The organism is Haematospirillum sp. 15-248 (genome assembly GCF_012102665.1).
Taxonomy (GTDB): domain Bacteria; phylum Pseudomonadota; class Alphaproteobacteria; order Rhodospirillales; family Rhodospirillaceae; genus Haematospirillum.
On record NZ_JAAVTF010000007.1, the window covers coordinates 57672 to 111494 of the forward strand.

Here is a 53823-nt window from a genome sequence, read left to right on the forward strand (position 1 = left end):
GGCTCTCCGCGCCGTTTGACCCCGCGTGAATGTGCTCGTCTGATGGGGTTTGACAGCCCGGGATGCGCCGATTTTATAATCCCGGTATCGGATACCCAGGCCTATCGCCAGCTTGGCAATGCTGTCGTTGTGCCGGTGGTTCAGGCGTTGGCCCGCTACCTGTCCCCGTGGATTGTCGGGGCGTGTGCGCCATCTTGTATAGAGGAGGCCGGTGTTGGTTGATTGCGTCGACAAGGCAACCCGAAGCCGCATGATGGCTGGCATAGGCAGTCGCAACACGGCTCCGGAACGTGTGGTACGCTCTGTCCTTCACCGTCTTGGGTTTCGCTACAGGCTGAATGACAAACGTTTGCCGGGGACACCGGACCTTGTTTTTCCCCGTTATCGGGCGGTGATCATGGTTCATGGTTGTTTCTGGCATGGACATGACTGCGCGCTGTTTCGTCTTCCCGCTACGCGCACAGCCTTCTGGGCTGGGAAGATCGAGGGAAATCGCACACGTGACCAGAGAGTACAGCGGTGTCTGGTCGAAGCAGGCTGGAGAGTTCTGACGATTTGGGAATGTGCCCTGAAAGGGCGGTTGCGTCAGGACCCGGGCTATCTGGCCGGGCAGGTGTCCCGATGGTTGCGCGATGATCTGTCGTGTCACGCCATCCGGGGCAAGCAGGGCTAGGGCCTGAGCTTGATGTGTATGCCCCGCGTGGGCTTTCCGAACAGGATCGCCAGGATGATCAAGGCGGGTATTGCAATGGCCAATCCAATGAGCAACCCACCGACAACCAGCGCAATACCCCCTAGGATCACCGCAAGAACCAAGGCTGCCGCAAGAGCGCGGAGTTTTTCCTTCATGATTTATATCCTGTTGTCTGACGGGTAGCGGGAAGAGCGTTCTCTACTTGCTGATGCCTGTTGTGTCCAGAGGCCGAAAGTGCAGTCCCATGGGTGCCCGTCGCCGGAAATAGAGTGTACGCCCTTGTTGCAGGATATAGCGACTGGTCACGTTGCGATCCCAATGTATCCAAAAACGCGCTGTTTAACGTATCCCAAACCCGGAGGGGGCAGAAGGGGTCCCGTTAATGCATTGTTTTTAAAGCAAAAACCCCCGCGACATGTTTCAGTCGCGGGGGTTTTTATGGCGCACCCGGAAATCTCCTAACCAAAGCAGGAAAAATACCAATGCATTGATAAACAACAACTATTTCTGTGGCCTTTGTTGAATGTATCCAGAAAAGTAACCAATTAAGTATCCAAAAATGTATCCTTTTTTCGGAGTCGCAGGGTTGCCGGGAATCTCATGTGACGCCTCTCATCTTCTCGACTGTTCTGAGGCTTGCGACTCCCAGCATCGTGAAAATGAGCTCCATCAGCATACTGTCGAACTGCGGTAACGGTGGGAGAGCAAGACCAAATGCAGATGCTGCCCAAAAGAACAGCGGCCCCACAAAAAACTGGAACGCAAGGGCGCAGCCGCATACCCACCCGATGAAGGGCCGCCAGCCGCCCCGGAAGCTGGAGCCACTTGCGGCTTCAATCTTGTTAACCTCATTTTGTGACCGCGCGGCTTGTTCAGCTGCCTCAATCAGCTGCCGTTCCATATCGATCTTTATTTTTGCTGCTTCTGCAGAATTTGGGATAATGCGGTCCAGCAAGCCGCCAAGAATAGGCAGGAGCGCTGTTACAACTGGCCCCATGATGAGAATCTCCGTTCAATACGTCCACACCAAAGGACGTGGTGCGTGGAACTCTGTTCCACACAGGTCAAGATGGATAAAGGTGGGTGCGATTCCGATGCCGGTAAAACCGCAGGAACAGGCGGATACCCGATCATCATTTGTCTCTTAATGTTCGTGCAGAACCAGTAGAGCCGCTTTCCAGAAGCGCGATTTGCCAGCCGCCATGACCATTGCCAAAGTCCGTGATACTGGCTGTGACCGCCAGAATGGATCCATCGGGGCGCTCTACACCAAGGGAGCGTTTTGCACCGACCATGCGCAATGCATTGTCTCCGTGTCTGTCGCGCAAGTATGCACCCAGTTCATGACGTAGAACGGCGGCATCCTGTTCGGTCAGTAACAAACCAACATCGGCTCGATAGGCTGCATTCCATGGATGTCCGGCCAGCTTCTCGGCCTCACGGTTATAGACACGCACCCTGTATTTCCTGTCGATACAGATAATTGGTATGGGCAGCCCGGAATCCTTGATGTCAGCTTCTCTCCAGAGGCGCTTGTCAATGTGCTCGACATTGCTGATTTCCTGCGCAGAGCAGCCGAGACGCACGAGCACCATGTCGATCAGCCGTTGTCGTCTTGGCCAGAAGGCAATCATGACCAGAACAAACGCGCTGGCCGCCAGCGCCCCCCGCCAATCGGGAGGCACCCAGTTAATGATCTCCATGAAATCCTCGTGCGTAGCTACTCGGTGCCACCCATATCGGGGCTTGCCTGCATCAGTTCTTCTTTTGTGAAGCCGAAGCGGGTGATGGTTTCCAGCGTTTCGATCTCGACCCATATCGGGTCCAGTTTTGGCCCCTTGTATTCGGGTTTTCCGTAGTCTTCGGGGTACGTCCGGGTGTCGGTCATGGTGGTCATGGTGCCGCGCAGCAGGCGCATGAATTCGGCGTGGGCCGGTGTGCCCTTGATGGCGTCCAGATCGGCACGGGTGTTGATGATGGTCACCGTTAAAAACTCCGTTGGGAAGGTCATGGAAGAATCCGGTGGGCACAGACGCCGCGTGCACTGATGTAATGGTAGGCGCTGAATGCCGGGTGCCCCCAGTTCGAACAGCGTCCACCGGAATAAGACGGATAGCGAACTTCACCGCCCAGGATCACGGCGTTCGACATCTGGTAGGTACTGCCACGGCCACCCGTCGCCTTCCAATCTGTGGAACCATAAGGACCGGCAAAATCACGCCCCCACACCCACATACACCCGGTCGCCTGGACCACGCCCCACCTTGAAGTATACGCGGCATTCAGCACCGTGGATTGCGGTTCAGAACCCGGCGCAGAAGCCTCGGTGGTGCCATAGGCCAGTGCCGAAAATTCGGCGTACGAGGGCAGCTGCTTGCCATGCGCCTGCATCACCTCGGCGGCTTCCCACCAGTTGAGCGAGCTATAGGTTCGGGAGCCATTGCCTCCGAACTGGCCCGGGATTTTCGGCGGACTTGAACCGTCGGCAATGGTGACGCCATACTTGCTGGTGCCGTCCGTATTGTGGTTGACACCCAGCAGATAGATATCCGCCCAGAAGCTGTCCGCGACCAGGGTCATGCCGCGCGGGTCCTTGCTCGCCGGGCGGAACTTCAGATCCCACAGCGCATACGGATTGATCGCCGGGTTGGTGTCGCCACCCGCCTGTGCCGTCGCGTTGCTGCCCGGCGCATAGTGGAAGCCGCCGATCTTGCGCGCGTTGGCTGCCGTATAGCCGACCGGGGCCTTGAAGTTGGCATCGGCGCGCACGGATCCATCGGCGCAGACGTACACCGCGTAGTCGGTGCCTGGGGTCAGGGTCGGCATCACCACCGCCGTATTGGTTGTAAACGAGATGGCCTTGCCGTGCACCTCCACAGCCGTTCCGGCCTTCAGGCTGATCGCGTTGGCAGCGGTCCTGGTGAACACCACGCTGTCCGGATCAGCCTTGATGAAAGCGTTCTGCATCAAGAGATGGCCCGCCAGCGCCGCAGGCGTGACCGCCTTTTCCGCGTCCGTCCCGGCCCTGACCTCATCCGCCGTCGCCAGGCGCACGATGCCGGGTGTGGTGGGGGTGGCGTCTTCAGGATCAACGCGTCTTGCTGCAATCAGAGCCTCAACAGCCTTTCGGACCTGCTCCAGATCACTGTCATCTGTGGAAGGAGACAGGCCCGCATGCCTCACAAGGTGCGTCAACTCTTGCAGGATGACATTGAACACCTGTGCCGGAACCGCAGAACCGGGGGTGTTGGCAGCAGGGTTGACATTGACGAACGGTGTTCCATCCTCGGCCAGAACAGGCCCTGTACTTGTCATGCCGGATACCGGCCCAACACAGCGCATGATTTATATTCCTTCATATGAGAATTTGAGATCAAGATGGGCCAGCGCCATCTTTCGTAACCGACAGACCAGATCCTCTGCCTGTGCGATCTTTCCAAGCGGATCCAGGCACTGGCTGTCTGCACACCGAAACAGGGTCACGCGTGGGCCATGGACCGTAACGCGGATGTAGCGCCTGATGGCATGCCCACCATTCAGGGCGCTTTCGGAGCATGTCGCCTGTCCGCACACAAACGGACGATGTTCGACAAGTGTGGTTTGGTAGCCCAGATCATCAGCCAGACCCTTAAGCCAGGCCAATGTTGCCCCGCCACGCGCCCGCCGCCGTGCGAGCAGGGCCTGCCTGCGTTCCTGCAAGGTCGTTGCCCGCCCATGCGAACATTCATCAGGAAGGCCCCATTCCCGTTCCTGATCCTCCAGCATTGTAAACGCAGTGGATGGATCCGCCTCTTCCACCAGATCCAGCGCCCGGTTGTGCACCGCTGCCAACGCGGGTGCCAAGGCTTTGAGAAGCTGAGGATCTCCTGCTCCTGCAGGGCCCGGGGGCCGCAGTCCACGGGGAGCCTCTTCGCAAAGAAGCCCCTGATAATCTGAATCATTGGCCCGCATGTTATCCCCACAGTATGGTTCCCGGTGTTGCAATCTGTCCTGCTTCCAGGGCCAGGCTTCTTTCCGGTGCGTGCAGCGTGTGCCAGACTTCTCCGGCAGCAGCGCTGATTGCTTCACTCAGACGCGACAGACGCACCGTACCTCCGGGCTTTGCTTCCCTGAAAAAGAAGTCCTGAAGCTCTTGTTCAATGGCATGGCGGGTTTCCGGTTTGTCCGGGCTGATTGCAATCCGCGGATTGACCGGCATCTCCACGGGCTTGAAAACATGAGGGTCCGCCCCCGCAGGCCGGAACTGGTCAATGTGCTTCTGGACCAGACCAACCTCTGCATCGGTCGGGATAAATCCTGCCCGTCCGGATACAATAAAGGTAATGCCGTGGGCGTCTGTTCCAAGGCTGTGCCGGTAGACCCAAACCTTGCTGACCCTTACCCCGGGCGTCTCCATGACCCACTTCCGGTAATCATCGAGATTACCGCCGCACGCTGTCATCCGGTCGTACTGCATGATCCTGTTCCGGTATGCCTCCTGATCCTCACGATCGACGCCGCCAGAAAGCTCTCCGGTGACAGCAACAGGCTGTACCCCGGCGACAGGATTCACCAGGGACAGAAAGGTACCCGGCTCGGCATTGCCATGCTGCCCCGGGGTTGCCGCGCGTATCGGCACCACGACAGAAGCGCCTTCTGCGACCGTGGATTCCGCGACAACATAGTCAATGCCCCCTGCCTTTTGCAGGCGCGTGCCCTCCGGAATGACCGTATGGGGCAGGAAGGGGCTTCCCGGGCTGGCCCTGAACTCTGCAGATCCGGTTGCTTCCCGCGCCGGCTTCCGCATCACGCCACGCCAGGCACCATGCCGTTCCAGCCATTCACCGGTTGCGCTGCAGGGCAGAATCTGGTGTGCCAGATGTTCGACGAAGCCGTAGAGCGTATGCAGGGCTGCGGCCTGGACGCGGGCCTGCACTTCAAGGTCAGAGCGGCGCAAAACCTCATCAAGGGACAGGGATGTCAGAAGGTCGGTGCGAATCTGTGCGACAAGATCCGGCAGCGGGGGGCGCACCCATCCAATATCAGCCATTGATAGCCGTCCATGCGTTATGAAAATCAAGGTCAAGACGGTGCCCGTCATGACGAAATACCGTTACGACCAGACCAAGACCGGACAAGCCGATGCGCCGGGCTGAAACATCAATACGGGATGCGACGCCATCCTTGACCAACCAGGACAGGGATTCGGCGGCGTATTCACGGGCTCGCTCCACAGTCTGGTCTGTCAGGGCCTCGCGACGTAAAAGCCATAACCGGGATCCGAAATGATCATTGGCAATGGTTACATCACCCCACCATCCCATGCGCCCGGATTCATCCGGCAAACGATCGTCCGGTCTGGCCCGCGCCCATGTAAACAGGGAGTTCTCGACAGCCCGATACAGGGAATCCGGTAAGGCCGATGACGGCGCTGTCCGGTCGGAGGCATAAACCGCCTCAAGAGATGCTTTTGACACGACGAAAGCCCCATAAAAAAAACCGCCCGGAAGGCGGCTGTATGTAGGTAGGAAAGAAAGATTATCCTGCGCTGGACAAGGGCGTGTCCGTTTCCGGCGTGCAGATCCAGCGACGAAGCAGCCACCCCTCATAAATCATGACGGGGATGACAAGAAAGCCGACAGCGTGGCTGGCCAGAAGCAGCACCACAAGCTTCCTTGATCCACACTGAGGGAACAAACAAACCGGCAGCCACAACAGCAGGCCCGGCAGCACCAGGGCGGCACCGATAACCGGAGGAACAAGCCAGGGTGCATACACCCAAGGGTCACCGCCATAGAGGGAGGCACTGACCGGCATGTCACCGGCGAGGGGATAATTGGCCAAGAGCGCTGTCGCTGTCAGAACCACGCACGACAGCACCCAGAGACTTCGTCCAAGGAATAAGAAGGCATTCATCTCAGGCCCACCCCATAAAGCCAGGCAGCAAGCTTTCTCCGTTTCCGGGCCGCCTCTGCCGTCATGGGAGAGTAACGGAAATGGCCCTTCTGTTCGTAGAACTGTACCACAAGGACAGGTCCTGCAGCCACAAGATCTCCCAACGTCATTCCGGCACGAATTGGATCACCCATGTACGACAGATCCCGGACCAGAATGCGCGCAATCCCTTCCGTAGCACGCAGCTGGTCAAGGAAAGGGCGGGAAACGGGCGATCCGATCAGGACAAGGTGGTCCACAACACCACCCGCCCGGGCATATTTGACGGCGACCTGCGCAGCAACCAGCGAGCCGTAGGAATAGCCAACCAGGTTGAACTGCGTTCCACGTGTTCCATAGTCATCCAGGCCGAGGGGACGGCCTGTATCCTCGCCATCCCGCAGCAGCGGCACACCGCTGAAAGCATCTCCCAACATGCCGAACAGCGATCCTTCTCCGTCGTCCACGGACCATCGATTGCCATTGCCTGCGGATACGGGGTCAAGACCAGCTTCCCGGAAAGCGGATACCATGTCGCCTATATAGGCTCCGTTCAGTCCTGCACCACCGAAGAAATATGTTCCGCGACGCGGAGCAGCCTTGATGATTGCCCTGTCAGCCTCCGGTCCTTCAAGCGCACTGTACCAGTCCCGCCCACTGACCACATGGCCACAGGTTGCCTTGCAGCCAGCAAAAGCAACAGGAATGCCATCGACGGTGTACCAAGCCTTTCCCTCGGCAAGAACAGGACTGTTGTGTGGAGATTCACCGTGCTCCTCAACCGGGTCTCCCTGCAGGGCGACCGCACGGTCTTCCACACGGTACCAGCCCGTTTCTGCCCCACGACATGCCCCACCCGCAACATCACGTCCGTTAACGGCTATTCCCGACATGGGCTGTTGTTCCTGTCATACTTTACGGGCTGCAGCATAGGTCCCTGTAAGAACCTTGTGTTCACGGCTTTCCTCCAGCAGCTGTCCCGATGCCGTGAGCGCAATGTCGCCATCGGCTTCGAGGACAATTCTTTTACCCCGGATACGGATGGTGCCATCCCGTTCAGCACGGATCTGGGCCAGTCCGTCACCGGGGCAGAAGACCGCAGCTTCCCCCGGCTGCAAGTCAGCCGGTCGACAACGACGGTCTGTGACCACGGCGGCTATGGCATGGGTCCGGTCCCCGTCCGGAAACAGGACAAGGGCCTCCGCACCCGATACCGGATGGGAGGTAAATCCTGCAGGTTCGTAGTGCTGCACCCCATCCTTGACCTCACCATCCAGTATACTGACCTGCAACACCTGAAGCCTTCCTCCGCTCACGGCTGTTACAAGCGCACGCGCAAGGATGTTTTCTATCCGCCGCGCCAGTGGGCGCAGGGCTGTTGATATTGTGCGTTCGATCATCCATGCGCTCTTTCAGAAATTCAGCAGGGTTTCTCCCGGCCTGGTCAGGGCGGAAGGTCCATCCCCGCCCTTTTGTGTGGTTTCGGGTTTCAGTTCCCACGCCCCGGTCGGAGCCACGGTCAGATGGCAGAGACAGCCTGTATCCCCCAGAGAGTAGGTGACCTCACCGATCAGCATCTCTCCGTCCAGTCCGATAACAGGATCCTGTACCATGACAACAGCGTTGGGTACCCAGAGGTTGCCGTCCGCTTGTCGCCACCCCTGCACGGTATAGCGCGTTTTCACGCTTTGTCCGGCGCGGGAAGCAGCTTCCCAGCGCGCTTCAAGCCGCGCCGAGTTCCTGTCGGCATCTCCGGATTGCTTCCGGAACAGCACGCGCCGTCGCCTGACAGCAGCGTCATGGGCCTCGGCACGCACAGACAGGGCATCATGCACCGAACTGTCATCGCCTATGCCTTGTCCTTTCACCAGGTAAAGGCTGTAACGATCTTTCCAGTTCAGCGGGGCATCTGCAGACAGAATGTTTTGACCAAGGATCAGCGGCGTGATTGCCCGCATCCGTCCTGTTCCGGTCAGAACCAGACGCCCGTTTGCATCATCCGTGGACAGGAGCGCCCGCATGCCGATCAGGCGGTCCACGCTTTCGAAAACAGTTTCTCCCTGATCAATCTGGTATGTCTCCACGATCGGGCCGGTATTGACTTCGGTACAGACGTGCACGCCATAAGGCGCGGCCAGGTCGGTCACAATGTCCTCGACCCGGCGTGCATTCCACTGTCCCGGCTCGTTGATGGCGGCGCAATCAACAAGGTCTGCCGTTGCCGACCGTCCGCTGACACCAACAGATATCTGACCGGCGTCGTAACGTATGGGGGTCGCGTCAACGTATCCTGTGAGGACAAGATCGCGCCCCAGCAGAATCTGGCAGGAGTCACCCGGGCGGATCATGTCGCGGATAGCGGCACGGTCTGGCCAGCGGAAGGTTATGTCCAGCTCGAAATCACGCGCCTGCCGGTCCAGACCCGCTGTTACAGAGACACGCTTCCATCCTCCGAATTCCCGGCCATTGACTTTCAGGAGTACACTGTCTTCCACTGACCTATCCTGTAACCAGAAGAGAAGACCCGGGAACAAAGCCGGGATGGGCAATGTTGTTCCGGGTGATGATATCGGCCTCCTGCGCAATGTCCTCGTACCGGTCATAGGCCAGAACCAGTGCGGGCACGGGACCCGGCACCGTTATGCGCTCCAGTCTTGGTAGAGGTTTCACACGCTGACCAATATCCTGCGCTGTCGCCAGACGGGCCGCACCAAGCGCGGCGAAGACATTGCCATGCCCGGTGATGTCCTCTTCCGCGCGATAGGCCCTGACCAGGGTATCCCGGGCAGCAAGGGCATCATCGCGGACAGACCACTGTGACAGTGCGGCACTGCGGCTGGCTTGTGCCAATGCGGATCTCCGGATTAGGGAAGCAACAGCAGCACGGTTTTGCCCTTCCTGTTTCCGTAACCGGGTTGTCCCCGGCTCTGCCTGCGGGGCAGGACGAAAGGCTGCAACAGCGGTCAAAGGCTGTACTCTCTTTTTGTCGCTACCAAGCGAACGGAAAATGCCCTGTATGGCTGCCACCAGTTTGCGTGGATCGCCGGTCAGGATTCCAAGTTTTGACTGAAGCAACACGAGTGGCTCCGCATTGCGCATGAAGAGCGCGTCTTCCAGGGTGGAAAGGCCATGCATCAGATCCGCCACAGCCGCGTCACCAATAAAATCGGGAAAGCCGGATATTCCGAATTTCTTCAGAAAATCGAGCCCGGCAATCCGGTCCAGGGCCTCGGCACGCTTCAAGGCCTCGGCCACCGTATCGATGCGCGCGGCAGGAAAGGCGGCCTCACCGGCTTCGACAAAGCATAACCGAACCCTGCAAAGCCCACCCTCTTCCCGTGAATGACTGAAAGAGCATGTTCCGTCCACCGCAACAGAAAGGCTCCCGTACTGCGGGTGAACCAGCGTACCTGTTGCACCGGACTCAACAGCCTGCAAAAGCGCATCACGGCGCGCCATGTAATCGGGGCCAACAAGAAAGGCCGTGACTGCAATCTTGCGGGTTGCCCGCCCGAGGTCTTCTACAAAGGGTGTATCGCGCTGCGGGTATTCATGAACCTGTATCCGCCGCCCTGCTTCAAGGTCATCACCATCCACAAAAAACGGCACGCCCCTGAAGGATGCCGGTTGCAGTTTCTGTCTCCATCCGGCCACCATCAGCCTTCGCTCCGCTTGTGATTTAATTCTGTCCGTCACACCACCCCTGACGCTTTCCGCCCGCATAGGCCCGCCCGTGTCCGGCCCGGATCAGGGCCACGTGAACGGGTTTCCCATCAACAAGGACAAAGGCTGCCGTGCGCCCGTACTTGTCCCTGGATGGCTTCTGCAACGTAATCGTCCCTTTTGACAGAAGCCTTTCTGTTGCAGCTTTTGCCCGGCGGGCCGCCTGCTTCTCGGCGGCGCACCGGCCCTTGAGTTCAGGCGTATCGATACCTTTGAAACGCACGGTCTTCTCGCCATCGCGCGTCTGCATGACAGCGGTATCCCCGTCAATGACACGCTTCAGTGTGGCCGGAATATCCGCCGCAGACAGCGGGAAAGGGAAGAGCAGAAACGACACAAGAAAAACAACATATAGGCGCATGACAGCAATCCTTCCTGAAAGGGTTGCTGTCTTTATAGGTTTGTATTTCCGTTAATGCTCTTCTTGCGTGCTTTTTTGCTGCACTGCTAGACAATGGCTCCCCGCCGGTATCCCACATCCGGGTTGATCAACAGTCCCGACCGGTCTGCTATGCCTTCGGAGACACGCATTCCCGGAGGCGCATTGTCAAAGCTGACCCGGATTTCTCCGTTGACCTGGTTGCGGCTTGCCGCTGCATCAAGCACGGATGTGCCTGTTGACGTGTCATGATGGCTTTGCTGCATGGCCCTGAATTCTGCCGACTCTGTCAGGGCTGCCTCGATTTCGGTTCTTCCCCCGATATCAAGCAAGGATCCCATTTTCTCGAACACCCACTGGAATGGCGCAAAAATGGAGTTCAGGAGACCGGCCAGCCCCCTACCAAGAGCCGCCACGCCCTCAAACATGGCAGCGAGATCATTGCTGAACACGCCGGACAGGAAGTCCCGGAATCCCGTGACAACCATTTTCATGCTGTCCCATATTCCGAGGAACCAGGAGCAGACGGCATCCCAGTTGTCGTAGAGCAGCCATGCCGCAGAAACAACGGCAACAATACCGGCCAGAACAACACCGATCGGGTTGGCCCACATCGCAACGTTCAGGGCTCCCATAGCGGTGGCAATGCCGTTGATGGCCACGGCAAAGGCCGAAGCCATTTTTACAAACGCCAGCCTGGCGACAAAGGCGGTCACCCTTGCGATGGCAACAGACAAGACGGCTGTCAACCGGACAACAGCGCCCGCAAGTTGCAACACCGAGACGATAACGTGTGCATTCATAATCAGGGCCAGCCCGATCAATGCATTTCCCCACCCTCCCACGGCATCGACACAGCGCTGTATGCTGGATCCGAAACGCTGCATGCCCTCCCACACACGCTGCCAGTTCACGGTCATAAGAGTGTTCTTCAGGCCACGAATCGATGATGTCAGGACGTCTGATATCTGTCGCGCCACAGCCTTCAGGGACCCGTCACTCTCCCATTGGCCGAACAAGCCCAGCAGAGCCTTCAGCTCTCCCTTTGCGGCCTCGAAGAAACCGGCATCGCCAATCATTTTCTGGAAGCTGGTGAAGCTGTCCATCAGGTTCGACCACAGGCCGTCCCATGTGCTGGAAAGATTGTCCATCGCCCCCTGGAATTTAGTGTTCCAGATCCCAACAATGGCTCTCTGGATACTCTCTGCATTTGCTTCGGCGACCGTTACCATGTCCTCGCCGTTCCGCCTCCAGCGATACACCATCTTGTTGCCGGCTTTTTCGCCCTTGATTCCCAGCTTGTCCAGTCGCTCGCTTTTTCCCCGTACAGCATCGATCACAGCCTCAACAGCCTGCTCCATGCTCTTTCCCATGGCTGCGGCAGCATCACCGGCACTACGGAGAGTGCCGTCCGCAGGGTTCAGTCCTGCCGCCCGCAGCTGGACAAAGGCTTCGTTGACCTCCGCCAGCTGGTAGGGTGTCTTTCGCGTAAAATCCTCGACCCACTTCATGCTGGCCCCGGCTTTTTCCGCCGACCCCTCCACCGTTTTCAGGACGCTCCGGAATCGTTCAAATTCGGCACTGGTCTTGATGATGGATGCGGTTCCAAAAGCCCCGGCCCCGAACCCGGCCACCCCCGCAAGACCGGACATGGGACCAAGGGCCATGCTCAGGTCTCTTCCCAGATTGCCGCTTGCACGGGATACGGCCTGCATGGTTTTTACCGGCAGCTGAAGTGCCCTGTTGATGGACTTCATGGGGCCGGTCACCCGGTCAACGGCAGAAATAACTGCCTTGAGACTGAAACTCTGGGACATGATCCCTATCCTTTTGTCGCGTACTTTTTCTGTTCTTTGGCAATGCGCACGGTCTGGCATTCCCACAGGTCAAGGTGGGACAGGGGGATGGGCCTGATCACACCCCACCCCCATACCCATGCCAGATCGAACAAGCGCTCGATCAATCCGGAGTTATCGGTTCCGCCCCCGTGCCCCCGAAAAAATGCATGATGACCTGGAATGCAGCCATGAAATCAGCGGGAGCAAGGCTGCGAACAGATGAAGGCGGGATGTCGGCCAACCGGGCAATGTATTTGGCAATCGCCCCGGCCTGCGGCGTGGCTCCGCCATCACCGATACTCAGGGGATAGCCGCAGATTATAATGTCATCCGCCACAGGTTCGCGAAGCGTCAGGACACGGACCTCCTCGCCATGCGCATGAACCGGTTTGGTCAGCGTAATACTTGATGCTGTCACAGCCATTCTCCCCGTGTGCCTTCGAACTTCATCTTGATGGTGCCTTTGCCACCCTCAACGGGTGCCCGATCCGCCAGGTAGGCTCCGGACAGGCTTGCCGTCAGGCCTGACTTCAATTCAACGGTGATGGTTCCGTTGTCCATGCGCAGGATTTTTTGCATGGGGAAACTGCGTGGTACGACAAATTCGCCCTCGATGGAGGGAATGCAGTCGCTCTCGGTATAGTACCCGGCAACAACGCCTTTCTTTTCTGTTGCCTGGATATCGATGGTGACATCGTCCGACGCCAGTTCCAGCTGCACGCCGTCAACCTTGAAATAGCATGTGCCGCCAATAGGCTTGGCCATGGATTGTTCCTTTCTGTGTGTCAGTAAGCGGTTCAGGCCGCATCCGGGTACTGCAGCCGGAACTGGGCCAGGACTGCAAAGATACGGAGCTGGTTGACCAGATCCGGTGGGTACAGCACGTTGACACGGTTTGGATTTGTGCTGTCCCGTTCAACAATCAGGGCCGCCTTGAACGCCTCGGCATTCTCGACTTTTCCGTCTAATTCCAGCTCCCGGTACGCCGCGATCAGCTCGGCACGCAGGATACCCGGCGTAACCATGGCTTTTCCGGTCCCGAAGCGGGTTCCGTCATTGGCCAGGGCGTGCCGTGGGTATTTCTGCGTAATGCGCTGTCTCAGGTAACGCAGGACATAGGCCAGAAGAAACAGGGTCTCCGCGTCCAGATAGGATGGATCAGGCTGCCCCCAGGCATTCTTCTGGTACGTCGTGACAGAGCGCTCAATCCTGACGGCCCCGCCTGATACCATGCTGGTTGCAATGCCTGCGTACAACAGCGACTGTTTTTCTGTCAGCGTGAAACGCTTCCCGGCTTGTGGGGGAAGAATCCCGCATAATTCCCCTGTTTGTGTGGGACGCTCGGGTTCATTGTTCAGGAAAACGGAAGAACGGGCAGCCCAGGCCGCAGCATACTCCCACGCGGGCGAGGGGAGATCAGCCTCAAATCCCGCTATGGTGCAATGCTGGTCGTTGCGCGTTCTCCCGAAAGTGGCCAGCGCCTCGGCACTGCCCCGGCGTGCCGCCCAGACATGCCCGTAGATTTGTCGTGACCATGACCAGCGACCCGTCGTGTCTCCCATTTCTGCTGCAAGGGCATCCAGTGTTGCTGCATCACTGTACGGACAGACGACATGGTCATACTCCTCATCACCCATTGCCGCCGTGGCAACCGCTATATCCGGGCTGCCCGCACCGCCTGCCATGGGCACAACGGTTACGGAAAGGCCCGGCACATCACTCTCTCCACCCAGAGCGCCCCTGTAGTTGGGAATCAGGGTAATGTCGTTGCCGGTTTCCCCTTTCCACCGGCATGTCAGCGTGATTTTCCCGCCGTCTGCCGCCGCTGTCACCGGAAGGTCGGAAGACCGGGTAATGACACCCGCAAGCATCCGCGCCGCAGCAGCAGCTGTATCACCCACTGCGACTGCACCCTGCACACGCTGTCCGGCAATATAAAGTGTGATGATACCTGCGGCAGAAGCTGTTCCGGTGATCCTGACCGTACCTGTTGCCGCGACAGACGCCGCCGCATCGTCCAGCGCAATGCACCAGACCTCACCAAAGGCATCCCCGGCCCGGTACACCGCGTGCATGCGGGCCAGCATGGATCCGGCCCCGAACAGAACCCTGGCTTGGTCTGTCCGCGCGACCTGCTGCGGTACACCGGCCCGTGCGGTCCCGCCGGAAACCATCTGGCCGATCAGCAGGGTGCGGTTCTGGCGCTCGAAGTAACTGGCCTGGCTGTTGTCAACCTCGGCATAAAACAGCGGTACCCGTACATTGACGGGCAATGTATTGAAGCTCACACTCATTTTTGGTTCTCCCGTGCATCCTGCGCGGATGCATCAAAGTGCAGATGTAACCATCTCTCCGGATATCCATCCGGTTTCCCCCACGGTTCTGTTTCCGGATCATTCGCCGTGGCATCCAGGCCAATCCGGACCGTTTCCAGTAATGGCCGGTCCCGATGGGTCACAGCCAGCCACGTTTCATCTTCTGTAATCTGGTAGGCTGCGCTGAACGTGAACTGCCACCACAACCGGGCGCGATCGACCGACAGCAGCTCGCCGCCTTCATAAACAATTGGCCCGTAGCCGGGCGGCTCCCAGCCCAGCAGCGCACGAAACAAATCGTCCCGCACTGATTCAACGGCCACAGCCGCTCCCTGTCCGCGACGATCCGCCGCAGGAAGAACGACAACCACAGCAAAATGCGCCTGAACCGGTTGCCGATATCCCGTGCAGGTTACGGCTGTTGCAGGCTTTTCCTCTCGTGGCAGCACGTAGGCCGCTGGAACCGGAAGACTGGCATCCTCCGCGACTCTGGCGAATTCAGCAGCCCCGGCGATACGTGCGGAACCCGAAGCCCCCGAGAACGTGTGGCATCGCTCCCGCAATGCCTGGATAATGGCGTCCAGCATCAGCGAGAGCCTCCCCGACGTGGCACAATCGCTTGCACAAGAACGACAGAGAGACGCTCCTGGACCATGTTCCGGTGCCGTTGCATGACATCCGCCATATAATTGTTGCGCGGCAGAAGACGCCCGCCAGGCTTTCGCTCCGCCCCATAAAGGAGGAAGGCCGGATAGTAGGCTTTCTTTCGCATCAGCTCCTCGTTGCGGAACGGGGCCACAGCCACCAGGAAACCCTGACGCCCGACCTTGGAACGGATAGAGCGGAAAAGGGCCCCTGTTTGCCGTCCGGGGTTTGTCCCGGGGGACGATGGCTTGCGTGTCCGGACGAGTTTCCGCGCATCCCTGGCCACCATGGATCCAAGCTTGCGCAGCTCACGGCGGATTGGGTTCCGGTCAAAATCAAGACGCGAAAACCCCGATAACCTGGTATTGATTTCCATGGCGCTTTGTTCACGGGCCATGACCTGCCTCCTGTACAAAAGGTCCTTCTTCCTCGACGTCCAGCACCGAGAACCGTCGCCATCCATTCAGGTCGGTTATCCGGCGGATCCGGAAGCAACGTCCGCGATGACGGATGACATGCTCTGCCGTAATCCCTTCCCGCCAGCGCATGGTGATACGGTGGGTTATGGTCTGCCCGATCTGCTGGCTTCCCAGATAAACCGCTCCCCCGACCGGCTCCACCCTGGCCCAGATCTCGGCCTCTGTCCGATACAGCGCCAGCAGGCCGGTTTCCTGGTCGGGACAATCTTGCCAGGACAGCAGGGCGATCCTCTGGTTCAGGTCTCCAATGTCCGGGGCTTTCACGGCACCGTCCGTATACGGCAGGGATCCAGAAGGTATCGGACGGTCGGCGGAAGAATATGTCTTGAACCGCTTTCGCTCGCAGTACCACGGTTCTCGAACCAGTTTGCCACCAGCAGCAACATGGCATGCCGCAAGGCAGGATCGACATCACGCCGGTCGCTGTAGCCCGCCGTAAAGTCAACCAGAACAGCATCCGGGCGTCCGGACGCTGTTTGTGGCCAGCAGTGGCCCGGCGCGGGCATGATCATCGATGGACAGCCTTGCCCGACCTGCCAGCATTCCGGGGGAAGAACCCTCTGCCTGCCTCCGGAATCGATACAGCTCAGGGCATCCACACTCTGCAGGGGTGGGCAGGGAAGCTCGATCCGTGGAGGGAAGCTGTCGAGCAGAAGACGCCACTTCCGGGCAGACAAGGCCCGTCCGCAGTATTGTTCGACCTGCCGTCGCGCCACGGACAGCAAGGATGCGATATAATCGTCCTCGGCGGTATGATCCACACGCAGATGTATCTTGGCATCCGACAGGGATACCGGCTCTGTTTCCGGTGCCTGTATCTCAATCAGCATGACGGCTCCCCCTGCGTGTGCGGGGCTTTGCCTCGACGGGCTCTGCCCCTGTGTCCACAGGCAGTTCCTCCAGGGCCCCCAGCTGGACAAGATGAAAGGCATCGGCAGCAGACATGGAACGGGACTCTCCTTCGCGGTAGAAGCGGTCACCATCCATGGCCCGCAGAACCCGGTAGTGTTTTGTTGTGCTCATCGGTTCCCCAATGAAAAAGGCCGGGCTGTCGAACCCGGCCTTCTCCTCAATTAACCCGTCCAAAATCACCGTATATGAAGGCTTCCGGCCTATAGACAGCCAGGGCCAGCCGTTCCTCGCACAGGATGGTGACGCGGTTATGAATGAAGTCATCACCGTGTTCCGTTGCGACCTCGACACGGACGTGCCAGCGATCAAAGACCTGTGCGCCCAGGCGGAACGCTCCGGTCAGGAATTTGTCAACACCGATTGCCTGCGTCGTAACAACCGGCAACCCCCACAATGTTGGCGTTGCGCTTCCCTGCGGGTTCCCGATGAGATAACGCCCCTGCGAGTCCTTGAGGGTTTCGATCCAGGCCCAATCCACCGGGTTGAGCACATGCGCCGTTGCTGGATATTCAGCCAGCGCGGCCTGCAGCATGGCCAGACGCATCACGTCAATGCTGGTTGCTTTTTCCATGGTGATCGGGGCGCTATAGGCTTTCGCCTGCGGGATAATGCCCAGCAGGTTTTGCCCGGTCCCGTCTCCGTTTAAAAGCTGGGCCTCTTCCTTGTACGCCAGTCCGTATCGCAGGCGACCGTCGATGTAGGACGCCAGCTGTGCCGCGTCATCCAGAATCTGGCGTGACGCTTTCATGTAGTGCCCGATGACCTTTGCCGTGGTGTTCACAAGGTCAAATTTGATGGAAGACTGGGGCACCGCCTCAGTCTCGGCCACCATGCCTGCCTGGTTTGTGAAACCCGTTTCGCGCACATATTCGAGGGTATTGCCATCCATCTGTCCCGGCGTGATGAGATCCCTGATCGTCATACGCCGTTCCGGTGCAGCAATGATATCAGGCAGGCGGGTGTTGGTTACAAGCCTGCCCGCAGAGCCCGCTGCATCCGTTGTTGCAGACGTTATGGTGCTCTTGAAGACCATATCAACCTTGCCGCGCTTGCTCTGCGAATCAAGGAATTCACGGATCTTGCTGTCCGCGACAAAGGTCTGCCCAAGCGAGTTGTCACAAGTATTTCCACCAGGTCCGGACAGGCGGACCATCTTCTGCTCCATGCCTGCCAGTTGCTCCTGCAGGGCATTCATCTTGATCAGGGCCTCGTCAGCCTTTTCCTGGACTGATCCGGAAAGCTTCCCGTTCGCCTGAACTTCAGACAGGGCCTTCTCTGCGATAGAGCGGGCCTCGTCCAGGGATTTGCTGAAAGACGCCTTGACCTCGGCAGCCAGGGCCTCAACACTTTTTCCTGCCGAGGGATGCCCCTCGTTTGCCATATCGCGGCATATGCGGTCAGAACGCTTCCACAAGCATGCGCTCATAGTACTGAATCCTTTTCATTGTGCTGTTTCAGAAGAGCCTGAAGAAACGCTGCTTCTGTTTCTGTGCTGTCTCCGGGTTCCCCCCGAAGCAGCGGAGCCGCCTTGCTGGCAATTGCCGTGGCAAGACTTTTCGCAAATCCTGCCTCCCGCAGGTATGCCTCGAATTCCCGGGTTGTCGGTGTTTTCCCTGCCGCAAGAGCGGACTTGACCCCCGTGACACGTGCCTCTGTATTCATGGGCATCGTGACCAGCGAGATTTCGTGAAGATCCACCTCTTTCAGGCGCTGGAAAGATCCCCGTGATCCCTTTTCCGGCTGCCCTCCTCCCCAGGGAATGGTGTACCCGATCGACAGGCCACCAATTGCGCCAGCCTTGAGTAATCCGTACGCCCTTCGGGCCAGGGGATCATGCTCCAGCAGGAGCTGCCCCCTGACGTGCAATCCCTTGCTGTCCTCGGCAATGTCCGTCCAGATTCCGACCGGTTCCTTCTGGTCATGTTGCCACAGCAGGGGAATGACTTTTCCCTCTGCCTTTGCCCTTGCCAGGCTATCCCTGAAGGCTCCGGCCTCGACACAGTCACCCCCTTGGTCGACGTTGCCGAAGACGGATGCATAGCCTTCGAATGTGCCAGCCTCACCCATAGTCTTGGTCATGAAGCGACAGTCACGTACCCGCATGGCGGTTCTCCGATCTTTGTGTCCCCGGGATTGCCATCCCCAGAGGAACGTTCTGCATTTGTGTTCGTGGAACATCTCCGCCGTGAACCGGCGGCAGATTTTCGAGGGCACGGGCTTCATTGACCGTCAGCACACCGGATCCCAGAAGGGCCGTGTAAAACTCGGCCCGTGCCCGGCTGTCACCGCGCAACAGTCCCTCTATGTTGAACTCGACCGTAATGCCGGAAGACCTGTCAGCTGCTGTCAGCAGCTGCTTCATGATGGCCTGCTCAATCCGCTTCAGCCTTCGTCGCAGTGTGAACTTCTGGAACCCGAGTATCTGTTGCTCAAGTCCTGATCCCCACGAGGTGGATTTCTCTGTGTGCCCCACCATGAAGGGGGGGACGCCGAAGAACCGGCAGATTTCTTCGACCGAGAAGGAACGGGACTGGAGCATCTGCGCATCTTCCGGGTTGAGCGTGACCTGATCCCAGCGCACGCCGCCCTCCAGAATCATCGGTCGCCCCGCAGCCATCGCCCCGCTGAACTTTGATGCCAGTCTTGCTTCGGCTGTTGTGTACTGCTCGTCGGTCAGAAACCGGTCAAAGGTCAATGTTCCGGATGGCCGCAGCCCATTGGCAAACGTTGCGCCTGCCGCCCGGTCAATCGCCATGGCCAGGCCAAAGACATGCCGCGCGGTGGACAAGGTCGAAACCCCGCCCAGTGGCCCGCCGCCAAAACCACGGATGTGAAACATCCCGGTTTCATCAACAGTAAACGCCTGTCCATTCTCCGACCATTGATAGGCCAATCCCCCGTGCGGCTGCCGGGTTACCGTGACCAGTGCCGGATTGACAGGGGTCAGGCTGACCAGCCGTCCGTTGATGCTGTCCTTCCGGGCAAACGCATTTCCCCACAGTTCGATGGAGAAGCACATGTACTCCCAGAAATCCACCGCTGTCTGGTCCGCATTCGGGCTGTCGTGCAGGATCCGGTACAGGGAATGTTCCCGGGCTGCCGTTCTCTGGCCCCCAGGCCCTGTGCGGTATACCGTCAGCGGCAGAGATGCAATGGTACCGGCAAGAAGGTTGGTACAAGCCCAGACGGCGGACAGCATCAGGGAATTGCTCCCGTTTACGACCTCTCCGGCATGGCTTGCAGGCCCTGTTGACCAGCCTGTGGGCTTTTCCGGCGACAGGCTTCGGCCAAGGAAGCCAAATGCCTTTCTCAATAGTTTCACGGCTCACCTGCCTAGCCTTGCGAAGTAGTCATCAATGCTGCCGCCCCTCTCTTCCTTTGGAAGCGTGGCGCGTCCAAGGGCCATGATCAGGGCGACAATTCCGTCAATCTTTTCAGCGGACTTGTTCTTGGCGGGCTTCATGTTGCCCGCCGGATCTTCAAGAACCACAACGTTGCTTGCCATCCAGCGCAGAACCGGATTGCCCCCGTGCGCGAGCTGCCCGGAGATGACCAGTTTCTCCAGCTCGCGCGTGGGCGTTGCCATGCTGATGAACCCCTGTCCGAACGGCACCATGGTCAGGCCGTCATCCATAAGTTCGGTCACCAGCTGCGACGAGTTATACCGGTCATAGGCCACCTCACGCAGGTCAAACATATCGGCTGCTGCCGTGATGCCATCACGAACGGCGCGGTAATCAACCACGTTTCCCGGTGTTGCCTGGATGTGGCCCTGATCATGCCAGATGTCATAAGGCACCCGGTCCGACCGGACCCGACGTTCGATGTTTTCGGCGGGAACCCAGAACCGGGTCAGAACCTTCCACCGTTCACCGTCTGTAACCGGGGGAAAGACAAGGACAAAAGCGGTAATGTCTGTTGTGGTCGACAGGTCAAGGCCGCCGTAACATTCCCGACCGGCCAGAACATCGGGGTCAACGGTCTCACAGGATTCATCCCATGCATCAATGTCCAGCCATGATCCGGCCCCGTCACTCCAGATGTTCAGGTGCAACCGTTTGAAGGCGTTTTGTGCAGCCGGAAGGTGACGGGCCTTTTCCACCTTGCGCTGCAGGTCGTCGATGTTTACCGATACACCCAGCCCGGGATTGGCTTTTGCCCAGACCGACGGATCTGACCAGTCGTCATCCTCGTCAATGGTAAAGATCACGGCAAAGAAGCTGTCGTCCTCGACAATGCCTTCCAGAACCTTGCAGGCGTAGTCACGCAGCTCCCGGCAGACGGACAGCTTGTTCCGGCCTGCTGTTGTAATGGCGTAGATCAACGGCTGATGCCGCGCCCCGGTGGCCGTCTCCAGCACGTCCCACAGGTCTCTCGACTTGTGGGCATGCAGTTCGTCGATGATGGCGCAGTGAATATTCAGCCCGTCCAGTGAATCGCTGTCCGCCCCCAGAGGCTCAAACTTTGATCCAAGGGCCGGAACATTCATGTTGGCGGCGAACACCCGTGTCCGGGCGCGCAGTTCAGGGCTGGCCAGAACCATGCTCCGGGCCTCGCCCCAGACAATCTTGGCCTGGTCTTTCTTGGTTGCAGCGGAATAAACCTCGGCACCGTATTCGCCATCTGCTGTGGTCATGTAAAGACCGATCCCGGCCAGACGGGTTGATTTCCCGTTTTTGCGCGGCTCCTCGTCGTAGACTGTGCGGAACCTCCGGCTTCCGTCCTTCCGCTTCCAGCCAAAGACAGACCCGACGATGAACGCTTGCCATTGCTGCAGGACAAAAGGCTTTTTTGCGAATTCGCCCTTGGAATGCCTCAGGTACTTCTCAAAGAACGCGTATATCCGCTCTTCAGCCTCGTAATCGAACCACAGGCCCCGCTGGTGCCCGCACTCCAGATCGCGCAGGTGCCGGGCACAGGCCAGTTTGATCCACCTGCAGGCAGGGACTGTTCCAGCGGTGACGGCGCGGGCATATGTTTCGGCATGGCCTTTAGTGGACCGGAGCGGTTCCATAGCCGAAGAAGGTATCGGCCTGGGAGGTTCCTTGTGGTGCTGTTTGGTCATCGGACTTTACGCTTGGTGCAATGTCAAAGCCCGGCAGCATCAACTGCACGCCGTTGTTGGCATGCGCGGTCGCTACCCGGGCACGGGACAGGGGAGCCAGGCCAAATTCCTTGGTAATGCGCAGAATGGTCTTCTCGGCTTCGGCGGCAATTTTCACTTCCGGGCGTACACGGTCCATTTCCCCGTGTTTGCTTGCCGTGGTGTAGGTTGCACCTTTCTCTGCCACGACCTGCTGCGCCCGGACATAGGTTGCTGTTGCCTGGCACAGCATCGCCAGATTGATGCTGTCGATCGGGGACAGGATACGCATGCTGACAAGATCAGCAGCCAGCCGTGTCCACTCCGCCCGCGCAAAGGAATCAACCAGCCAGCCAGGTGGGGAAGGGACATCCGATCCCGGACAACGGCTGCTGTCGGTTGTGGATGTATCCGGATGAGGATTCTTCTTCCTGACACGGCTTCCACATAACTTTTTCTCTGCAGGCGTTTTGGATCTGCGTCCCATAACAGGCCCTCGTGTGCCGAAAAAATAATTTCTGAAATTTCGTCCAGGCGTGATCATGGAGGGGCGCATGGTCTACAGGGGAGGACCGCCCGTAATCGACCGGCCCCCCTCCCTGTCTGTCCTACACGCCGCTGACAGCGATATCGTGATACCAGACGGTTCCCATCCGGACTTTATGCAGGCCACGGGTGACAACCTCGCGCCCGAAAGCGGTCATGGTCACAGCGCTGTGTCCGTTTTTGTCGCACCATGTCTTGTAAAGCCGGTAAAAGGCCGAAGCCTGTATACGACTGCCTACAGCCTCGACCACGGTTTCACGCAAAAAGGCCGCGACCGAAGTTTCGCCCGCTGACGCCTCCACCGCGCGGACAATGTCATCGACCTGTGGCAAGGGCACTTTGTTCCAGATGTACTGCGCCGCCGGGCGACCCCACGTGGACCGACACTCGCTGACCAGGGCAATCCAGGTCCGCAGATCCGAACGGTCCATGTTTGCGACCGAAACATCCGGCCTCTCCGGCTCGGCATCAATGTGGTAGCAACCGGTCATGCGGATCGAGGGAAGGACTTCGCCGACAACCCATTCCTCGAACCGCTCCGCTGCCGGAAGCCGTGACCGCATGATCAGACGGTATACATCGCGTTCGGGGATAATTGTGACATTCGGGTTTCCCGAAATACCGTCGCGATCCGCGACGGTACTCAGATTGATCAAGGTGGCCGCTTTGCAGTGCTTGGCGATAGCATCCCGCGGGTTACTGTATCCCAGAACATCGCATACATCCTTGGCCACGAACCATGGTTCGCCGTTTTCATCGACGATGGTACGGACATTGCAGCCCTCAAAAACGAAAGGGATCATGGTCACGCCGTTGCTTTCCGGGGTTGCATTGTTGCTATGCATTAGTTTTGTCCTTTTTCAGATTTTACAGGGTGACGGGTAAAAACGTATTGATCTTGCTGGCGATCCATTTCTCGAACCGCTCAGCGCCGGGGAGCCGTGAACGCATGACCAGACGACAAACGTCCTGCTCCGGTATGATGATCATTTCCTGCAAGCCTCCCTGCGTAGGGATTTGGGCCTTTCGGCGTGCTTTACAGTGGGCACGAACAGCATCTGCGGTCCGCTCATACCCAAGGATCGTGGCGATATCCTTGGCCACGAACCACGGCTCGCCGTTTTTATCGACGATGGCGCGGACGCGGCAGCCTTCAAAAGCAAAAGGAATCACGGCGACGCCGTTGTTCTCCGTGGTTGCATTGTTACGGTGCATCGGCTTCATCTTTCTTCAGACATTAAAAATAATTCTCTGACGATCAATGTCCTGAGCCACTTTTCCGGAGGCCTGCCGTGGCTCAGGGCCAAAGAATACAGGCCGGGTTCATTGATGATTGTCGTGCGCTGCGGACCACCGGGGGTGTCGGCGATACCGACGCTCTTCTGATCGTCGTCCAGGCGGGCAATGGCATCCCGGTACTTGATGATTCCCAGAACATCGCAAACATCCTTGGCCACAAACCACGGCTCGCCGTTTTTATCGATCAAGGTACGGATACGGCAGTCTTCGAAGACAAAGATGTCCGTTACGGCCCCGTTGTTTTCCGGGGGCGCATTGCTGTGATGCATTGGTTTTGTCCTTATTCAGGAATGAAAGGGTGCCACGGGATGGTGGTCAGCCCGGACTCTGTCAAAGCCGTAATACGTCCCGCCGAGTGCGGCACTGTGGACCGATGCCGCCTGCTCCAGAACACCCAGCATCGATGCCACCAGCCGACAGGCCCGGCTGATCAGGGCATCGGGGCCTGCGTCGCCCGCTTCATCTTCCAGGGCGGACAGGATCCCGAATGCGGCGAGGCCCTGTGCCAGTGCGCCGTCAAGGCTGGTTGCCCGGGCGTGGCTGATGCGGTGCTCCAGCTGGTCGATCAGGGCTGTGTTGGCCGGATCCAGCGGGGCCTGATGCATGGCGACACGGGTTACCGTGGCCAGCTGGCGGGCCAGCATCACAACCGGGTCGGACCGAACAGGGAAAAATGCAGGGAGAGTGGGCGCAAACGTAGCCTGTTCGCTCATCGCGAACCTCCTTTTGATCGAGTTGAAAACCCGACCACCGCGCTGCTAAACGTGGTGGCCGGACGCACAGGATTAGCAGTACCGCCAAAAGGTAAACGGCGAACCCGAAGGTTCTCCTGCACGCCCGACCATAGGAAAACCGCGCTGTTACGGGCGCGGTTCGGACGCCTTTTGTTGTGCGGGCTGCTAAACCCGGCTGTGGAATTTGCCACAACGCCGTCAGGTTTGCCCACAGCGCCACGGCTTGTCAATGGCTTTTGCCGTCGCCGTAACCGGATTTCCCAGTCCGCCGTCCTGCCGGGCTGTTTTACGGTCGTGACAGACCTTGGCCATGGCCCGCCAGTTTCTGCGGCTCCAGAACAGGCCCTGGTCACCCCGGTGAGGGATGATGTGGTCCACCACCGTTGCCGCAGCCACCCGCATCGCACCGCCACCGCATGCCTCGCATTCACACAGTGGATGTTCTTTCAGGAAAGCCAGACGGGCCGCACGCCAGCGGCTGCCATAGCCCCGCTTTGCCGCCGATCCGCGCAACCGGTCGTAAATCCGGCTGCTTGCACGTTGTTCCGCATCTGCGGCTGTCTGGTGTACGTCGCAGAAGCGGCCAGACGTCAAGCGTCTGCAGCCACGCTGACAGCATGGTTTCTTGGGTGCCCAGGGCATGATGATATCCGGAAAAAGCAAAGTGCCCGAGACCTATTATCCGTCCGGGCACAGTTCAAGCCTCATGAGTTACTGTCAATAACTTTTCGCAACCGGCTTGTCAACAGGGTTTGAAAAAGCAACCCCTAAATTTTTCCACGGTGAATCGGGTGCCGCTGGTCCGGAAACCTGATAATCGACAAGCAATCCGCTCATGTCGAGCCAGGCCGCCAGCTCGATCAGGGCCTGATGCCAGGCGGTGTACACAGCCCGTGCCCGGCCAATGCCGTCCATGGTCCAGTCATACCAGATCGAGCCGTCACCAAGCTCCACGCCAGCCCGCACGGCGTGCCCTGTCACATGGCGGTTATGGTCGTACAGCTTTCGTGGACGCCCTTGCCGGTTCAGCTCTGCCGCCACAACAGGCCGCGCCCCGGGGAACCATTCGGGCCGGGTGCCGGAACGGGCGTGACCAATGACCAGACGCTGCATCTCCGCAGAAAGCCCCGAGACAGCCGTGTGAACGGTTTCGGCGTCAGCATGGCATCCCTGACCAGTCCCCGTGCCGGACAGACCTCCCAGCCCGGCGCATTCCAGCCGCAGCACGCTGTCACGCGGCCACCCCGGCCCCTGATTCTGCAGACCGGTACGATCCGCACGCTCAACGGCGTAACTCCACACCAGAAGATCCTCAATATCGATCAAACAGCTCATATGCCCCTCTTCCCGGACAGTCCGGACAGTCCGGACAGTTGGTTTTTTCCAAACTGTACGGAAAAAAATCGTTCTATATAAATATGTTACTTCTTACCTTTTCTTGATACGGATAGTACGGATAGTTACCCCAATGAAACTCTTAATGCGCGCGCGCGTGAGGGTTATCATTGGGGTGACTGTCCGTACCCTCCAACCCTCCGGCAACCCTTGAAATGAAAGAACTTTTTTTCGTACAGTTTCCGGACAGTCCGGACGGTCTAGCGATCTTCATCGCGGGGGCTGCGCGCAATGCGCTTGCGATCCGCCTCGTCCAGGGCGTCAAGCGCGTCCTGACGGAGCTGGATGCCCCGGTATGTAATAATCCCACAGCGGTCTTTTTGCAAACCACGTTCGCCCAGCATGCGTCCGAACAAGGTGTTGCTCATCGGTTCGACGGCATTGCCACGGCACCAGAGCGCATAGGCATCAAACAGCCGCTTGCCCTGGACCGACCCGGCCTCGTGCGCTTCGGTCCAAGCATTGAGGAACAGGCCAAGGGGATCGCTGTCCTCGCGGTATTCACGGGTCGCCGCAACCACCGCCTCGGGCGGGCACAGTCCGCTGCGCCTCCACATACGCAGGCCGTCCAGCAGCCAGTTGAGAATACCGGAGCGCTCTTCCCACAGCTTGTTCTCCAAGCCCGGATCCCTCTTGTCGCGGGCAATCGACACGGTAAACGGCACAAGATTGATCCGCCGCCACACCCCGTGATCCTGCCCGCGAATGACCGGCTTGTGATTGCCGGACAGGAACAGCTTGAAGCTTGGCGTGAACTCGAAGAAGCCCTGATTCAGGTGCCGCACGGTCAGGGGTTCGCCGCCGGTTATGGACTTGATGGTGGACTCGCTGAACTTGACGCCTTTCTCGGGTTCCGACGCCCGCACCATACGCGCACCGGGAAGACGGGCCAGATCCGGAGAGGCTGATTCACCCCGCTTGCGCTCGTCCAGCACCAGCGAGGAAAATGGCAGACTCATGCAGTACGAGCCAAGCATGCGGGCCATGATGTTGACCAGCGTCGACTTGCCGTTCGCCCCCGTGCCATAGAAAAACCAGAGCACCTGCTCGTCAATCAGGCCGGTCAGCGCATACCCGAAGGAACGTTGAAGGAACAGCCTGACTTCGGGATCCGGAAGGATATCCTCCATGAAACGCAGAAAATTCGGACAGGTTGCGTCCGGATCATAATCCACCTCGATCACCTTGGTTATCAGATGACTGCGTCGTGGTCTTGACGCCCCGGACAGGATGGGGTCATCCAGCTCCAGTGTACCGTTGGCAACGTTGAGCAGCATGGGATTGGCATCCAGATCCGATGGACGCCGCACACAATAGTGCTGGCAGATGTTGATCATTGCGTTGATCCGCTGTGCATTCCCGGATGCCCCTGCCCACTTGAAATGGGTTTCGATCTCCTGGATGTCCCGGACCTCCTTGTCACCGATGGCATCCTGAAGAGCCTGCACCTCGTCGTAGATATGCCTGACCGTCTCGTGCGCGAGGCGGTTTGCCATCGTGTAGCCCATCTCCAGCGACCAGCGGCGACCGTCCCACCAGGCCCAGCCGATATCCTGCACATACAGCAAATCGTTTCCGAAGCGGGACAGGAGCCGCTCCGCATTGCCTGCATCGTTACGCGGCAGCCAGGCCAGACGGTAATTCAGCGGGTCTGTTTGATCAAAAGCAGCGGGCCGCCATGCCACAGCATGTGTGATGGCGGCAGCCACGTCGTGCCGTGCCATAGTTTATGTGCCTTTTCGATAAAAGTCATTCATGTCCATCCCCACGGGGGGAGACGCCCGCCGGACCTGCACCCCCGAACGATGCAGACGCGCAAGCCCGCGTGTAACCCGCTGTTCCATAGCGGCTGGATTTACGCCGTCCGCATCTTCAAGCCATGTGAAGGTCTTCAGTCCGGCCCATGGAGACCACCCCCCGTGCCCATCCGTCCGTCCGCTGAAGTTCCCCAGAGAAGCCAGGGCAATCGCGGGCAGGGAAGGAACCGCACACCAACCGGCAAGGCTGGTTTCGATGCCTTCTCCCCCCTGCATGTGCGGCATCCGCTTCGATGACAGGGGAATGATGGAGCCACTGGCCCTGCCCAGCATCTTTTTGCCCCGGACAGGTAGCCCATTCACCTCTTTCAGGCGTGAAGACCCATCCGGGCACAGCCATGTGCGATGCACGCCAACAATCCGTGCCTTTCCGTTCCTGTCAGGAACAACCAAGGGCGCAATCATGACCGGGCCAGCCCAGACCACCCTGAACCGGCCATCCGCACCACACTCCACGCATTCGTCGCACGGGCGAAACCGGAGTGCGTCCGGCAGACCGCCGATACGGTCCAGATCCAGCCCCCGTCCTTCCCGCAGATACCGCTCCACCACCGTTCCACGGGCATTGTCCGATCCAGCCCACAGGATCCGCGCCTGTTCTGCCGTGGCCGCATCCTTTGCCGCGCGATCCTCCTGATTCCGGCGCGTCAGGACCGGACGCAGGGGACGGGACGGACGCTGGCCTGAAACCGCCACTCCGGCCAGATCGGCCAGTTCGGTGACGGCTTCAACGAAAGTGCGCCCCCGTGCCATGAGATAGCCAAAAACATCGCCGTTCCAGCCACACCCGAAGCAGTGCGCAAAGCCCTTGTCCTCGCAAAGGGTGAAGCTCGGCGTTCTCTCGGCATGAAAGGGGCACAGGCCCTGGAACTCACGTCCGCACCGGATGAGACGGATGTCCCGCCCAACAATTTCGGAAAGCGGGATCCGCTCCCGGATGGCGCGCAGAACAGACGGATCAAAACGGGAACCCATCAGGCGTGGGCTGTACCGGGGTAGGCAATCGCCGGAAGCCCGGACGCCTCCAGAACGTCATTGGCCGTGCACACCAGTTGTCGCGGCGTGACAAGACGCCCGTCAAGGCGATACATCCCGTCAGGCACCGGCACCACACGATCACCAAGTATGCGTCTGGCCCGGTACAGGGGGTTTTCCACCAGCAACCGGTTCATGTGCGGCCCCTCTCCAGGGATGCCGCCAGTTCTTCCGCCGCTGCCGCCGCTTCACGCAGCTCGCGGATTACGCCCGGGCGCTCCTGATGGTCGATGTGCCCGTCGGCCATCGCGTGGCCAAGGGCCGCGATGCCTTCACCAAGCTCGGCCATCACGTGATTGGCGTTTGCCGTTTGCTCCAGGCGATGGACACCACCCAGACCGGCCTGCGCCAGCACGTGTTCCGCAAAAGCAACCGGCAAGACCCGAAAGTAAGAAAACAGTGCCGCAACACTGGGCACCGTTTCCCCGAGATGGTGAGCCTTGATCGTTCGCGTGTCGATCCCTGTCCACCGGGACAGCTCTTCCCTGGACATGCGACCCGGGCCGACAAACATGTTCAGCGCCGTGGAAATGCTCTGCTTTAACGCATCAGTGTTGATCGTCCAGTTTTCTGACATGGATTTGCACTCGCCTTGCAGGTGATGCTTCCCCCTGCGATGGAAAAGGGGGGATGATGGATATCGAGACATTGCTGAAACATGCGCCGCCCCTGGGAACACCGGCCCGTGCCGAATGGAACAGGAGCCTGGGGGCGGATATCGACACAATGCTCAGGACTGTGCGCGTTCAGGTGCGCCTGGCCCGGAAAATGGCCCTCAGCGTGCGAGGGCGACCGCAAGGGCTTCATCAAGATCGAAGCCAAGCGCCTGATGGATCCTGACCGCCATCCGTGGTGAGACACGCCCGATCTTGAGGGCGCGGGATATACTGCCTTGCCCCATGGCAATCTTGCGGCTGAGCGCACTTTGCGACCCAGCCACACCAACAGCCTGTTCCATGAAATGTATGGCCCGGAGCTGTGCTTCTGTCATGCTTTCCTCCATCTATAAATAGATGAACAAGCTATCGATAATTATGTGGACCGTCAAGGGCATGAAATGGGGTAGAAGAGAGTCATGACCGAATACGATCTTGATAGCATCGGCGGACGCCTGAAGAAGTTGCTGGCCGACCGGAACATGTCGATCAGCGAGCTTGCGCGCCGTGTCCGGGCCTCGCAGTCGTCCATATCCTTCCTGATTGCGGGCAAGACCCGTACCACGTCAAAGCTGGCCGAGATTGCACGGGTCCTGGACGCGGATATCGCATGGCTGGCCACAGGTCAGCCCAATCAGGACAGGGCAACATCAGGTCTTGATCGTGAGCTGATGCGCTATGTGATTACACAGTCCCTGCCCGGTCTCCTGCAGGGGGGGCTTACCCCGGCCCAGGTTGCCGATGTCCTGATCGGCCTTCACGACAGCTGGCGTGGTAACGGCGCTGAAGCGGTAACGGCGTCGAAGACGGAGAGCTGACAGCCTGCCGAATGTAAAGAGCAAGTTCAGATTGTTGAGCGGCGCAATAGACGGAGCTGCTCGATCAGCTCTGGCAAGCACTCTTGTACGGTATCCCATACAACGCAAAGATTAATCTCGAAGTATCCATGGGCAATTCGGTTCCGCATGCCGCGCATGCTGCGCCAGGGGACTTCGGGATGCTCGGCGACAAAAGCGCCATACCCACTTATAATCTTGGCTGAGGCTTCCCCAACGATAACCATGCTCATTATGACAGCCTGCTGCGTCCTTTTATCAGCCAGGAAGTCATCTTTATCCAGACCATCCACAAAGGTGCACGCATCCTCCGCAGCTTGCTGCATATGCTCCAGATAGTCTTCCAGGCGATTCTCGTTCATAGGGCCTTGGCCTCGGACAGAACCTTGGCCCGGAATTTTTCCGGCAGATCCTCGGGCGTCAGCACCTCAACACGAATGCCCAGGAGAAGCTCAAGCTCCTCCTGGAGGCCACCGAGTTCAAACAACGTCGTGCCGGGCGGTGCGTCAACCAAAAGGTCAAGGTCACTGCCTTCCTGGTCGGTGCCATGCAGGACCGAGCCAAAAATACGGGGGTTTTTCAGGCGCGACCGATCGATGGCAGCACGCACGACCCGCCTTTTCCTCTCAAGCAGGACAGATGTCCGCATAGATCTCCCTCCTGTGCCACACGACCAAGCATTACCAACGAACAGCCCCATTGCAAGCCCCCTTGCTCTCGTCCTCTGACGAGGACCCCCATTGCGCAGCCATGGCTTCGGCGATTCCGGGATAAGTCCGGCTGCGGAGCTTCCAGCGGTCAGGTGTGGGTGGCATGTTGTGGATACGCGCGTGCCGCCCTTCAACAACGTGGGTGGGATGCAACAGCGGCAGGCCTTTCAGCCACAGACACGTAGCCTTCGTCTCCCCATGACCAAATTGCCACGGATGAATGATCTGATCGGGTTTACGCCAGATGCTGGACAGAACCGAGATCGGATTCTCTATGGCTATGCGCGGAATTTCGCTTCGGGCCAGAAGCCGAACGAAGGACACAGCGGCTTGTTGCCGCCCGTCCTGACGCTTGGCCTCGAAATGCCGCGCGCCGGACACAGCCAGGTCCGTGCAGGGAGGATGGAAGACCGCCAGATCCCACGGATAATCGAGAACATCACGCACATCCCCTTTGTAGTGCGGTCCGGGCGTTTCCGTCTCCAGCAGATCACAAGACATAGCCTCATGACCCGCCGCCCGGAATGCATCCCGCACGGTTCCGGAAAATTCACACCCGATGAGCACGCGCATCATTCGGCTTCCACAATCCGCTTGTTTTCATCAAGCGTGTCCCGGGTCATGGCTTCTTGAACCATACCCTGAACCAGACTTCTGAACAGAAGCAGCAGGTACACCAGATTAAGCCCACACAGCCCGAACAAACCGGCCTCCATCATGCGGGCGAGGTTCAGAACCATTACGCCTGATACCGTGGCGGGCGCCATGTGACGGCATCCTTCGAAGGTCAGCAGAAGAAGGACTGACACAATCGCTACGCCGCCCATTATGTGCAAGTAGTCTCGCAAGACATGCGTATCGCGCCTGCACTCCTCATCGTTGATGTTATTGTGCAGCCGCACCAGCAGGTGCGAAGAGCGGTACATGATGGCGCTGAAAACCGCGTAAAGACCGAGTGTGCTCATGAAGAAAACCATCATGAGCTGCGCCACCGCAGTGGTCACAGACATGCCGAGGGTCAAAGTGGCCCAGCCCGCTGCAAGCATGATGAATGCCGACAGAATCCGGTGTGGTGTACGCATTGGTTAAGTCCTTTCTGTCAGGCTGGTGATTATTTGCCTTCGATGTGCAAGCCTGTTTGAACAAGCGGCCCCGCTTTGACCAAGATGAACGGCCATGCCACTTAACGCGCGGTCCATGTTGGCGCTTTTGGTTTCGTGGGTGTCAGGCCCGCGTCAGGAAGAGCGAATTGCCGGAGGGCGGCATCGATTTCAGCATCCTTTCTGGCAGCATCCCGTTCGGCAAGAAGCCGCGCAGCCAGATGGCGAACGTGGTCCTGATTCAGCAGCCCCGGGTAATCACAGACAATGCGGGCCAGTACACGCAAGGCAGCGGTAATCCGCTCTTCGGTCAGGGGGCCCGGACGGGTGTGCGCCCTGGCCCCCTGCATGGGAATCCTGATGTCCTTTGTCAGCGGCATCGTCAGCTTGCCATTGCCTGGTGCCGTACAGCCCGGCTGTGCAGACTCTCCAGACACTCCAGGAACAGGTCCGGAGCACGGTGTTCGGGTTCAGGCTGGATGCGGAACTCCGCCGCGCCCGGAAATTCCATATCGCTGTTCCGGACCAGAAGCAGATCCCGATACTCTGTCGCAAGCATGATCTCATCGACAAGTTTCAAAACAGCGACCCAGCCTGCAGGCAAAGGAAAAGGCAGCCCGAATGCCTGGTGGATGGTGAGGGTAATCGCCGTGTCAAGCGTTCCAAGCGGAGAGATTCTGGCGATTTTCTCCAGTGCCATGGTGACCAGCGGTGAAAGCGTGCCAATGTAGGCATCCGGCGCATCGTCCAGAAGCGCGGCCAACAACAGCTGTCTGGCCATGGCGTCATCATGGCGGGCACGGCGTATAACGGCTTCGGTTGTTTCGCTGCGTTCTGGTCCGGCAATCCGCAGCAGCCGGGACAGGGAACGATCATTGCGGATTGCCCGTCGAAGAACATCCACGCCAAGCCATGCGTGCTGGGCAACGCAATAGAACGTCGAGGTGTGTCCACCAAGGCGGGGCAGACGGGACAGGGCAATGGCAATGTCACGTGGGTTGATGTCGCGCGGGTCGGGATGAAGCAGTGAAAATCGATGGCCCGCGTATGTCTGGATAATGGTCACGGATGAACCTCCTCAACGCTGTGAACAAGCCTGCGGATCAGGGCGTTCGGATCTGATGACTGTTTGAAAAGCTCTGTAACCAGCCTGATTTCTGTCTTTCTTCCGTGGCGGGCGCTCCAGGCAAGTGACCAGGCACGGTGCGCCCGGACAGAAAGAGGGAGTATGGCGAGGCGATCATCCATGGCGTGTCCCCTTGATAACCAATCGATATATAGATGATTAAGCGATGGAATACAGGCGTGTCTATATTTTTATCGATGGATGGGTGATGTTATTTTTGCTCGCCCCCCGGATGCCTGCCACTTGCCTCGCGCGCAACGGATCCGGGTCAGGGCGTATACAATGCATTGAAAAACAATGCTCTTCACCCGCCAGCAATCGCTGGCCTTGGTGTTGTTTATGCAAGAGAAAGTAGTATGAGTAAGAACTACCCAGACCGTTTTTCAGAGGAAATGGGGCGGGCCATACGCGCCCAAGCCGGGCTGATTGCGGATGCCTGTGGCCGGAGCGCCTATCAAAGGCGGAAACGCTGGATGCAGAGGGCGCTGCTGGCAACAGCAGTAGCAGCCGGAATGGTTGTCGGCTATGGCGCGGCGCGGCTCCTTGAAAAGCCAGCCTCAACCTGTGACACAGTTCTGGTTGTCCGGTGCTGAGAGAGCGTTTCGTAACGAACTGCGGGCCACGTGCGCCCGCAGTTTTCCACAGCCCGGCTTGTGTGTGTAAAATTTTTATACGGTTCCGCAGGGGCGACGGTCGCAAAATTTTACACGGTCTTCCGCCCCCCTATATAAGGAACGCGCGCGGGCGTTTAAAAACCAAAAAACAAACAATAAAAACAAAAGGCTTGGCAGGGGCGCAGGACACCATGGACCTGCTACCCGGCAACAGGCGCATGTATGTTTTCGTCCTTCATGATTGTGAAATTGCAGAGGATAAAACTCTGGACTGTCATTTTGCGTGTCGGTATTTGTTGCTACCCACAACTATGGGCCTTGCAACAAAAAGGGGGACTGCCAGTGACGCTTTCATCTATCCAAGACGCGAGGCCCCCTGAAAATCATGGGGGCCGGTCGGCATGAACCACGCTGATTTAACCTTGGTATTCGATGGCGCTGCGGTCGAGAACGGAGAAATCGACGTTCAGAATTTAGGCCCTGCCTTGATCGCCCTCGGCGATTTGATTCAATCTGCCAATGAGGAGCTCAATAAAAAGCGCGCACAAGTTTCTGTGCGTGTAAAGGCAACTGCCGCTGGTTCTTTTGAGGTTGGTATTGGGACTGCCCAATATTTAATGGACAAGGCATTGCCATTGCTGGATTCCATCCCAGTCGATGGCGATCAAGTAGTAATTATTGCTTCTGTATTGGCAATAATTGTGTCACTAATACGGCTATATAAATTTCTTAAGGGGAAATCTCCAGAGAGGGTCGAGCAAAAGGGGGATCGCCATTTACATATTCACCTTGATGGGAATACTCAAGTTATCGATCCAAGAGCGCTACAGCTATTTGAGAGCATTCCTGTACGTAAAAACACAAAGAGTCTTGTTGATGTTCTGCTGACAGATGGAATTGATAGCTTAAGGTTCAAGAGAGCGGGGCAGAAAGCCGTCGAAATCTTCAAGAGCGAAGTCGGATATTTTGACGTTGAGGGTCCAGAGCTGGAAATTAAGGAACTTACCCGCCCAATGCAGCTGCAGATTATCAGCTTGAGCTTCAAGAAAGATAACAAGTGGCGCGTTACGGACGGAAGCGAGCCCTTCAATGCCACGATTGAAGACGCAGAATTTCTCAATCGCATTGCTACGAACGTGGAGCTCTTTGCAATGGGCGATCATCTGCAATGCGTTGTGCGTGAACGGCAGTTTCAGTCCAATGCAGGAGTACGCAAGGAATATAGCATCATCGAGGTTCAGCAACACCACCCGGCAACGCAGCATCCCCGCTTGCTTTAACTGACCCACCCATCAGTTTTTCACTTGCATCCCCCATGCGGTTTCGATAACGTCCGCGTTGGAGCCAAAAAACTCCATGTACATTCAAGAGCGGATGACCGCACCGAATTGAACGCGGTTTTTTTGTGCCCGGATTCTGTCCGTGGCATTCCTCCCTTCGGCGGGAGGGCGGCGAATACAACACCCGCAAGGGAAATAAGCCCGCTCGACTGCCTGACTCTTGACAGTGCATCTCGGGTTTTTTGCCTCCCGCCACCAGCGGCCATTACGGCCTCTGGATGGTGCGTCGATACGCCGAAGGGGAGTTTTTCTCGATGATGTTCACGCATCGCATGACCGAAACCGAGCGCCTGCGCTGGGTCAGTAGCCCGCCCACCCATCCGTTTTTCACTTGCATCCCCTATGCGGTTTCGATAACGTCCGCGTTGGAGCCTAAAGACCTCCATGTACATTCCAAAGCGGTTGACCGCACCGAATTGAACGCGGTTTTTTTGTGCCCGGATTCTGTCCGCGGCATTCCTCCCTTCGGCGGGAGGGCGGCGAATACAACACCCGCAAGGGAAATAAGCCCGCTCGACTGCCTGACTTTGGACAGTGCATCTCGGGTCTTTAGCCTCCCGCCACCAGCGGCCATTACGGCCTCTGGATGGTGCGTCGATACGCCGAAGGGGAGTTTTTCTCGATGATGTTCACGCATCGCATGACTGAAACCGAGCGCCTGCGCTGGGTTATTCACGTGGGAGGACGAAAGGACCTGAGCCTGAGTGCCCGCGTTGTCGCTCTTTCACTGGGCGGTGGCCTCGCTCCGTTTATTCAGGCATCCATTATGCGCACAGCACGCGGCTTGGCCGAGGTCAGCGGAATGTGCGTGCGGACCTGCCTGACCGCGCTGCGGAAGCTGCAAGCGGCTGGACTTCTGCCCAGAACCCAGACTGTACGGCAGCCCCTGAAGACGGTGACAGCCGCCCTGAAGGCCGCCATGACCTGCATGGGCATTCTGCGTCGGGACCCGGCAAAGGATGCTGTGGAGCGCCTGGCGACCACCTTGCATGAGTCAGGCTGCCGGGTAGCGGAAACGCTGGTCCGTCAGGCTGATGCAGCCTTTGACGGCCAGATTCTGGAACTGCAGTGCTCGTCCTTTGCCTATGACTGGCTGACAGGCCGTCAGCAGCATGAACTGCGGCGGGCGGCAGACCAGGCAGGCCTTCAGGTGCACGTGGTCAGGGGGAGTGCCGGATGATGAGTCTGCAACAGATGTACACCGCACCATCCTCAGATGTCCTGCCCGACCCGGTTGTGATGCTGGCCCGCCAACTGGCCACGGTAACCCGCGTCGCCATGCATCAGGCCCCGCTGGATCCGGCCAACACAGCCCTGATCGACCAGCTGGAACACCGCATCAGCCACGCCCGGGCAACCAGCCTTGACGGCGCACTGGCACAGGGCCTCGCCGTATTCGGGATCCTGTCCGCCCTGGAAGATGAAGCGGGCGACGCGGACCCCGATGCCCTGATCAGCCGGGCCTGTCGGCTGGTGGTCTCGATGCTGGGTGTTCTGGAGCAGGCGGCATCGGTCCACAGCGCCACACTCGGCGGGACGTACTACGGCGTGCGGGCCATCGGAGGAATGGCTTGATTCTATGCCCTGCGTTCAAGAAGTATGGCCAAGGGGGCGAGGATGCCTCTTCTTCACCCTGAAGGGGCTTGTCTCGATCCATTTATTGTAGTAACAAAAATATGGACATAGAGTTCGATGCCAGCAAGCGCACCTTGACCCTTGAAAACAGGGGCCTGGATATGGCTGATGCTGAAGAGGTGTTTTCAGGTCCTCACATAACGGTTCTGGATGACCGGCGCGAGTACGGCGAGCAACGCCTTATTACTGTCGGCTATATGGATGGGCGCATGGTGGTGATGGTATGGACGCCGCGCCAGAGCGCGTACCGCATTATCAGCTTGAGGAAAGCCAATGCCCGTGAAGAAAAAAGGTTCCAGCCCCGCCTGGGTGGATGAAGACGATGCCCCGGACCTGTCAGCGCCGGAATGGGCACAGGCTTTTGACAAGGCACCCGTGAGACGGGGCCGCCCTCCGCTGAACCGCACCAAGGCATCGACAACCGTTCGTCTTGACCCGGACATTCTGGAGTATCTGAGAGCAGGCGGACCCGGTTGGCAGACCCGACTGAATGCCTTCCTGCGTGAGGCTATCGCTGCCGAACAAAACCAAAGATCCCGGAAGCACACATCTTAAAGAGCAGGTACAGCGATCTTGCCAAGGCTGGTCTAGGCGTTCACAGGGACCAGAAAAGGGCGAGAAACGATATACGTGATTGACCTTCTCAGAATTTATTCGGAGAAGTAAGTTTTCACGAAATCGTGCCCCTTCGGAGTGATCTTGAAGCCGCCATCCACGTCTTCCGCATAGCCCTGATATATAAGGTTGTTTTTTGCAGCTTTGTGAGATTTCAGGTTGCGAACGATCTGAGAAAACTTCGTGTCCTTCCTCCCTGTCAAAACCTCTTGGCTATCATCTGGGACCCGAATGTAATTTGGTAATTCTGCAATCAATTCAGATGTTGAAATGGCTCCATGCGGCTTGGTTGCCATGACTAGAAGGGCAAATTTCCACAAATCAGTGCGAAGATTGACCGGAAGACGCTCTTCTTTTTGATCGCTTTTCGAAGGTATTGCGTTTCGGTCCTGTTCGCTCACATCACTCTGGGCCTCCGACCAATCTATGGCTGGAGGAGTGTTTTGGGCTTCGAGTTTCAGTCTCTTCTCGACTTGCCGAATGCTATCAGCCACAGGTAAGTTTTCCGGGGCGATGCCGCTGATTTTCAGCATCGCATCGCGGACTTGCCGCCCCACTGCATAGTGAGTGGCGTTCGCATTTTTAGCGCCTTTTACCCCGTCCTTGCGAAGCTTCTCTTCTGTTTGGGTGACGCGGAAGAAGTTTGCGGCAAGCTCAGTGCTGCCCATTCTGTCAAGGACATTAGCGTTCCGAGCTAACCCCTTATAGCGTCTGATTTCGGGGAGAGTTTTGCCGTAGAGCCCTTGATATCCGCTACTGTGGAAATTTGCAAATTCCTGTGATGTGACGACACCAGCCTCCCTTGCCGCACTCGATAGATATCGGTTGTGCCTTTTGATCTGATCCCGAATAAATACCCGCTTCTGATCCTCATGCGTGGGAACTGCCCCCTCATCAGCAACTTCCAGCCGCCGTGTTTGAATGGCAAAGTAGCTCTGACCAAATGCAACCGGCTTCTTCCGTGCGTCGCTGTTCTGTGTGATCAGGTAGCAGGCGTAGCGACCGAGCTTCATATCCTCAATTTCGCGAACCGCTCCTGATCCTAATTCGACCATTTTCGTGACGTCACGAAAATGGTCGTCAACGCGCTGACCAGAGTTTTCGCAAGCGATTTTTGCTCTGCTTATGGAGGACAGGAAGTTCTCCCATCTGTCGTAACCAAGAAGCTTTTGCAAATCCCGGGCAAACCAAAACTCCTTTCCCCCACCGTCCTTTCGCGCTGCCGCCTCGAAAGCCGCAATCAGTTTTTCGATTTCGCCATCATTCATTGAGGTGTTAGTGACTAAAGTCAATTCTGCCGGTTCTGTTTTCGCAACCCGCTCAATTGTCTCGCTAAAATTCATTCCGGTCAGCGTTTTGCTCATGCGTTCAGTTCCTTGGCATGCTCATTCTTCTCTATTGCCGCCCACGAACGTGGTGTCGGCCTCAACTATGCTCCGGAAGCACACACCTTGAGGCATGTATAGCGATCTTATCGTTAACAGCCAATCACAGCATACAGCCGGAAAGTAATTTTAAGGGAACCGTGCAGATGAACGCTTTACGAGGAACTGCGGCCATTGTAGCTGAAATAGTTATTCAGCTTAATAGCTATAAGAGCACTGCCGCAGAATATCGATAACCATATAAAATTTCCAAATTCTTCGAAATCGTCTGCAATTGGTGCATCTTGATAAATGTATAATAAAAATGTAATAACTGAATATAATATAGTAAATAATATGGAGTGTATTATTAATACATATATATGCTTTGCTATGAAGAATAGAATTGATTCGAAAAATCTGCTTGATAATGAATCCACAGCGTCCTCCCAATGAATTTTATAGCGAGTTACGCGCTTACACTAACATGCATGAATGCTGTATTGAATTGATAATGCGATGAAAGCATTGGCAATTTTATTTAACTAACGGTCTGCGCATTGCACAAATACAATAACAGGCAATCCAGTCATGTATCTATCCAAGTAAACACATAATATTCCGCCCTCACGCATTCAGCCGACGGCGATTTTTTCCAGCCATTCCTGCTTGTGCTTCAGCGTTGCTCCGGCCCCGTAGCGGGGTCTGTGGAAAGTGTGTCCCATTAGTTCCGCTGCGATACGGTCGGGTGCGTCTACGGCGATCAGCCGGTCCTGGAACGCATGTCGCAGGGAATACAGGCTCTGGGTTTTTGTCTCGAACAGATTGTGCTCGTTCATGTACTTGTTGATCGCCGTGGTAAAGCTGTCTGTCTTGCCGCGATAGCGCTGGATGCCTCCGTTTTGCAGAAGCTGCCGGGCTGCCTCCAGAGCGGCCCCGACCAACGGAATATCCCGCCTTGATTGCGATGTCTTGATGGCGCGCACCGCATTTGGCCTGATCTTGATGTGGGGAACGGGCCCTTCCAGCAAGATATCCTCGGGTTCCAGCCCGCAGATCTCCCCGGGGCGTGCACCGGTTTCCACCAGAATGGCAACCAGGCAGCGGGCTTCCTCGTTCACGCCGGACAACGCACCCGGCCCAAGAAGCGTTCCCCGGATCCAGTCTGTCGAGACGGTCTCGCCACGGTTTTTGCCCATTCCATCGGTTTCGCGGAACATCAGGTCGGCAAAAGGATTCTTGAAGCCAAGCCCCAGCTTTTCATCAACAACCCGGATCATGCCCTTGATATGGATCAGGTCACGGTTCGCCGTGTTGACGGCAAGGTTCTCCGCCCCCAGGCGAACGGCCCACCAGTCACGGAATATCAGGGCATCGGTGCGGGTTACCTCTGTCAGTGGTTTGTCTCCAATCACAGAGATCAGGTTGCGGACGGCCCTTTCACGGGCCAGACGCCAGCCCCGGATCTGCCTTTCGTTCTTTCCGCGCAGCAGTTCCGGGGTCAGGCGGGCATATTCGGGGTAAAGATCGGACAGAAGCAGGACAGGCCGCTCAACGCCGCCCATAACAGCGACAATGGTGGGAGGTGTCACGGTATCCTGAAGGGATTCAAGGCGCTCGACAGCGTCTCCGACCGGCCCGGCCACCAGCTCGGAAAGAGGGCGGTACACCCAGCCCAGGCGGCGGGAAAGCGCGACGGCACGCTGATAGCGTTCACGCAGGGCTGCTGTTTCGCCACCAAGGCGCAGTTCCGCCCAATAGGTCTCGACGGCAGTATTGATGTGACCGACAAGCCGCCGTGCCACATCGAAGCTGTCTGTGCCGAGCGCAATCTTCACAAAACGACCCAGCTGAGGCGCCAGATCGATGGGTGCCCGTCGCCGGAAATAGAGTGTACGCCCTTGCTGTACGATATAGCGACTGGTCACCTTGCGATCCCAATGTATCCAAAAATGTATCCAAAAATGTATCCAAAAATGTATCCAAAAACGCGCTATTTAACGTATCCCAAACCCGGAGGGGGCAGAAGGGGTCCCGTTAATGCATTGTTTTTAAAGCAAAAACCCCCGCGACATGTTTCAGTCGCGGGGGTTTTTATGGCGCACCCGGAAGGACTCGAACCTCCAGCCTTCTGATTCGTAGTCAGATGCTCTATCCAATTGAGCTACGGGTGCAGGGCACGCTTTTTCTCTTTGGCGCCATTTGTGGTGGCTTTCTTCCGCCGAGGACCGGGTTTCTATCGGCTTGCGGGTCTACAGGCAAGAGAAAAATGCATAGGCCCGTATTTTTAATGCCGGTGCTGAATATTTCCCCCGGTAAGGCAGGATGCCAAGCTGGCAGTTATATCATTCATAAGTTGTGTATAGCTTTCATAGCCGGTTTCACGGGGGTCTCCGCCTCCCAATGGATCAAGTTCGCTGGTCCGGGTGCCGGTCTCCCGTGCAATCTGGGTTACTGTTCGACGAGGAGAGGAGGGTTCTGCAAACAGGCAGGATACACGGTGCTGACGTGCAGTCTCCCGTATACGGTTCAAGTGCCGGGCACCGGGGGGCAGGGAGGGGTCGATGGCGATAGCGCCAATGGCGTGCAGGTCAAAGCGATTTTCGATGTATTGGATGGAATCGTGGAAGATCAGGAAGGGCAAGTGACGCGCTGGTTCCAGTGTATGATCCATATGTTCTTCCAGCGTTCTCAGCCGTGTTTGCAGGTTGGCTGCATTGGTGCGGTACGTGTGTGCGTTGTCAGGGTCCTGTTCTGACAGGGTATGAGCGATAGCCTTGACCATGGCCACCGCGTTGCGTGGGTCCAGCCAGATGTGCGGGTCAGCTCCTTGGTGGTGATGGCTGTGTTGTCCGCGTTCTGCATGATGGTGGTGGGTGTGTTCGGCATGCTCCCACAGCCCGCCGCTCCGTACGGGAAGTCGTATGATCCCCGGTGCTTCCAGGAGTGAAACGGCCTTGGCCCGAGAGAGAGACTTCAGTGTCCCTGGCAAAAAGGTTTCCAAGGCATCGCCGATCCAGAATACAGTCTGTGCCGATGCCAGAACACGGGCATCGGATGGCCTGAGCGTATAGGTGTGTGGGGACTGTCCGGGGGGCACCAGAAGAACCGGGGTTCCAACGCCAGCCATGACGCCTGAGACCAAGGCGTGGACAGGTGTAATTGACGCAACAACAACAGGAACGGATGCGTGGACTGGGTTGCCCGGTATTGCGACCAGCGCAAGGGAAGCGGCGATCGTGAGGCGCAGGGAGGCAAACATGAGGGGTGAGCTCCACATGGGACATGGGGGAGGTTATTTTTATGTTATAACATAACATCTTTGGCAAGCGCGTTGTTCTGTGACATGATGCCCCCGCTTTCAGGAGAGACAGGCAGGTTATGATTCCCTTTCCAGCCCCCGACCATGATCATCGACGGTGCCGTCAAAGTGCCCTGGACAGGGCTGAAGCGCTGTGTGTGCAGCGGGGAGCTAGGTTGACGGCAGCGCGGCGCCAGGTTCTGGAGATTCTGTGGGAGGATCATCGTCCTGTCAGTGCATATGGTATTTTACACCGCCTGAATGAGGCCGGGGGGCGTGTTGCCCCGATGGCGGTGTACCGGGCGCTGGACTTTCTGGTGGAATGGGGTCTGGCTCATCGTCTTAACAGCCTGAATGCCTTTGTGGCTTGTTCCGATGCCGGCCATTCGGTCATCAGCGGTGTCTGGTTTTTCATCTGTAGCCGTTGTGGTCAGGTTGCCGAAACGCAGGATGGTTCGATTGCGCGTGCCGTATCCTCTGCTGCTGACCGTATAGGTTTTGCCATCTCGGCCCAGATTGTGGAGATCATGGGGGTGTGCCCGGACTGTTTTGCCAGCCCGGTGGGGGAACATCCATGAGCACCGTTCCCCTGATCTCTGCAAAGGGGCTGGTTCTGGTTCGTGATGGACGCAGGATTCTCGATAACGTTGACTTCTCGGTTGCTGCGGGCGAAATCGTGACCATTGTCGGTCCGAACGGGTCAGGAAAAACAACCTTGGTCCGTGTTCTGGCTGGTCTTGAGACTGCGGGCGAGGGTGTGCTGGAGCGCTGTCCCGGCCTTCGGATTGGTTGGTTGCCGCAACGCTTGCATGTTGATCGTATTCTGCCTCTGACAGTGTATCGCCTGCTCTCCCTGACCGGTCGTATTCGTGAACAGGAAGCACGTACAGCCTTGGAGGAAGCGGGTGTTGCGCACCTCTTCCAGGCCCGGGTTCAGGATTTGTCTGGTGGGGAGTTTCAGCGTGTCATGTTGGCGCGGACCCTGTTGTCCCGTCCACACCTGCTGATTCTGGATGAGCCGGCCCAGGGTGTGGATTACCGGGGACAGACAGACCTTTATGATCTTATTGCCCGCTTGCGCACGGTGCATGGGTGCGCTGTTGTCATGATTTCTCACGATCTGCACGTGGTGATGGCTGCTACAGATCGTGTGGTGTGCCTGCATCACCATGTTTGCTGCGTTGGCCATCCTCGTGCAGTTGCCCGTGATCCTGTGTGGGAACGTCTTTTCGGTCCGGAAGCGGCGGGGCATATTGCCTGGTACGGGCACGAGGGGCATCACCACCATCATAACCCCGACGGGACAATCAGCGCGGACTGTTCTGTTCATGGTCATGAGGCGCATACAGGGCCTGTTCCCAAGGATATGAAGTGATGGATGATTTCATGGTGCGAGCCCTGTTGGCCGGCTTGGGAATGGCTGTTGCCGTGGGGCCGCTGGGTTGTTTAGTCGTCTGGAGACGTATGGCCTACTTCGGCGATGCATTGTCGCACGCTGCGCTGTTGGGCGTGGCTGCCGGATTGTTTCTGGGAACGGGTATCACGGCCTCGGTTGTTGTTCTTGGTCTGGTGATTGCCTTGCTTCTTGTGGCGCTGGGCCGGCAGCGCCTGGTGGCTGCGGATACACTGCTTGGCATCTTCTCGCATGCCGGGCTTTCATTTGGCATGATTGCGCTGGCGCTTGTGACCTCGGATGCAAGTGGCATACGGATCGACCTGCATAGTTTTCTTTTCGGCGACATTCTGTCTGTTGCGCAGGGCGATGTCCTGGTTATATGGGGCGGGGCCTTTTGTGTTGTATGTTCCTTGGTCTTTTTGTGGCGTGTTCTTGTTGCCGTAACGGTGTCGCGTGACTTGGCCCTTGTCGAGGGACTTGCCGTATGGCGGGCCGAGTTCCTGTTCATGATCCTGATGGCTGTGGTTGTTGCCTTGGTCATACGGACGACAGGTGTTCTGCTGGTTACAGCGATGTTGATTGTTCCAGCTGCAACAGCGCGCCGTTTTGCCGGCACGCCTGAAGCGATGGCTTTTTTATCGGTCTTTTTTGCGGCTCTCTCTGTTCTGTGTGGCTTGGCTGGATCATGGTTCTGGGATTTGCCTGCAGGCCCGTCTATTGTTGCTGCGGCTACCGTTTTTTGTTTCCTTGCTTGGGCATCTTTGTTACCACGGTATAGAATCGGACGTATCTCGCTGTAAAAGCGGCTTGTTCCGGTGATGACGTTTCAGTACACTCCCCCAAATCATGTAAGCGGGAAGGTGAGGGGGAGCCCGCCGTACACTTGTCGAGTGTGATACTGTTTCCGCCCTTGAGACTCATCCGTCGGGTCGGACCTCTGCCCGGGTACGGACTAGACATAGGTAATTCGATGCCGCTGACCAAATCGCGAATTCTGGTGCTTGGCGTGACAGTCTTTCTGTCCGGCTGCTCTTTTGCCAATGATGCACTGTTCCCGTCACTGGAGAGCAATCACAGCTCCGGGACCGTGGTCACACGCGGTGATGATGTAGCGGAGCCCGTGCCCTTGGTATCGGATGCTGATCTGTCCGATGGTATATCAGGTGGTACGTTCGTCGGGCAGAAGGTACACACGTTCCGTGGAGAGTTGGGTCAACTCCAGTCTGCCGTGCGTCGGCGCGGTGAAGAGCTTCAGCAGCTCCGGGCGGCTATTGTCAGCGACAGCAAGTCCTACCACGAAACCGTGGCTTCGATCAGCGCCCGTCTACAGGTTGGCTCTACGCCGGGCAACCCCGTCCTGCAAAGGCAGTGGAGTGGTGCCCAGAGGCAGCTTGACGGTATAAGCGGCAGCATTACAGCCATGAACAGGCTGGCAAGCCACGTGTCTTCGGACAGTGCCATGGGTGCCTATCTGATTGACAGTATCAATGCTGCTTATGGCTTGTCGGGTGCTGTTGAGGATGATCACCGTCAGCTCAGAATGCTCCAGGACCAGACCAACCAGACCATGGTGTTGTTTGAGCGTCTGCTGTCCGATCTTTCGCAGGATATATCCCGCCAGCAGAGCTATCTGGCCAGTGAGAGGTCAAATCTGAATACATTGGCTCTGGGTGTGAAGAGCGGTCAGCTGTATGGGGCTGCTCTTGGCTCACGTGCTTCTTCACGGGCTAATGCGATGGCGTTGTCGTCTGCGTTCAGTATGCCGGCTGACAAGGCAAAGCGCCGTCCTTTGGTCGTGATCCGCTTTGACAGGCCGAATGTCGAATACCAACAGCCTTTGTATCAGGCTGTATCACAGGCGCTGGAGCGTAAGCCGACAGCTGTCTTTGATATCGTTGCTGTGAGTCCAGCCGATGGTAATCCTGGACAGGCTGCTGTGGCGGCAACAAGTGTTCGCCGCAATGCCGAGCAGGTGATCCGGACCCTGAGCGATATGGGGCTTGGTTCGGATCGTACGCGCCTGACAACATCGGCCAGCAATGATGTGTCTGGCGGAGAGGTGCAGGTCTTCGTTCGCTAAGAAGAACCGGATCGTTTTTCATGACGGGGTGTGCGTTTCTGCGCGCTCCGTCCCGCTTTTTCCGGCTCTTTTCTGTTTTCTGTACACCTAAGGCAGCCTCCAGACTGAATTTTTCTATGTTCGGCTGCATTTCTCTGGTGCCTTTTACCTGCATCTTCTATTTATCTTTCTGGTGAAATGTCATGTCCTCTAGGGGCGTGTTGTTCCATAACGATAACAAATCTATCTATGTGACTGAATAATGCAGAAACGACCTCTTACAGATAACGAAATCCAGGCTGCCCGCTCAATATTTAAGGACAGTATCGATTATTCAAAGGTCCGCATTCATAATCGCGGATTTTTCAGTTTCTTTGGTATTGATTTTCAGACCCGGCGTACAGCGGTGACACCAAACGGTTCCTTGTACTTCAGGAAGGAGGATTATCGCGCTGACTTTGCCTTGGGGTACCCTGACGGGGATTTTGATGTGTCCTCCCTGCTATGGTTTATGCATGAGATGGTCCACGTTTGGCAGTACCAGCTTGGGTATCCGGTCATGTTGCGCGGGGCTGTGCGTATAGGCTTGGACTATGCCTATACCCTGCGTGAGGATGCGTCTCTCGCTAGCTATAATATGGAGGCGCAGGGAAATGTCCTGTCTGATTACTTCTATTTCAAGATATTGGGTGGACTGCAAATTCCCAGGAGGGATAAAAACTACGTAGCGTCTGACCTTCCTCTCTATGAAAAGGTTTTGCGCTCGTTCCTTGACAACCCTTCGGACAAGGCCAACTTGCCCAGCGATGCCGCTGGTCGTTGACTCTCTTTGCGGATGCTACGGGGTTGTTCATGAAAAAGGGAGGGCTTGCACCCTCCCTTTTTTGTATCTGGTGTCTATCAGGCGACCAGTGATCTCAGCACGTATTGTAGGATACCACCATGCCGGTAGTATTCTACCTCATCGGCTGTATCGATGCGGCATAGGACAGTGATCGTCTGTTTTGAGCCATCAGCGCGGGTAATCGTGACCTGAACGTCCTGGCGCGGTTTGATGCCGTTTCCAATGCCGATGATATCAAAGATCTCCGTTCCGTCCAGCTTCAAGGTTTTGCGGTCGGTTCCGTCCTTGAACTGCAGGGGCAGGACACCCATGCCAACCAGGTTGGAGCGGTGGATCCGTTCAAAGGATTCCACCAGAACAGCCTTCACGCCCAGCAGGTTGGTGCCCTTGGCAGCCCAGTCGCGGGATGAGCCGGTTCCGTACTCCTTGCCGGCGATGACGACCAGCGGCGTTTTCTCGGCCTGATACTTCATGGAGGCATCGTAGATGGCCATGACTTCGCCGGAGGGAATGTGCTTGGTAATGCCGCCCTCGATACCCGGCACCATTTCGTTCTTGATGCGGATATTGGCAAAGGTGCCTCGCATCATGACCTCGTGGTTGCCACGCCGGGCACCATAGCTGTTGAAATCAGCCTTGCTGACACCGTTGGCAATCAGGTATTTTCCGGCCGGGCTGTCGGTCTTGATCGAGCCAGCCGGTGAGATATGGTCCGTGGTTACAGAGTCACCCAGGATGGCCAACGGCCTTGCACCCTTGATGTCAGAGAACTTTCCGGCCCCGTCGGCAATGTTGACGAAGTAGGGTGGGTTCTGGACATAGGTGGATTTGTTGTTCCACGAATAGGTCTGGCTCTCACCGACCTTGATATCCTGCCACTGCCGCGGGCCCGCCCAGACGTCGGTATACCGGCTTTCAAACATGGCCCGGGTGACACAGGACGCAACCGTTGACTGGATTTCTGCTGTGGTTGGCCAGATATCCTTCAGGTACACAGGCTTGCCATCCGATCCTGTTCCCAAAGGCTCGGTCGTGATGTCCTTTTGCATGTTGCCCAGAAGGGCATAGGCCACCACCAGCGGCGGGGAAGCCAGCCAGTTGGCACGCACATGCGGGCTGATCCGGCCTTCAAAGTTGCGGTTACCGGACAAAACGGCGGACACCACCATTTTATTGGTATCAATCGTGGTGGCAATCGGATCAGCCAGAGGACCCGAGTTCCCGATGCACGTTGTACAGCCGAAGCCGGCAATATTGAAGCCAAGCTGATCCAGGTATTTCTGTAGACCGGCCTTTTCCAGGTAGTCCTGCACCACCTGTGATCCCGGTGCAAGGGACGACTTGACCCATGGTGCCCGCTTCAGGCCCTTTTCTATCGCCTTCTTGGCAACAAGTCCGGCCGCAATCAGAACGCTGGGGTTTGATGTATTGGTGCACGATGTGATGGCAGCAATGACAACATCGCCCTGGTTCAGCTCGTAATCCGTCCCGGGGACAGCAAAGCCCTTGCCATGGTCGGTGATGCCTTCGGCGGTCAGGACTTCCTTCAGGGCCTTGGCTGCCCCGGACAGGGCTACCCGGTCCTGTGGACGCTTCGGACCGGCGAGGGAGGCCTCTACCGTGTTCATGTCCAGTTCCAGGGTATCTGTAAAGACCGGATCCCAGTTTGGTGTCCGCCACATGCCCTGTTCCATGGCATAGAGCTTGACCAGCTCGATCTGGGATTCCGGGCGTCCTGTCAGACGCAGATAGTTGAGGGTTTCCTCATCCACTGGGAAAATGCCGCATGTTGCCCCGTATTCCGGGGCCATGTTCCCGATAGTGGCGCGGTCCGCCAAGCTCAGGTTATCGAGGCCCGAGCCGTAGAATTCGACAAACTTTCCGACCACACCCTTCTTGCGCAGCATCTGGGTAACAGTCAGCACCAGATCGGTTGCTGTCATCCCCTCGCGCAGTTTTCCGGTCAGCTTGAAGCCGACAACTTCGGGAATCAGCATGGACACGGGTTGCCCCAGCATGGCGGCTTCAGCCTCGATACCACCGACACCCCAGCCCAGAACACCCAGCCCATTGACCATGGTGGTGTGGGAATCCGTTCCAACACAGGTATCAGGGTAGACCAGCGTCCGTTTGCCTTCTTCGCCGGTCCACGCAACGCGGGCCAGATGTTCAATATTGATCTGGTGGCAGATGCCCGCCCCTGGCGGTACGGCCCGGAAGTTGCGGAACGCTTTCTGGCCCCAACGCAGGAATTCATAACGCTCTCCGTTGCGTTCAAATTCCAGGTCCATATTCTTTTTCAGGGAGTCGACTGCCCCGAAGTGGTCGATCATCACCGAATGGTCAATGACCAGATCGACGGGGGACAAGGGATTGATTTTCTGGGGGTCACCGCCAAGCCGGGTGACGGCATCACGCATGGCGGCCAAGTCAACGACAGCAGGAACCCCGGTAAAGTCCTGCATCAGAACCCGTGCCGGACGATAGGCAATTTCCCGGTCAGAGCGGCGGTCCTTGATCCAGGCGGCGCAGGCCTTGACATCATCAACGGTTACGCTGCGCCCGTCTTCATAGCGCAGCAGGTTTTCCAGCAGCACCTTCATGGAATAAGGCAGGCGGGAAATGTCACCCAGTCCGGCTTCCGACGCCGCTTTCAGGCTGAAATAATCAAATTCCTGCCCGGCAATCTTCAGGGTCCGTCGGGTCTTGAGGGTGTCGTGACCGCACAGGGGCATTGGTCGCTCCTCGGCAAAAGGGTGGCATCCGTTGGTCTTCGGAAGTCCCGCGCCTGCGCGAGAATCCCGTGCACCATACACCATATTTGCGAGATATTGTCCAGTGACGCCCCGTACCCAGACACACCCTGCCCAGCCGGGAACCCTATGAAAAGGCAAGGCTGGGCAGGGTGTTTCCGTGTATTTCCCCGTTAATCGTCGGCCATGGCCGAGACATGAATCTGGCTGTTCTGTCGTGGAAAGGCCTTCATCATCCAAAGCAGCAGGAGCAGACCCGGTATTGCCGCAAGGGTAGAAATCATGAAATAGGTGCTCCACGTAACATGGTCAGCCAGCCAGCCCCCCCCTGATGCCATGAAGGTACGGGCAAAGGCCATGAACGAGCTGACCAATGCGTATTGGGTTGCCGTATAGGCAACATTGGTCAGGCTGGAAAGATAGGCGACAAATGCGGCCGACCCCATGCCGCCGGTAAGATTTTCCACGCTGATGGTTACAACCAGTGCCGGAACACTGGGACCGATCATGGCCTGGGCCACAAACACCAGGTTGGAAGCAGCTTGCAGGATGCCACACAGCAGGAGAGCACGCATTATACCATAGCGAAGCACAATGGCGCCGCCGATCAGGCCGCCGGCAATAGTCATTACAACGCCGTAGGTTTTGCTGACCACGCCGATATCAGTTTTTGTGAAGCCAATGTCGATGTAGAACGGGTTTGCCATGACACCAAGCAGGGCATCGCCGTATTTATAGAACGCGATGAAAAGAAGGACCAAGACCCAGTTTTCCCGGCGTATAAAGTCGGCAAACGGGGCAATGACCGTATCGTACATCCAGTCGCTGTTCTGGGTAACGTGGCGTTCCTGACGCATTCTCCCTTGTGGGGATTCCGGTTCCGGTACGAAAAGCGTGAACAGAAGACACCCAGCCATCAGTGCGGCCATCGATGCATAGGCGATTTGCCATCCGAAGGCATCAGCCAAAATCAGTGCCCCCGCCCCGGAGGCCATCATCCCGATGCGGTACCCAAGAACAGTGCCGCCGGCACCGGCACCGGCCATATCCTGTTCTAGGCTTTCAATACGGTAGGCATCAATCACAATGTCCTGTGTCGCCGAAGCAAAGGCGAGTGCCACCGTCCATGCGGCCGTGCCCCAAAGATAGGTTGCAGGGTCACTGCTTCCAAGGCCGGTCATGGCAACGATCAGGGCGATCTGCGAGACCAGCATCCAGGATTTCCGACGGCCCAGCCAAGAGGTCAGAAGGGGAATGCGAATATGGTCTACAACCGGTGACCACAGGAACTTCAGCGCGTAGACCGTGGATGCCCAGGAAAACAGACCGATGGCTGTCTTGCTGAGGCTGGCTTCTGTCAGCCAGGCAGACAGGGTGGCGTAAACAAGGGGAAGTGGGAGGCCCGAGGCAAAGCCCTGGACGAGGATGATCATGACCCGGCGGTCGCCATAGACTGCGACGGAGCGCCACCAGTTTTGCATACCGATATTTCCCTGACACTTTTGCAACAAGACAGCCATGGAGGAGAATTAAGGCTGTTCTGTCAACCTTCCTGTGCTCTTTTTGCGTGTTTACGGCCCTTTTTTTCGCATCTCTCGCGGGAATGGCAACCTGATCAGTGTGTTTATAGCGTATCCGGTTATTCCGGAGCCGACATGAGATGCCGTACCCCGGAATGCCCGTGCTTGTGTCAGGCGAATGTGCCGGCCTTTGCAGCCCGCTTGCGTTCGTTTGGATCAAGGAACCGCTTGCGCAGACGGATTGATTTTGGTGTCACCTCGACCAATTCATCGTCCTGAATATAGGACAGTGCCTCTTCCAGAGTCATCTTCTTCGGAGGAGGCAGGCGCACGGCTTCATCCTTGCCGGCTGCGCGGATGTTGGTCAGCTGTTTCCCCTTGAGGACATTGACCTCCAGGTCGTTGGAGCGGGTATGCTCCCCGACAATCATGCCCTCATAGACCTTGTCATTGTGGACGACAAATTGTGGGCCACGGTCCAGAAGGTTGAAGAGGGCGTACGCGACAGCTTCTCCCTTTCCATTGGAAATCAGGACACCTGTGCGGCGGCCTTCTATGGGCCCCTTATAAGGGGCGTAGCTGTGATACAGGCGGTTCATGATGCCTGTGCCGCGGGTATCAGTCAGGAACTCTGAGTGATAGCCGATCAGGCCGCGTGACGGAGCCAGGAAGGTGATACGCAGCTTGCCACCGCCAGAAGGCCGCATATCGGTCATTTCGGCCTTGCGCAGGCTCATCTTCTCGACAACAGTGCCCGAGAACTCCTCGTCCACGTCCACCACGACTTCTTCGATCGGTTCCATCCGCTGGCCGTTTTCCTCGCGGAACAGGACGCGCGGGCGGGAAATGGATAGCTCAAAGCCCTCGCGGCGCATGGTTTCAATCAACACGCCCAGCTGAAGTTCGCCACGGCCGGCTACTTCAAAACTGTCCTTGTCGGCACTCTCGGTAATCCGGATGGCGACGTTACCTTCGGCCTCCCGCTCCAGACGGGCCTTGATCACCCGGCTGGTCAGCTTGTCACCTTCGGTACCGGCCAAGGGGCTGTCGTTGACCGTGAAGGTCATCGCCAAGGTTGGTGGATCAATGGGCTGGGCTGTCAGTGGCGTTCCAATCTCGGGTGCGCACAGTGTGTCAGCCACGTTCGCCTTGGCCAGGCCGGCCAGGGCGATAATGTCGCCGGCTTCCGCTTCTTCCACCGGTATCCGCTGCAGGCCACGGAAGGCAAGCAACTTGGAGGCCCGGCCCTGTTCGATCAGGGATCCATCGCGGGATATGGCCTTGATGGCCATGTTGAGCTTGGCCCGCCCGGTGGCAATGCGCCCTGTCAGAATCCGGCCCAGGTATGGATCGGCTTCCAGCGTGGTAGCCAGCATGGAGAACGGAGCGTCCAGATTACGCTCCGGAGCCGGGACATGGCGCAGGATCAGGTTAAACAGGGGGGTCAGATCCTTGCGCTCATCCTTTTCCAGGTCGGCAACGGCCCACCCGTCGCGCCCGACGGCAAACAGGGTCGGGAAATCAAGCTGCTCATTACTGGCATCCAGATTGGCGAACAGGTCGAAGATTTCGTCGTGTACCTCGTCCGGACGTGCATCCTGACGGTCCACCTTGTTGATCAGCACAATCGGGCGCAGACCAAGCTTCAGGGCCTTGGACAGCACGAACTTGGTCTGGGGCAGGGGGCCTTCGGCGGAATCGCACAGCAGCACCACCCCGTCCACCATCGACAGGATGCGCTCTACCTCGCCGCCGAAATCGGCGTGGCCGGGGGTATCTACAATGTTGATGCGGTGCCCCTGCCAGTCCACGGATGTGCACTTGGCCAGAATGGTGATCCCGCGTTCACGCTCAAGATCATTGGAATCCATGGCCCGTTCCGCGACTTTCTGATTGTCGCGGAAGGTGCCGCTTTGCTTGAGCATGGCGTCAACCAGGGTCGTCTTTCCGTGGTCAACGTGTGCGATGATCGCAATATTGCGTAGGTCCATACAGGTTCCGGTCCAAAAGAAAGAAATGCGACGCCCCGGGGTGCTTACGCGGTGTTGCCCAGGCGTTGCGTGACAAAGCCGGCCAGCGAGACCTGTGGTCTCGGCCCGACGTGACTGATGCATTCTGCCGCGCATATGCCCCCGATCAGGGCACATTCAGCCAGCGGGCGCCCCCCGACCAGCCCGTGCAGGAATCCGGCGGCATACAGGTCGCCTGCCCCTGTCGTATCAACAACGGCAGGCACGGCCGCTGCGGGTACAGGAATGGTTTGGCCGGCTGTGACAGCTACAGAGCCAGCAGCCCCGCGTGTCAGCGCGGCGACTTCGACCCGGCCACGTACCTTTTCCACTGCTTCGGCGAAACTTGCAACCCCGTAAAGGTGACAAATCTCCTGTTCGTTGGCGAACAGAATATCAACGCTTCCGTCCAGAAGATCAAGAAAGTCCTGTCTGTGCCGGTCTACGCAGAAGGGATCCGAGAGCGAAAGAGAGAACTTTTTACCTGCCTTGCGTGCGATTTCAATGGCCTTCAGGATGGCCGCCTTGGCGTCGGGCTTGTCCCAGAGATAGCCTTCAACATAGGTGATACCCGAATTTTCAACTATAGAGGTTTCTATATCATCCGGGCACAACCGCGTGCAGGCGCCGAGCCAGGTGCTCATCGTTCTTTCCCCGTCCGGGCTGATCAGGACCATCGAGCGTGCGGTAGACAGCTCATCAACAAGCGGAGGGGTCTCGAAATGGGCCCCGATGGCGCGGATGTCATGGGTAAAGACCTTGCCCAGGGTATCGTTGGCGACTTTCCCGATATAGGCCACCTTGCTTCCCAGAGAGGCCAGCCCTGCGGCAGTGTTACCGGCAGAGCCGCCCGATGCCTCGATCGTTGGCCCCATTTTTTCATAGAGGGTATCGGCCTGCTTTTCATCAATCAGCGTCATGCTGCCTTTGACAAGCCCTTGTCCGGTGATAAAGCTGTCCTCGGTTTTGCACAGGATATCGACGATGGCATTGCCGATTGTCAGGATGTCAAAGCTCTGGGTCATGTCCGGGCCCCGGAAGGTTGGCGTCGCCCGCTGTCAGGGCGCATGCAAGGAGACAGGAGCCCGGCTTTCTGTTTGTCTGACAGAAAAAGAGCCGGGCCGGTGATGGACGCGAG

Annotated in this window: 67 protein-coding genes and 1 tRNA gene (1 of these 68 cut by a window edge); 14 read left to right on the forward strand and 54 right to left on the reverse strand. The window is 57.7% G+C overall.

Features of this window, described 5'->3' with window-relative positions:
- Together dcm and HEQ72_RS07450 are read left to right on the forward strand one after the other, a co-directional pair.
- Positions 1–222 carry the 3' portion of a DNA (cytosine-5-)-methyltransferase gene (gene dcm / locus HEQ72_RS07445; protein WP_322099499.1) on the forward strand. It extends 897 nt beyond the left edge of the window, so only the last 222 of its 1119 coding nucleotides appear in the window; the start codon falls outside the window, past its left edge; the stop codon is at positions 220–222.
- Complete coding sequence (locus HEQ72_RS07450) at positions 212–673, forward strand: very short patch repair endonuclease (protein WP_322099238.1); 462 nt, start codon at positions 212–214, stop codon at positions 671–673. The genes dcm and HEQ72_RS07450 overlap by 11 nt, the downstream gene beginning before the upstream one ends.
- Here the strand turns inward: HEQ72_RS07450 and HEQ72_RS07455 are convergent.
- The 39 genes from HEQ72_RS07455 to HEQ72_RS07645 form a co-directional block, all read right to left on the reverse strand.
- Positions 670–849 carry a hypothetical protein gene (locus HEQ72_RS07455; RefSeq protein WP_168021027.1) on the reverse strand — a complete coding sequence of 60 codons (180 nt, stop codon included), beginning with the start codon at positions 847–849 and terminating at the stop codon, positions 670–672. The genes HEQ72_RS07450 and HEQ72_RS07455 overlap by 4 nt on opposite strands.
- 443 nt (positions 850–1292) lie before the next feature.
- Positions 1293–1691 (reverse strand): 3TM-type holin, encoded by a 399-nt coding sequence (locus tag HEQ72_RS07460; protein WP_066133103.1) that lies wholly within the window; start codon positions 1689–1691, stop codon positions 1293–1295.
- 136 nt (positions 1692–1827) lie between these two features.
- On the reverse strand, positions 1828–2397 hold the full coding sequence (locus HEQ72_RS07465) for a hypothetical protein (protein WP_168021286.1): 570 nt from the start codon (positions 2395–2397) through the stop codon (positions 1828–1830).
- Positions 2398–2414: 17 nt separating this feature from the next.
- Entirely contained in the window at positions 2415–2705 is a 291-nt protein-coding gene (locus HEQ72_RS07470; protein ID WP_168023007.1) for a hypothetical protein, read from the reverse strand.
- On the reverse strand, positions 2702–4036 hold the full coding sequence (locus tag HEQ72_RS07475) for a hypothetical protein (protein WP_209316211.1): 1335 nt from the start codon (positions 4034–4036) through the stop codon (positions 2702–2704). Before HEQ72_RS07475 ends, HEQ72_RS07470 begins: the two co-directional genes overlap by 4 nt.
- A 3-nt stretch (positions 4037–4039) precedes the next feature.
- Complete coding sequence (locus HEQ72_RS07480; protein WP_168023008.1) at positions 4040–4645, reverse strand: putative phage tail protein; 606 nt, start codon at positions 4643–4645, stop codon at positions 4040–4042.
- Position 4646: 1 nt separating this feature from the next.
- Entirely contained in the window at positions 4647–5723 is a 1077-nt protein-coding gene (locus tag HEQ72_RS07485) for a baseplate J/gp47 family protein (protein WP_168023009.1), read from the reverse strand.
- A complete protein-coding gene (locus HEQ72_RS07490; protein WP_209316212.1) occupies positions 5716–6150 on the reverse strand; it encodes a phage GP46 family protein in 435 nt (144 codons plus the stop codon). Before HEQ72_RS07490 ends, HEQ72_RS07485 begins: the two co-directional genes overlap by 8 nt.
- A gap of 61 nt (positions 6151–6211) precedes the next feature.
- Positions 6212–6589 (reverse strand): hypothetical protein, encoded by a 378-nt coding sequence (locus HEQ72_RS07495; protein ID WP_168023011.1) that lies wholly within the window; start codon positions 6587–6589, stop codon positions 6212–6214.
- The gene (locus HEQ72_RS07500) at positions 6586–7500 is read right to left on the reverse strand and encodes a hypothetical protein (RefSeq protein WP_168023012.1); all 915 of its coding nucleotides are present in this window, start codon (positions 7498–7500) and stop codon (positions 6586–6588) included. Before HEQ72_RS07500 ends, HEQ72_RS07495 begins: the two co-directional genes overlap by 4 nt.
- 15 nt (positions 7501–7515) lie before the next feature.
- Entirely contained in the window at positions 7516–8007 is a 492-nt protein-coding gene (locus HEQ72_RS07505) for a phage baseplate assembly protein V (RefSeq protein ID WP_168021280.1), read from the reverse strand.
- Between the two features lie 12 nt (positions 8008–8019).
- Positions 8020–9102 (reverse strand): phage baseplate assembly protein, encoded by a 1083-nt coding sequence (locus HEQ72_RS07510; protein ID WP_168021279.1) that lies wholly within the window; start codon positions 9100–9102, stop codon positions 8020–8022.
- A gap of 4 nt (positions 9103–9106) precedes the next feature.
- The gene (locus HEQ72_RS07515; RefSeq protein ID WP_168023013.1) at positions 9107–10264 is read right to left on the reverse strand and encodes a DNA circularization protein; all 1158 of its coding nucleotides are present in this window, start codon (positions 10262–10264) and stop codon (positions 9107–9109) included.
- 22 nt (positions 10265–10286) lie between these two features.
- Positions 10287–10691 (reverse strand): thermonuclease family protein, encoded by a 405-nt coding sequence (locus HEQ72_RS07520; RefSeq protein WP_168023014.1) that lies wholly within the window; start codon positions 10689–10691, stop codon positions 10287–10289.
- Between the two features lie 86 nt (positions 10692–10777).
- Positions 10778–12526 (reverse strand): tape measure protein, encoded by a 1749-nt coding sequence (locus tag HEQ72_RS07525; RefSeq protein WP_168023015.1) that lies wholly within the window; start codon positions 12524–12526, stop codon positions 10778–10780.
- A gap of 142 nt (positions 12527–12668) precedes the next feature.
- Complete coding sequence (locus HEQ72_RS07530; RefSeq protein WP_209316213.1) at positions 12669–12965, reverse strand: phage tail assembly protein; 297 nt, start codon at positions 12963–12965, stop codon at positions 12669–12671.
- Positions 12962–13312, reverse strand: coding sequence for a phage tail tube protein (locus HEQ72_RS07535; RefSeq protein WP_066133147.1), 351 nt, complete (start codon positions 13310–13312; stop codon positions 12962–12964). The genes HEQ72_RS07530 and HEQ72_RS07535 overlap by 4 nt, the downstream gene beginning before the upstream one ends.
- Positions 13313–13344: 32 nt before the next feature.
- Positions 13345–14841 carry a phage tail sheath subtilisin-like domain-containing protein gene (locus HEQ72_RS07540; protein WP_168023017.1) on the reverse strand — a complete coding sequence of 499 codons (1497 nt, stop codon included), beginning with the start codon at positions 14839–14841 and terminating at the stop codon, positions 13345–13347.
- On the reverse strand, positions 14838–15449 hold the full coding sequence (locus tag HEQ72_RS07545) for a hypothetical protein (RefSeq protein WP_168023018.1): 612 nt from the start codon (positions 15447–15449) through the stop codon (positions 14838–14840). Before HEQ72_RS07545 ends, HEQ72_RS07540 begins: the two co-directional genes overlap by 4 nt.
- Complete coding sequence (locus HEQ72_RS07550; RefSeq protein WP_168021274.1) at positions 15449–15904, reverse strand: hypothetical protein; 456 nt, start codon at positions 15902–15904, stop codon at positions 15449–15451. Before HEQ72_RS07550 ends, HEQ72_RS07545 begins: the two co-directional genes overlap by 1 nt.
- Complete coding sequence (locus HEQ72_RS07555; protein WP_066133157.1) at positions 15894–16250, reverse strand: phage head closure protein; 357 nt, start codon at positions 16248–16250, stop codon at positions 15894–15896. Before HEQ72_RS07555 ends, HEQ72_RS07550 begins: the two co-directional genes overlap by 11 nt.
- Positions 16247–16816, reverse strand: coding sequence for a head-tail connector protein (locus HEQ72_RS07560; RefSeq protein ID WP_168021272.1), 570 nt, complete (start codon positions 16814–16816; stop codon positions 16247–16249). Before HEQ72_RS07560 ends, HEQ72_RS07555 begins: the two co-directional genes overlap by 4 nt.
- A complete protein-coding gene (locus tag HEQ72_RS07565) occupies positions 16806–17009 on the reverse strand; it encodes a hypothetical protein (protein ID WP_168023019.1) in 204 nt (67 codons plus the stop codon). Before HEQ72_RS07565 ends, HEQ72_RS07560 begins: the two co-directional genes overlap by 11 nt.
- Positions 17010–17055: 46 nt before the next feature.
- Positions 17056–18324: a phage major capsid protein gene (locus HEQ72_RS07570; protein WP_209316214.1), complete on the reverse strand. Its 1269-nt coding sequence runs from the start codon at positions 18322–18324 to the stop codon at positions 17056–17058.
- Complete coding sequence (locus HEQ72_RS07575; protein ID WP_168023020.1) at positions 18321–19001, reverse strand: HK97 family phage prohead protease; 681 nt, start codon at positions 18999–19001, stop codon at positions 18321–18323. Before HEQ72_RS07575 ends, HEQ72_RS07570 begins: the two co-directional genes overlap by 4 nt.
- On the reverse strand, positions 18988–20220 hold the full coding sequence (locus HEQ72_RS07580; RefSeq protein ID WP_209316215.1) for a phage portal protein: 1233 nt from the start codon (positions 20218–20220) through the stop codon (positions 18988–18990). Before HEQ72_RS07580 ends, HEQ72_RS07575 begins: the two co-directional genes overlap by 14 nt.
- 3 nt (positions 20221–20223) lie before the next feature.
- The gene (locus HEQ72_RS07585; protein WP_209316216.1) at positions 20224–21963 is read right to left on the reverse strand and encodes a terminase large subunit; all 1740 of its coding nucleotides are present in this window, start codon (positions 21961–21963) and stop codon (positions 20224–20226) included.
- On the reverse strand, positions 21890–22468 hold the full coding sequence (locus HEQ72_RS07590; protein WP_168023021.1) for a phage terminase small subunit P27 family: 579 nt from the start codon (positions 22466–22468) through the stop codon (positions 21890–21892). The genes HEQ72_RS07585 and HEQ72_RS07590 overlap by 74 nt, the downstream gene beginning before the upstream one ends.
- Before the next feature lie 121 nt (positions 22469–22589).
- On the reverse strand, positions 22590–23372 hold the full coding sequence (locus HEQ72_RS07595; protein WP_168023022.1) for a Bro-N domain-containing protein: 783 nt from the start codon (positions 23370–23372) through the stop codon (positions 22590–22592).
- A 22-nt stretch (positions 23373–23394) separates the two neighbouring features.
- Positions 23395–23742, reverse strand: coding sequence for a Bro-N domain-containing protein (locus HEQ72_RS07600; RefSeq protein ID WP_168023023.1), 348 nt, complete (start codon positions 23740–23742; stop codon positions 23395–23397).
- A 5-nt stretch (positions 23743–23747) separates the two neighbouring features.
- Complete coding sequence (locus HEQ72_RS07605) at positions 23748–24095, reverse strand: Bro-N domain-containing protein (protein WP_168023024.1); 348 nt, start codon at positions 24093–24095, stop codon at positions 23748–23750.
- A gap of 15 nt (positions 24096–24110) precedes the next feature.
- On the reverse strand, positions 24111–24539 hold the full coding sequence (locus tag HEQ72_RS07610; protein WP_168023025.1) for a hypothetical protein: 429 nt from the start codon (positions 24537–24539) through the stop codon (positions 24111–24113).
- 219 nt (positions 24540–24758) lie between these two features.
- On the reverse strand, positions 24759–25202 hold the full coding sequence (locus HEQ72_RS07615) for an HNH endonuclease signature motif containing protein (RefSeq protein WP_066133192.1): 444 nt from the start codon (positions 25200–25202) through the stop codon (positions 24759–24761).
- Between the two features lie 75 nt (positions 25203–25277).
- Positions 25278–25895 carry a hypothetical protein gene (locus HEQ72_RS07620; RefSeq protein ID WP_168023026.1) on the reverse strand — a complete coding sequence of 206 codons (618 nt, stop codon included), beginning with the start codon at positions 25893–25895 and terminating at the stop codon, positions 25278–25280.
- Between the two features lie 260 nt (positions 25896–26155).
- Positions 26156–27679, reverse strand: coding sequence for a phage/plasmid primase, P4 family (locus HEQ72_RS07625; protein WP_168023027.1), 1524 nt, complete (start codon positions 27677–27679; stop codon positions 26156–26158).
- 3 nt (positions 27680–27682) lie between these two features.
- Positions 27683–28747: a CHC2 zinc finger domain-containing protein gene (locus HEQ72_RS07630; protein WP_168023028.1), complete on the reverse strand. Its 1065-nt coding sequence runs from the start codon at positions 28745–28747 to the stop codon at positions 27683–27685.
- Positions 28747–28944 carry a hypothetical protein gene (locus tag HEQ72_RS07635; protein WP_168023029.1) on the reverse strand — a complete coding sequence of 66 codons (198 nt, stop codon included), beginning with the start codon at positions 28942–28944 and terminating at the stop codon, positions 28747–28749. The genes HEQ72_RS07630 and HEQ72_RS07635 overlap by 1 nt, the downstream gene beginning before the upstream one ends.
- Complete coding sequence (locus HEQ72_RS07640) at positions 28941–29384, reverse strand: hypothetical protein (RefSeq protein WP_168023030.1); 444 nt, start codon at positions 29382–29384, stop codon at positions 28941–28943. The genes HEQ72_RS07635 and HEQ72_RS07640 overlap by 4 nt, the downstream gene beginning before the upstream one ends.
- Before the next feature lie 198 nt (positions 29385–29582).
- The gene (locus tag HEQ72_RS07645) at positions 29583–29798 is read right to left on the reverse strand and encodes a hypothetical protein (protein ID WP_168023031.1); all 216 of its coding nucleotides are present in this window, start codon (positions 29796–29798) and stop codon (positions 29583–29585) included.
- An 84-nt stretch (positions 29799–29882) separates the two neighbouring features.
- Between HEQ72_RS07645 and HEQ72_RS07650 the strand changes: the two genes are divergently transcribed.
- Complete coding sequence (locus HEQ72_RS07650; RefSeq protein WP_168023032.1) at positions 29883–30281, forward strand: helix-turn-helix domain-containing protein; 399 nt, start codon at positions 29883–29885, stop codon at positions 30279–30281.
- Between the two features lie 26 nt (positions 30282–30307).
- Here HEQ72_RS07650 and HEQ72_RS07655 read toward each other — a convergent pair whose 3' ends face one another.
- The 7 genes from HEQ72_RS07655 to HEQ72_RS07685 all read right to left on the reverse strand — a co-directional run bounded on the left by HEQ72_RS07655 (position 30308) and on the right by HEQ72_RS07685 (position 33357).
- Positions 30308–30661: a DUF86 domain-containing protein gene (locus HEQ72_RS07655; RefSeq protein WP_168023033.1), complete on the reverse strand. Its 354-nt coding sequence runs from the start codon at positions 30659–30661 to the stop codon at positions 30308–30310.
- Entirely contained in the window at positions 30658–30948 is a 291-nt protein-coding gene (locus HEQ72_RS07660; protein WP_066133214.1) for a nucleotidyltransferase family protein, read from the reverse strand. Before HEQ72_RS07660 ends, HEQ72_RS07655 begins: the two co-directional genes overlap by 4 nt.
- Positions 30949–30979: 31 nt before the next feature.
- On the reverse strand, positions 30980–31585 hold the full coding sequence (locus tag HEQ72_RS07665; RefSeq protein WP_209316217.1) for a hypothetical protein: 606 nt from the start codon (positions 31583–31585) through the stop codon (positions 30980–30982).
- The gene (locus HEQ72_RS07670; protein ID WP_168023034.1) at positions 31582–32091 is read right to left on the reverse strand and encodes a hypothetical protein; all 510 of its coding nucleotides are present in this window, start codon (positions 32089–32091) and stop codon (positions 31582–31584) included. The genes HEQ72_RS07665 and HEQ72_RS07670 overlap by 4 nt, the downstream gene beginning before the upstream one ends.
- A 101-nt stretch (positions 32092–32192) precedes the next feature.
- Positions 32193–32489 (reverse strand): hypothetical protein, encoded by a 297-nt coding sequence (locus HEQ72_RS07675; protein ID WP_168021257.1) that lies wholly within the window; start codon positions 32487–32489, stop codon positions 32193–32195.
- Between the two features lie 2 nt (positions 32490–32491).
- Positions 32492–33175, reverse strand: coding sequence for a hypothetical protein (locus tag HEQ72_RS07680; protein WP_168023035.1), 684 nt, complete (start codon positions 33173–33175; stop codon positions 32492–32494).
- Positions 33172–33357, reverse strand: coding sequence for a hypothetical protein (locus tag HEQ72_RS07685; RefSeq protein ID WP_168023036.1), 186 nt, complete (start codon positions 33355–33357; stop codon positions 33172–33174). Before HEQ72_RS07685 ends, HEQ72_RS07680 begins: the two co-directional genes overlap by 4 nt.
- A gap of 234 nt (positions 33358–33591) precedes the next feature.
- Here HEQ72_RS07685 and HEQ72_RS07690 point away from each other — a divergent pair, with 234 nt between their 5' ends.
- The 6 genes from HEQ72_RS07690 (at position 33592) to HEQ72_RS07715 (ending at position 37379) form a co-directional block, all read left to right on the forward strand.
- Positions 33592–33828, forward strand: coding sequence for a hypothetical protein (locus HEQ72_RS07690; RefSeq protein WP_168023037.1), 237 nt, complete (start codon positions 33592–33594; stop codon positions 33826–33828).
- Positions 33829–34250: 422 nt separating this feature from the next.
- A complete protein-coding gene (locus HEQ72_RS07695) occupies positions 34251–35129 on the forward strand; it encodes a hypothetical protein (RefSeq protein WP_168023038.1) in 879 nt (292 codons plus the stop codon).
- A gap of 682 nt (positions 35130–35811) precedes the next feature.
- A complete protein-coding gene (locus HEQ72_RS07700; protein WP_168023039.1) occupies positions 35812–36369 on the forward strand; it encodes a hypothetical protein in 558 nt (185 codons plus the stop codon).
- Entirely contained in the window at positions 36366–36764 is a 399-nt protein-coding gene (locus HEQ72_RS07705; protein WP_168023040.1) for a hypothetical protein, read from the forward strand. The genes HEQ72_RS07700 and HEQ72_RS07705 overlap by 4 nt, the downstream gene beginning before the upstream one ends.
- A 161-nt stretch (positions 36765–36925) precedes the next feature.
- The gene (locus HEQ72_RS07710) at positions 36926–37141 is read left to right on the forward strand and encodes a BrnT family toxin (protein ID WP_245183285.1); all 216 of its coding nucleotides are present in this window, start codon (positions 36926–36928) and stop codon (positions 37139–37141) included.
- Positions 37104–37379 carry a BrnA antitoxin family protein gene (locus HEQ72_RS07715; RefSeq protein ID WP_322099099.1) on the forward strand — a complete coding sequence of 92 codons (276 nt, stop codon included), beginning with the start codon at positions 37104–37106 and terminating at the stop codon, positions 37377–37379. The genes HEQ72_RS07710 and HEQ72_RS07715 overlap by 38 nt, the downstream gene beginning before the upstream one ends.
- Positions 37380–37474: 95 nt before the next feature.
- Here HEQ72_RS07715 and dinD read toward each other — a convergent pair whose 3' ends face one another.
- The 4 genes from dinD to HEQ72_RS07735 all read right to left on the reverse strand — a co-directional run bounded on the left by dinD (position 37475) and on the right by HEQ72_RS07735 (position 42065).
- Positions 37475–38803: a DNA damage-inducible protein D gene (dinD, locus tag HEQ72_RS07720; RefSeq protein ID WP_245184252.1), complete on the reverse strand. Its 1329-nt coding sequence runs from the start codon at positions 38801–38803 to the stop codon at positions 37475–37477.
- Between the two features lie 635 nt (positions 38804–39438).
- Positions 39439–40731: a DUF6538 domain-containing protein gene (locus tag HEQ72_RS11745; RefSeq protein WP_168023041.1), complete on the reverse strand. Its 1293-nt coding sequence runs from the start codon at positions 40729–40731 to the stop codon at positions 39439–39441.
- Positions 40732–40900: 169 nt separating this feature from the next.
- Positions 40901–40977: transfer RNA gene (locus tag HEQ72_RS07730), tRNA-Arg, on the reverse strand.
- 113 nt (positions 40978–41090) lie between these two features.
- Positions 41091–42065: a zinc ABC transporter substrate-binding protein gene (locus tag HEQ72_RS07735; protein WP_168023042.1), complete on the reverse strand. Its 975-nt coding sequence runs from the start codon at positions 42063–42065 to the stop codon at positions 41091–41093.
- Between the two features lie 119 nt (positions 42066–42184).
- On the opposite strand from HEQ72_RS07735, the gene HEQ72_RS07740 reads away from it, so the two are divergent.
- The 5 genes from HEQ72_RS07740 (at position 42185) to HEQ72_RS07760 (ending at position 46382) form a co-directional block, all read left to right on the forward strand.
- Positions 42185–42682, forward strand: a complete 498-nt coding sequence (locus HEQ72_RS07740) for a Fur family transcriptional regulator (RefSeq protein WP_168021029.1) — start codon at positions 42185–42187, stop codon at positions 42680–42682.
- The gene (locus HEQ72_RS07745) at positions 42679–43479 is read left to right on the forward strand and encodes a metal ABC transporter ATP-binding protein (protein WP_168023043.1); all 801 of its coding nucleotides are present in this window, start codon (positions 42679–42681) and stop codon (positions 43477–43479) included. The genes HEQ72_RS07740 and HEQ72_RS07745 overlap by 4 nt, the downstream gene beginning before the upstream one ends.
- Positions 43479–44300: a metal ABC transporter permease gene (locus tag HEQ72_RS07750; RefSeq protein WP_209316218.1), complete on the forward strand. Its 822-nt coding sequence runs from the start codon at positions 43479–43481 to the stop codon at positions 44298–44300. Before HEQ72_RS07745 ends, HEQ72_RS07750 begins: the two co-directional genes overlap by 1 nt.
- Before the next feature lie 170 nt (positions 44301–44470).
- Positions 44471–45580: a hypothetical protein gene (locus tag HEQ72_RS07755; RefSeq protein WP_168023045.1), complete on the forward strand. Its 1110-nt coding sequence runs from the start codon at positions 44471–44473 to the stop codon at positions 45578–45580.
- 241 nt (positions 45581–45821) lie between these two features.
- Positions 45822–46382, forward strand: coding sequence for a Rhs element Vgr protein (locus tag HEQ72_RS07760; RefSeq protein ID WP_168021033.1), 561 nt, complete (start codon positions 45822–45824; stop codon positions 46380–46382).
- Positions 46383–46459: 77 nt separating this feature from the next.
- Here HEQ72_RS07760 and acnA read toward each other — a convergent pair whose 3' ends face one another.
- The 4 genes from acnA to HEQ72_RS07780 all read right to left on the reverse strand — a co-directional run bounded on the left by acnA (position 46460) and on the right by HEQ72_RS07780 (position 53710).
- Positions 46460–49138, reverse strand: coding sequence for an aconitate hydratase AcnA (gene acnA / locus HEQ72_RS07765; RefSeq protein ID WP_168023046.1), 2679 nt, complete (start codon positions 49136–49138; stop codon positions 46460–46462).
- 191 nt (positions 49139–49329) lie between these two features.
- Complete coding sequence (locus HEQ72_RS07770) at positions 49330–50637, reverse strand: AmpG family muropeptide MFS transporter (RefSeq protein WP_168023047.1); 1308 nt, start codon at positions 50635–50637, stop codon at positions 49330–49332.
- Positions 50638–50846: 209 nt separating this feature from the next.
- Positions 50847–52667 (reverse strand): translational GTPase TypA, encoded by a 1821-nt coding sequence (gene typA / locus HEQ72_RS07775; protein ID WP_168021039.1) that lies wholly within the window; start codon positions 52665–52667, stop codon positions 50847–50849.
- Positions 52668–52711: 44 nt separating this feature from the next.
- Positions 52712–53710 carry an adenosine kinase gene (locus HEQ72_RS07780; RefSeq protein WP_168021041.1) on the reverse strand — a complete coding sequence of 333 codons (999 nt, stop codon included), beginning with the start codon at positions 53708–53710 and terminating at the stop codon, positions 52712–52714.
- Positions 53711–53823: the final 113 nt, after the last annotated feature.

Bases quoted from the DNA above. Each gene is read 5' to 3' on its own strand.
- HEQ72_RS07455 (WP_168021027.1), bottom strand. From the start codon at position 849: ATGAAGGAAAAACTCCGCGCTCTTGCGGCAGCCTTGGTTCTTGCGGTG.
- HEQ72_RS07460 (WP_066133103.1), bottom strand. From the start codon at position 1,691: ATGGGGCCAGTTGTAACAGCGCTCCTGCCTATTCTTGGCGGCTTGCTG.
- HEQ72_RS07465 (WP_168021286.1), bottom strand. From the start codon at position 2,397: ATGGAGATCATTAACTGGGTGCCTCCCGATTGGCGGGGGGCGCTGGCG.
- HEQ72_RS07470 (WP_168023007.1), bottom strand. From the start codon at position 2,705: ATGACCTTCCCAACGGAGTTTTTAACGGTGACCATCATCAACACCCGT.
- HEQ72_RS07475 (WP_209316211.1), bottom strand. From the start codon at position 4,036: ATGCGCTGTGTTGGGCCGGTATCCGGCATGACAAGTACAGGGCCTGTT.
- HEQ72_RS07480 (WP_168023008.1), bottom strand. From the start codon at position 4,645: ATGCGGGCCAATGATTCAGATTATCAGGGGCTTCTTTGCGAAGAGGCT.
- HEQ72_RS07485 (WP_168023009.1), bottom strand. From the start codon at position 5,723: ATGGCTGATATTGGATGGGTGCGCCCCCCGCTGCCGGATCTTGTCGCA.
- HEQ72_RS07495 (WP_168023011.1), bottom strand. From the start codon at position 6,589: ATGAATGCCTTCTTATTCCTTGGACGAAGTCTCTGGGTGCTGTCGTGC.
- HEQ72_RS07500 (WP_168023012.1), bottom strand. From the start codon at position 7,500: ATGTCGGGAATAGCCGTTAACGGACGTGATGTTGCGGGTGGGGCATGT.
- HEQ72_RS07505 (WP_168021280.1), bottom strand. From the start codon at position 8,007: ATGATCGAACGCACAATATCAACAGCCCTGCGCCCACTGGCGCGGCGG.
- HEQ72_RS07515 (WP_168023013.1), bottom strand. From the start codon at position 10,264: ATGGTGGCCGGATGGAGACAGAAACTGCAACCGGCATCCTTCAGGGGC.
- HEQ72_RS07520 (WP_168023014.1), bottom strand. From the start codon at position 10,691: ATGCGCCTATATGTTGTTTTTCTTGTGTCGTTTCTGCTCTTCCCTTTC.
- HEQ72_RS07525 (WP_168023015.1), bottom strand. From the start codon at position 12,526: ATGTCCCAGAGTTTCAGTCTCAAGGCAGTTATTTCTGCCGTTGACCGG.
- HEQ72_RS07535 (WP_066133147.1), bottom strand. From the start codon at position 13,312: ATGGCCAAGCCTATTGGCGGCACATGCTATTTCAAGGTTGACGGCGTG.
- HEQ72_RS07540 (WP_168023017.1), bottom strand. From the start codon at position 14,841: ATGAGTGTGAGCTTCAATACATTGCCCGTCAATGTACGGGTACCGCTG.
- HEQ72_RS07545 (WP_168023018.1), bottom strand. From the start codon at position 15,449: ATGCTGGACGCCATTATCCAGGCATTGCGGGAGCGATGCCACACGTTC.
- HEQ72_RS07550 (WP_168021274.1), bottom strand. From the start codon at position 15,904: ATGGCCCGTGAACAAAGCGCCATGGAAATCAATACCAGGTTATCGGGG.
- HEQ72_RS07560 (WP_168021272.1), bottom strand. From the start codon at position 16,816: ATGCTGATTGAGATACAGGCACCGGAAACAGAGCCGGTATCCCTGTCG.
- HEQ72_RS07565 (WP_168023019.1), bottom strand. From the start codon at position 17,009: ATGAGCACAACAAAACACTACCGGGTTCTGCGGGCCATGGATGGTGAC.
- HEQ72_RS07570 (WP_209316214.1), bottom strand. From the start codon at position 18,324: ATGAGCGCATGCTTGTGGAAGCGTTCTGACCGCATATGCCGCGATATG.
- HEQ72_RS07575 (WP_168023020.1), bottom strand. From the start codon at position 19,001: ATGCGGGTACGTGACTGTCGCTTCATGACCAAGACTATGGGTGAGGCT.
- HEQ72_RS07585 (WP_209316216.1), bottom strand. From the start codon at position 21,963: ATGACCAAACAGCACCACAAGGAACCTCCCAGGCCGATACCTTCTTCG.
- HEQ72_RS07590 (WP_168023021.1), bottom strand. From the start codon at position 22,468: ATGGGACGCAGATCCAAAACGCCTGCAGAGAAAAAGTTATGTGGAAGC.
- HEQ72_RS07595 (WP_168023022.1), bottom strand. From the start codon at position 23,372: ATGCATAGCAACAATGCAACCCCGGAAAGCAACGGCGTGACCATGATC.
- HEQ72_RS07600 (WP_168023023.1), bottom strand. From the start codon at position 23,742: ATGCACCGTAACAATGCAACCACGGAGAACAACGGCGTCGCCGTGATT.
- HEQ72_RS07605 (WP_168023024.1), bottom strand. From the start codon at position 24,095: ATGCATCACAGCAATGCGCCCCCGGAAAACAACGGGGCCGTAACGGAC.
- HEQ72_RS07610 (WP_168023025.1), bottom strand. From the start codon at position 24,539: ATGAGCGAACAGGCTACGTTTGCGCCCACTCTCCCTGCATTTTTCCCT.
- HEQ72_RS07615 (WP_066133192.1), bottom strand. From the start codon at position 25,202: ATGCCCTGGGCACCCAAGAAACCATGCTGTCAGCGTGGCTGCAGACGC.
- HEQ72_RS07620 (WP_168023026.1), bottom strand. From the start codon at position 25,895: ATGAGCTGTTTGATCGATATTGAGGATCTTCTGGTGTGGAGTTACGCC.
- HEQ72_RS07625 (WP_168023027.1), bottom strand. From the start codon at position 27,679: ATGGCACGGCACGACGTGGCTGCCGCCATCACACATGCTGTGGCATGG.
- HEQ72_RS07630 (WP_168023028.1), bottom strand. From the start codon at position 28,747: ATGGGTTCCCGTTTTGATCCGTCTGTTCTGCGCGCCATCCGGGAGCGG.
- HEQ72_RS07635 (WP_168023029.1), bottom strand. From the start codon at position 28,944: ATGAACCGGTTGCTGGTGGAAAACCCCCTGTACCGGGCCAGACGCATA.
- HEQ72_RS07640 (WP_168023030.1), bottom strand. From the start codon at position 29,384: ATGTCAGAAAACTGGACGATCAACACTGATGCGTTAAAGCAGAGCATT.
- HEQ72_RS07645 (WP_168023031.1), bottom strand. From the start codon at position 29,798: ATGACAGAAGCACAGCTCCGGGCCATACATTTCATGGAACAGGCTGTT.
- HEQ72_RS07650 (WP_168023032.1), top strand. From the start codon at position 29,883: ATGACCGAATACGATCTTGATAGCATCGGCGGACGCCTGAAGAAGTTG.
- HEQ72_RS07655 (WP_168023033.1), bottom strand. From the start codon at position 30,661: ATGAACGAGAATCGCCTGGAAGACTATCTGGAGCATATGCAGCAAGCT.
- HEQ72_RS07660 (WP_066133214.1), bottom strand. From the start codon at position 30,948: ATGCGGACATCTGTCCTGCTTGAGAGGAAAAGGCGGGTCGTGCGTGCT.
- HEQ72_RS07665 (WP_209316217.1), bottom strand. From the start codon at position 31,585: ATGATGCGCGTGCTCATCGGGTGTGAATTTTCCGGAACCGTGCGGGAT.
- HEQ72_RS07670 (WP_168023034.1), bottom strand. From the start codon at position 32,091: ATGCGTACACCACACCGGATTCTGTCGGCATTCATCATGCTTGCAGCG.
- HEQ72_RS07675 (WP_168021257.1), bottom strand. From the start codon at position 32,489: ATGCCGCTGACAAAGGACATCAGGATTCCCATGCAGGGGGCCAGGGCG.
- HEQ72_RS07685 (WP_168023036.1), bottom strand. From the start codon at position 33,357: ATGGATGATCGCCTCGCCATACTCCCTCTTTCTGTCCGGGCGCACCGT.
- HEQ72_RS07690 (WP_168023037.1), top strand. From the start codon at position 33,592: ATGAGTAAGAACTACCCAGACCGTTTTTCAGAGGAAATGGGGCGGGCC.
- HEQ72_RS07695 (WP_168023038.1), top strand. From the start codon at position 34,251: ATGAACCACGCTGATTTAACCTTGGTATTCGATGGCGCTGCGGTCGAG.
- HEQ72_RS07700 (WP_168023039.1), top strand. From the start codon at position 35,812: ATGATGTTCACGCATCGCATGACTGAAACCGAGCGCCTGCGCTGGGTT.
- HEQ72_RS07705 (WP_168023040.1), top strand. From the start codon at position 36,366: ATGATGAGTCTGCAACAGATGTACACCGCACCATCCTCAGATGTCCTG.
- HEQ72_RS07710 (WP_245183285.1), top strand. From the start codon at position 36,926: ATGGCTGATGCTGAAGAGGTGTTTTCAGGTCCTCACATAACGGTTCTG.
- dinD (WP_245184252.1), bottom strand. From the start codon at position 38,803: ATGAGCAAAACGCTGACCGGAATGAATTTTAGCGAGACAATTGAGCGG.
- HEQ72_RS07735 (WP_168023042.1), bottom strand. From the start codon at position 42,065: ATGTTTGCCTCCCTGCGCCTCACGATCGCCGCTTCCCTTGCGCTGGTC.
- HEQ72_RS07740 (WP_168021029.1), top strand. From the start codon at position 42,185: ATGATTCCCTTTCCAGCCCCCGACCATGATCATCGACGGTGCCGTCAA.
- HEQ72_RS07745 (WP_168023043.1), top strand. From the start codon at position 42,679: ATGAGCACCGTTCCCCTGATCTCTGCAAAGGGGCTGGTTCTGGTTCGT.
- HEQ72_RS07750 (WP_209316218.1), top strand. From the start codon at position 43,479: ATGGATGATTTCATGGTGCGAGCCCTGTTGGCCGGCTTGGGAATGGCT.
- HEQ72_RS07755 (WP_168023045.1), top strand. From the start codon at position 44,471: ATGCCGCTGACCAAATCGCGAATTCTGGTGCTTGGCGTGACAGTCTTT.
- HEQ72_RS07760 (WP_168021033.1), top strand. From the start codon at position 45,822: ATGCAGAAACGACCTCTTACAGATAACGAAATCCAGGCTGCCCGCTCA.
- acnA (WP_168023046.1), bottom strand. From the start codon at position 49,138: ATGCCCCTGTGCGGTCACGACACCCTCAAGACCCGACGGACCCTGAAG.
- HEQ72_RS07770 (WP_168023047.1), bottom strand. From the start codon at position 50,637: ATGCAAAACTGGTGGCGCTCCGTCGCAGTCTATGGCGACCGCCGGGTC.
- typA (WP_168021039.1), bottom strand. From the start codon at position 52,667: ATGGACCTACGCAATATTGCGATCATCGCACACGTTGACCACGGAAAG.
- HEQ72_RS07780 (WP_168021041.1), bottom strand. From the start codon at position 53,710: ATGACCCAGAGCTTTGACATCCTGACAATCGGCAATGCCATCGTCGAT.